Origin of the sequence: Nocardia sp. NPDC050799, from assembly GCF_040654015.1 — a bacterium.
In the GTDB taxonomy this organism is placed as follows: Bacteria; Actinomycetota; Actinomycetes; order Mycobacteriales; family Mycobacteriaceae; genus Nocardia.
Genome location: NZ_JBFAHF010000004.1, coordinates 127,172 through 183,194, shown reverse-complemented (window position 1 = coordinate 183,194; position 56,023 = coordinate 127,172). Strand labels below are relative to the sequence as shown.

At 68.3% G+C, this 56,023-nt stretch carries 59 protein-coding genes, 1 pseudogene and 1 riboswitch (1 of these 61 only partly in view); of the genes and pseudogenes, 32 read left to right on the top strand and 28 right to left on the bottom strand.

What is annotated here, in order from left to right; all coding sequences use genetic code 11:
- Positions 1-78: the 5' end (the start) of a nuclease-related domain-containing protein gene (locus tag AB0H42_RS06440; protein ID WP_357050712.1), read on the bottom strand. It extends 792 nt beyond the left edge of the window; 78 of the gene's 870 nt are visible here — the first part of the coding sequence; the start codon lies at positions 76-78; its stop codon lies off the left edge, out of view.
- Positions 79-250: 172 nt separating this feature from the next.
- Complete coding sequence (locus tag AB0H42_RS06435; RefSeq protein ID WP_357050709.1) at positions 251-628, bottom strand: VOC family protein; 378 nt, start codon at positions 626-628, stop codon at positions 251-253.
- 174 nt (positions 629-802) lie between these two features.
- Here AB0H42_RS06435 and AB0H42_RS06430 point away from each other — a divergent pair, with 174 nt between their 5' ends.
- Positions 803-1,693: a patatin-like phospholipase family protein gene (locus AB0H42_RS06430; RefSeq protein WP_357050706.1), complete on the top strand. Its 891-nt coding sequence runs from the start codon at positions 803-805 to the stop codon at positions 1,691-1,693.
- Here AB0H42_RS06430 and AB0H42_RS06425 read toward each other — a convergent pair.
- Together AB0H42_RS06425 and AB0H42_RS06420 are read right to left on the bottom strand one after the other, a co-directional pair.
- Positions 1,661-2,932: a helix-turn-helix transcriptional regulator gene (locus AB0H42_RS06425; protein WP_357050703.1), complete on the bottom strand. Its 1,272-nt coding sequence runs from the start codon at positions 2,930-2,932 to the stop codon at positions 1,661-1,663. The genes AB0H42_RS06430 and AB0H42_RS06425 overlap by 33 nt on opposite strands.
- Positions 2,932-3,075, bottom strand: a complete 144-nt coding sequence (locus AB0H42_RS06420; RefSeq protein ID WP_357050700.1) for a hypothetical protein — start codon at positions 3,073-3,075, stop codon at positions 2,932-2,934. Before AB0H42_RS06420 ends, AB0H42_RS06425 begins: the two co-directional genes overlap by 1 nt.
- Positions 3,076-3,465: 390 nt before the next feature.
- On the opposite strand from AB0H42_RS06420, the gene AB0H42_RS06415 reads away from it, so the two are divergent.
- The 4 genes from AB0H42_RS06415 (at position 3,466) to AB0H42_RS06400 (ending at position 5,954) form a co-directional block, all read left to right on the top strand.
- Positions 3,466-4,122 (top strand): SRPBCC family protein, encoded by a 657-nt coding sequence (locus tag AB0H42_RS06415; protein WP_357050697.1) that lies wholly within the window; start codon positions 3,466-3,468, stop codon positions 4,120-4,122.
- On the top strand, positions 4,122-4,520 hold the full coding sequence (locus AB0H42_RS06410; protein WP_357050694.1) for a metalloregulator ArsR/SmtB family transcription factor: 399 nt from the start codon (positions 4,122-4,124) through the stop codon (positions 4,518-4,520). Before AB0H42_RS06415 ends, AB0H42_RS06410 begins: the two co-directional genes overlap by 1 nt.
- Before the next feature lie 50 nt (positions 4,521-4,570).
- Positions 4,571-5,287: a polysaccharide deacetylase family protein gene (locus AB0H42_RS06405; protein WP_357050691.1), complete on the top strand. Its 717-nt coding sequence runs from the start codon at positions 4,571-4,573 to the stop codon at positions 5,285-5,287.
- Between the two features lie 121 nt (positions 5,288-5,408).
- Positions 5,409-5,954: a carboxymuconolactone decarboxylase family protein gene (locus AB0H42_RS06400; protein ID WP_357050688.1), complete on the top strand. Its 546-nt coding sequence runs from the start codon at positions 5,409-5,411 to the stop codon at positions 5,952-5,954.
- A gap of 12 nt (positions 5,955-5,966) precedes the next feature.
- Here AB0H42_RS06400 and AB0H42_RS06395 read toward each other — a convergent pair whose 3' ends face one another.
- The 4 genes from AB0H42_RS06395 to AB0H42_RS06380 all read right to left on the bottom strand — a co-directional run bounded on the left by AB0H42_RS06395 (position 5,967) and on the right by AB0H42_RS06380 (position 10,279).
- Positions 5,967-6,389 (bottom strand): hypothetical protein, encoded by a 423-nt coding sequence (locus tag AB0H42_RS06395; RefSeq protein ID WP_357050685.1) that lies wholly within the window; start codon positions 6,387-6,389, stop codon positions 5,967-5,969.
- Positions 6,390-6,698: 309 nt separating this feature from the next.
- Entirely contained in the window at positions 6,699-8,102 is a 1,404-nt protein-coding gene (gene lpdA, locus AB0H42_RS06390) for a dihydrolipoyl dehydrogenase (RefSeq protein ID WP_357050682.1), read from the bottom strand.
- Between the two features lie 114 nt (positions 8,103-8,216).
- Positions 8,217-9,530, bottom strand: a complete 1,314-nt coding sequence (locus AB0H42_RS06385; RefSeq protein ID WP_357050679.1) for an MFS transporter — start codon at positions 9,528-9,530, stop codon at positions 8,217-8,219.
- Between the two features lie 62 nt (positions 9,531-9,592).
- On the bottom strand, positions 9,593-10,279 hold the full coding sequence (locus AB0H42_RS06380; protein ID WP_357050676.1) for a ZIP family metal transporter: 687 nt from the start codon (positions 10,277-10,279) through the stop codon (positions 9,593-9,595).
- 186 nt (positions 10,280-10,465) lie between these two features.
- Between AB0H42_RS06380 and AB0H42_RS06375 the strand changes: the two genes are divergently transcribed.
- Complete coding sequence (locus AB0H42_RS06375) at positions 10,466-11,158, top strand: TetR/AcrR family transcriptional regulator (protein WP_357050673.1); 693 nt, start codon at positions 10,466-10,468, stop codon at positions 11,156-11,158.
- Positions 11,159-11,201: 43 nt separating this feature from the next.
- A complete protein-coding gene (locus tag AB0H42_RS06370) occupies positions 11,202-12,062 on the top strand; it encodes an alpha/beta fold hydrolase (RefSeq protein WP_357050670.1) in 861 nt (286 codons plus the stop codon).
- Positions 12,063-12,071: 9 nt separating this feature from the next.
- Here the strand turns inward: AB0H42_RS06370 and AB0H42_RS06365 are convergent, their stop codons facing one another.
- From AB0H42_RS06365 to AB0H42_RS06330, 8 genes are all read right to left on the bottom strand, one after another.
- A complete protein-coding gene (locus AB0H42_RS06365; protein WP_357050667.1) occupies positions 12,072-14,144 on the bottom strand; it encodes a prolyl oligopeptidase family serine peptidase in 2,073 nt (690 codons plus the stop codon).
- Positions 14,145-14,268: 124 nt separating this feature from the next.
- On the bottom strand, positions 14,269-15,288 hold the full coding sequence (locus AB0H42_RS06360; RefSeq protein WP_357050991.1) for an alpha/beta hydrolase: 1,020 nt from the start codon (positions 15,286-15,288) through the stop codon (positions 14,269-14,271).
- An 838-nt stretch (positions 15,289-16,126) separates the two neighbouring features.
- Complete coding sequence (groL, locus tag AB0H42_RS06355; RefSeq protein ID WP_357050988.1) at positions 16,127-17,752, bottom strand: chaperonin GroEL; 1,626 nt, start codon at positions 17,750-17,752, stop codon at positions 16,127-16,129.
- Between the two features lie 420 nt (positions 17,753-18,172).
- Positions 18,173-18,466 (bottom strand): DUF222 domain-containing protein, encoded by a 294-nt coding sequence (locus tag AB0H42_RS06350; protein WP_030524663.1) that lies wholly within the window; start codon positions 18,464-18,466, stop codon positions 18,173-18,175.
- Between the two features lie 170 nt (positions 18,467-18,636).
- Positions 18,637-19,395 (bottom strand): Clp protease N-terminal domain-containing protein, encoded by a 759-nt coding sequence (locus AB0H42_RS06345; protein ID WP_357050664.1) that lies wholly within the window; start codon positions 19,393-19,395, stop codon positions 18,637-18,639.
- A gap of 58 nt (positions 19,396-19,453) precedes the next feature.
- Entirely contained in the window at positions 19,454-20,377 is a 924-nt protein-coding gene (locus tag AB0H42_RS06340; protein ID WP_357050985.1) for a phosphatidylcholine/phosphatidylserine synthase, read from the bottom strand.
- Positions 20,377-21,102: a phosphatidylserine decarboxylase gene (locus AB0H42_RS06335; protein ID WP_357050661.1), complete on the bottom strand. Its 726-nt coding sequence runs from the start codon at positions 21,100-21,102 to the stop codon at positions 20,377-20,379. The genes AB0H42_RS06340 and AB0H42_RS06335 overlap by 1 nt, the downstream gene beginning before the upstream one ends.
- 142 nt (positions 21,103-21,244) lie before the next feature.
- On the bottom strand, positions 21,245-21,505 hold the full coding sequence (locus AB0H42_RS06330; RefSeq protein ID WP_357050658.1) for a GlsB/YeaQ/YmgE family stress response membrane protein: 261 nt from the start codon (positions 21,503-21,505) through the stop codon (positions 21,245-21,247).
- Positions 21,506-21,769: 264 nt separating this feature from the next.
- Here AB0H42_RS06330 and AB0H42_RS06325 point away from each other — a divergent pair, with 264 nt between their 5' ends.
- Entirely contained in the window at positions 21,770-22,816 is a 1,047-nt protein-coding gene (locus AB0H42_RS06325; RefSeq protein WP_357050655.1) for a beta-ketoacyl-ACP synthase III, read from the top strand.
- On the opposite strand, the gene AB0H42_RS06320 is transcribed toward AB0H42_RS06325, so the two are convergent.
- Positions 22,791-23,243 (bottom strand): SRPBCC family protein, encoded by a 453-nt coding sequence (locus AB0H42_RS06320; RefSeq protein ID WP_357050652.1) that lies wholly within the window; start codon positions 23,241-23,243, stop codon positions 22,791-22,793. The two genes, AB0H42_RS06325 and AB0H42_RS06320, sit on opposite strands and share 26 nt — an antisense overlap.
- A gap of 200 nt (positions 23,244-23,443) precedes the next feature.
- Between AB0H42_RS06320 and AB0H42_RS06315 the strand changes: the two genes are divergently transcribed.
- The 14 genes from AB0H42_RS06315 (at position 23,444) to AB0H42_RS06250 (ending at position 35,330) form a co-directional block, all read left to right on the top strand.
- Entirely contained in the window at positions 23,444-23,605 is a 162-nt protein-coding gene (locus tag AB0H42_RS06315) for a hypothetical protein (RefSeq protein WP_357050649.1), read from the top strand.
- 107 nt (positions 23,606-23,712) lie between these two features.
- On the top strand, positions 23,713-24,183 hold the full coding sequence (locus AB0H42_RS06310) for a hypothetical protein (protein WP_357050646.1): 471 nt from the start codon (positions 23,713-23,715) through the stop codon (positions 24,181-24,183).
- Positions 24,184-24,401: 218 nt separating this feature from the next.
- Entirely contained in the window at positions 24,402-26,654 is a 2,253-nt protein-coding gene (locus AB0H42_RS06305; RefSeq protein WP_357050643.1) for an AAA family ATPase, read from the top strand.
- Between the two features lie 161 nt (positions 26,655-26,815).
- Positions 26,816-29,608, top strand: coding sequence for a Na+/H+ antiporter subunit A (locus AB0H42_RS06300; RefSeq protein WP_357050640.1), 2,793 nt, complete (start codon positions 26,816-26,818; stop codon positions 29,606-29,608).
- Positions 29,605-29,985 (top strand): Na(+)/H(+) antiporter subunit C, encoded by a 381-nt coding sequence (locus tag AB0H42_RS06295; protein WP_357050637.1) that lies wholly within the window; start codon positions 29,605-29,607, stop codon positions 29,983-29,985. Before AB0H42_RS06300 ends, AB0H42_RS06295 begins: the two co-directional genes overlap by 4 nt.
- Positions 29,982-31,577 (top strand): Na+/H+ antiporter subunit D, encoded by a 1,596-nt coding sequence (locus AB0H42_RS06290; RefSeq protein ID WP_357050634.1) that lies wholly within the window; start codon positions 29,982-29,984, stop codon positions 31,575-31,577. The genes AB0H42_RS06295 and AB0H42_RS06290 overlap by 4 nt, the downstream gene beginning before the upstream one ends.
- The gene (locus AB0H42_RS06285) at positions 31,574-32,128 is read left to right on the top strand and encodes a Na+/H+ antiporter subunit E (protein ID WP_357050631.1); all 555 of its coding nucleotides are present in this window, start codon (positions 31,574-31,576) and stop codon (positions 32,126-32,128) included. Before AB0H42_RS06290 ends, AB0H42_RS06285 begins: the two co-directional genes overlap by 4 nt.
- Positions 32,125-32,385: a monovalent cation/H+ antiporter complex subunit F gene (locus tag AB0H42_RS06280; protein WP_030524676.1), complete on the top strand. Its 261-nt coding sequence runs from the start codon at positions 32,125-32,127 to the stop codon at positions 32,383-32,385. The genes AB0H42_RS06285 and AB0H42_RS06280 overlap by 4 nt, the downstream gene beginning before the upstream one ends.
- On the top strand, positions 32,382-32,729 hold the full coding sequence (gene mnhG / locus AB0H42_RS06275; RefSeq protein ID WP_357050628.1) for a monovalent cation/H(+) antiporter subunit G: 348 nt from the start codon (positions 32,382-32,384) through the stop codon (positions 32,727-32,729). Before AB0H42_RS06280 ends, mnhG begins: the two co-directional genes overlap by 4 nt.
- Positions 32,730-32,851: 122 nt before the next feature.
- A complete protein-coding gene (locus tag AB0H42_RS06270) occupies positions 32,852-33,217 on the top strand; it encodes a hypothetical protein (RefSeq protein ID WP_357050626.1) in 366 nt (121 codons plus the stop codon).
- Between the two features lie 148 nt (positions 33,218-33,365).
- On the top strand, positions 33,366-33,800 hold the full coding sequence (locus tag AB0H42_RS06265) for an SRPBCC domain-containing protein (RefSeq protein ID WP_357050623.1): 435 nt from the start codon (positions 33,366-33,368) through the stop codon (positions 33,798-33,800).
- An 11-nt stretch (positions 33,801-33,811) separates the two neighbouring features.
- On the top strand, positions 33,812-34,123 hold the full coding sequence (locus tag AB0H42_RS06260; protein ID WP_357050620.1) for a helix-turn-helix domain-containing protein: 312 nt from the start codon (positions 33,812-33,814) through the stop codon (positions 34,121-34,123).
- Positions 34,124-34,152: 29 nt separating this feature from the next.
- Positions 34,153-34,938: a DUF899 domain-containing protein gene (locus AB0H42_RS06255; RefSeq protein WP_357050617.1), complete on the top strand. Its 786-nt coding sequence runs from the start codon at positions 34,153-34,155 to the stop codon at positions 34,936-34,938.
- Positions 34,939-35,153: 215 nt separating this feature from the next.
- Positions 35,154-35,330: a hypothetical protein gene (locus AB0H42_RS06250; RefSeq protein WP_357050614.1), complete on the top strand. Its 177-nt coding sequence runs from the start codon at positions 35,154-35,156 to the stop codon at positions 35,328-35,330.
- 96 nt (positions 35,331-35,426) lie between these two features.
- On the opposite strand, the gene AB0H42_RS06245 is transcribed toward AB0H42_RS06250, so the two are convergent.
- The 6 genes from AB0H42_RS06245 to AB0H42_RS06220 all read right to left on the bottom strand — a co-directional run bounded on the left by AB0H42_RS06245 (position 35,427) and on the right by AB0H42_RS06220 (position 40,419).
- Positions 35,427-35,747: a DUF4158 domain-containing protein gene (locus AB0H42_RS06245; protein WP_357050611.1), complete on the bottom strand. Its 321-nt coding sequence runs from the start codon at positions 35,745-35,747 to the stop codon at positions 35,427-35,429.
- 49 nt (positions 35,748-35,796) lie between these two features.
- Positions 35,797-37,191, bottom strand: coding sequence for a DUF5933 domain-containing protein (locus AB0H42_RS06240; RefSeq protein WP_357050608.1), 1,395 nt, complete (start codon positions 37,189-37,191; stop codon positions 35,797-35,799).
- Positions 37,192-37,295: 104 nt separating this feature from the next.
- Positions 37,296-38,441, bottom strand: a complete 1,146-nt coding sequence (locus tag AB0H42_RS06235) for a glutamate--cysteine ligase (RefSeq protein ID WP_030524679.1) — start codon at positions 38,439-38,441, stop codon at positions 37,296-37,298.
- 21 nt (positions 38,442-38,462) lie between these two features.
- A complete protein-coding gene (locus AB0H42_RS06230; RefSeq protein ID WP_357050605.1) occupies positions 38,463-39,155 on the bottom strand; it encodes a superoxide dismutase family protein in 693 nt (230 codons plus the stop codon).
- A gap of 125 nt (positions 39,156-39,280) precedes the next feature.
- Positions 39,281-39,844 (bottom strand): LytR C-terminal domain-containing protein, encoded by a 564-nt coding sequence (locus tag AB0H42_RS06225; protein ID WP_357050603.1) that lies wholly within the window; start codon positions 39,842-39,844, stop codon positions 39,281-39,283.
- Between the two features lie 227 nt (positions 39,845-40,071).
- The gene (locus AB0H42_RS06220) at positions 40,072-40,419 is read right to left on the bottom strand and encodes a DUF3263 domain-containing protein (RefSeq protein ID WP_030524682.1); all 348 of its coding nucleotides are present in this window, start codon (positions 40,417-40,419) and stop codon (positions 40,072-40,074) included.
- Positions 40,420-40,665: 246 nt separating this feature from the next.
- On the opposite strand from AB0H42_RS06220, the gene AB0H42_RS06215 reads away from it, so the two are divergent.
- The 3 genes from AB0H42_RS06215 to AB0H42_RS06205 are packed head-to-tail and all read left to right on the top strand — an operon-like array spanning position 40,666 to position 43,122.
- A complete protein-coding gene (locus tag AB0H42_RS06215; protein ID WP_357050600.1) occupies positions 40,666-41,256 on the top strand; it encodes a peptide deformylase in 591 nt (196 codons plus the stop codon).
- The gene (locus AB0H42_RS06210; protein ID WP_357050597.1) at positions 41,246-42,256 is read left to right on the top strand and encodes a GNAT family N-acetyltransferase; all 1,011 of its coding nucleotides are present in this window, start codon (positions 41,246-41,248) and stop codon (positions 42,254-42,256) included. The genes AB0H42_RS06215 and AB0H42_RS06210 overlap by 11 nt, the downstream gene beginning before the upstream one ends.
- 50 nt (positions 42,257-42,306) lie before the next feature.
- Positions 42,307-43,122 (top strand): exodeoxyribonuclease III, encoded by an 816-nt coding sequence (locus tag AB0H42_RS06205; RefSeq protein WP_357050594.1) that lies wholly within the window; start codon positions 42,307-42,309, stop codon positions 43,120-43,122.
- 5 nt (positions 43,123-43,127) lie between these two features.
- Here AB0H42_RS06205 and AB0H42_RS06200 read toward each other — a convergent pair whose 3' ends face one another.
- Positions 43,128-43,706: a Uma2 family endonuclease gene (locus tag AB0H42_RS06200; RefSeq protein ID WP_245713357.1), complete on the bottom strand. Its 579-nt coding sequence runs from the start codon at positions 43,704-43,706 to the stop codon at positions 43,128-43,130.
- 176 nt (positions 43,707-43,882) lie between these two features.
- Positions 43,883-44,007, top strand: a riboswitch (TPP riboswitch).
- On the opposite strand from AB0H42_RS06200, the gene thiC reads away from it, so the two are divergent.
- The gene (gene thiC, locus AB0H42_RS06195; protein WP_357050591.1) at positions 43,998-45,626 is read left to right on the top strand and encodes a phosphomethylpyrimidine synthase ThiC; all 1,629 of its coding nucleotides are present in this window, start codon (positions 43,998-44,000) and stop codon (positions 45,624-45,626) included. (Overlaps the previous riboswitch by 10 nt.)
- Positions 45,627-45,844: 218 nt before the next feature.
- Here thiC and AB0H42_RS06190 read toward each other — a convergent pair whose 3' ends face one another.
- Entirely contained in the window at positions 45,845-46,468 is a 624-nt protein-coding gene (locus AB0H42_RS06190) for an SDR family oxidoreductase (protein WP_357050588.1), read from the bottom strand.
- Positions 46,469-46,590: 122 nt separating this feature from the next.
- Entirely contained in the window at positions 46,591-47,367 is a 777-nt protein-coding gene (locus AB0H42_RS06185) for a helix-turn-helix transcriptional regulator (RefSeq protein ID WP_357050585.1), read from the bottom strand.
- Positions 47,368-47,484: 117 nt separating this feature from the next.
- On the opposite strand from AB0H42_RS06185, the gene AB0H42_RS06180 reads away from it, so the two are divergent.
- Complete coding sequence (locus AB0H42_RS06180) at positions 47,485-47,838, top strand: nuclear transport factor 2 family protein (protein WP_357050582.1); 354 nt, start codon at positions 47,485-47,487, stop codon at positions 47,836-47,838.
- Between the two features lie 191 nt (positions 47,839-48,029).
- On the opposite strand, the gene AB0H42_RS06175 is transcribed toward AB0H42_RS06180, so the two are convergent.
- Entirely contained in the window at positions 48,030-49,274 is a 1,245-nt protein-coding gene (locus tag AB0H42_RS06175; RefSeq protein ID WP_357050579.1) for a KasA/KasB family beta-ketoacyl-ACP synthase, read from the bottom strand.
- Between the two features lie 39 nt (positions 49,275-49,313).
- Here AB0H42_RS06175 and AB0H42_RS06170 point away from each other — a divergent pair, with 39 nt between their 5' ends.
- The 5 genes and pseudogenes from AB0H42_RS06170 to AB0H42_RS06150 all read left to right on the top strand — a co-directional run bounded on the left by AB0H42_RS06170 (position 49,314) and on the right by AB0H42_RS06150 (position 55,225).
- Positions 49,314-49,871 carry a TetR/AcrR family transcriptional regulator gene (locus AB0H42_RS06170; protein ID WP_357050576.1) on the top strand — a complete coding sequence of 186 codons (558 nt, stop codon included), beginning with the start codon at positions 49,314-49,316 and terminating at the stop codon, positions 49,869-49,871.
- Positions 49,872-49,955: 84 nt separating this feature from the next.
- A complete protein-coding gene (locus AB0H42_RS06165) occupies positions 49,956-50,528 on the top strand; it encodes a Uma2 family endonuclease (RefSeq protein ID WP_357050573.1) in 573 nt (190 codons plus the stop codon).
- 58 nt (positions 50,529-50,586) lie between these two features.
- Positions 50,587-51,426: a bifunctional hydroxymethylpyrimidine kinase/phosphomethylpyrimidine kinase gene (thiD, locus tag AB0H42_RS06160; RefSeq protein ID WP_357050570.1), complete on the top strand. Its 840-nt coding sequence runs from the start codon at positions 50,587-50,589 to the stop codon at positions 51,424-51,426.
- A gap of 470 nt (positions 51,427-51,896) precedes the next feature.
- A pseudogene (locus tag AB0H42_RS06155) lies at positions 51,897-53,150 on the top strand (bifunctional glycosyltransferase family 2/GtrA family protein).
- Positions 53,147-55,225: a glycosyltransferase family 39 protein gene (locus AB0H42_RS06150; protein WP_357050567.1), complete on the top strand. Its 2,079-nt coding sequence runs from the start codon at positions 53,147-53,149 to the stop codon at positions 55,223-55,225. The pseudogene AB0H42_RS06155 and the gene AB0H42_RS06150 overlap by 4 nt, the downstream one beginning before the upstream one ends.
- A gap of 548 nt (positions 55,226-55,773) precedes the next feature.
- On the opposite strand, the gene AB0H42_RS06145 is transcribed toward AB0H42_RS06150, so the two are convergent.
- On the bottom strand, positions 55,774-56,023 hold a 250-nt coding region (locus tag AB0H42_RS06145; RefSeq protein WP_357050564.1), incomplete at its 5' end, for a hypothetical protein.

The window sequence follows — 56,023 nt, the reverse complement described above, 5'->3', positions numbered from 1 at the left end:
CGGCAACTGCCGCAGGCATTCCACGAATTCCTTTTCGGCCGCGGATAGTTCCGCCCGATCGTCGACCTTCACCAGCATCGTGCTCTACCTCAGCCGTGTGTCGTTGCCCCTCATGCCACCACCGACCCCCGTGTCGATCATGGCCCGCCAGCCACTTTCGTACCACTCATATGACCTGCGGCTCAGGCGAATCGGGAATCAGCGCCCCGGATTCCGGGCGTTGATACCCGGTACGGCACCCGTGCGGGTATCAGACCCATTGCACGAGCTGGTAGATGATCCCGTTCCGATCGGTCGTCTGGAAGTAGCGCTCCCCCCATTCCTCGGTCTCGACGGGGGTGACGATCGGGGCGCCTTCCTCCTGCAGGCGCGCGTATTCGGTGTCGATATCGGTCACCACGAACACCACGAGCAGCCCGTCCCCGGCGGAGCCGGCGGCGCGTTCGGGTTTGAAGGTGGACAGGCCGGTGCGCAGGTAGATGAGGTTCACCCCGGCTTCCGGGTGGGCGAGCGAGACGAAACCGTCGGCCGCCATCTGCTCGGTGAAGCCGAAATGGGTGGTGACGAACTCCGCCGATGCGGCCGGGTCGGCAACGTTCAGCGAGATGGCAGATCCGGTGATTCGCATATGACCTCCACTTTTTAAAACACCGTATGGTGTACGTAGTATTTGTACCGGATCGGACCGTGGACCGCACCGTGATCCGCCGCACGCCGAGACTTCCGGAGCCGACCGCCGGCCTTCGGCGATACCGTCCGGTCGCGCTGGGCGGAACCCGTCCCGGGCGGCTAATCTCGTGCCATGCCCGATGCCCGGCCCACCGCAACGCCCACGATCGCGCTGGTACTGGGAGGCGGTGGTCCGGTCGGCATCGCCTGGCTGAGCGGCCTGGCGATCGGTCTACGCGACGCCGGAATCGATCTGGCGCTGGCCGACCGCATCATCGGCACCTCCGCCGGGGCGGTCGTCGGCTCGGCCCTCGCCTCCGGCATCGATATCGCCACGCTGCTGACCCCACGACCGCAGAACGCCGAGCCGGCCCGGCACGACTACGCACCGCTGCTGGAAATCGCTTCGCTGCTGCGCGCCGTCGACCAGGATCGCGACCTGGTACTCCAACGGATCGGCGAGCTCGCACTGGGCGCCGGCACCGGCGACCCGGCGGTGCACATCGACCGCATCGGCTCACTCGTCGGTTTCGCCGAATGGCCCGAGCACGATCTACGGATCGCCGCCATCGATATCGGGTCGGGAACGCTCACCGCCTGGACCAGGAACGGCGCCGCCACCCTCGTCGAGGCGCTCGCCTCCAGTACTGCGGTGCCCGGCGTATTTCCTCCGATCGAGATCGCCGGCCGGCACTACATCGACGGTGGGGTCCGCTCCACCGTCAACGCCGACCTCGCCGTGGGACACGATGTGATCGTGATCGTGGAACCGCTGGCACACGTGTATCCGCGCACCCGCGCCGACCGGGAACTCGGACCGGCCCGGGAGATCTCGATACGCCCGGACGATATCGCCGTCGCCGCGTTCGGCACCGACCTCTTCGCCGACACCGCTCTCGCTCCGGCCTATGAATCCGGCGTCCGGCAGGCCGCGGCAGCGGCGACCGAGCTGAAGGAATTCTGGCCCGCACCGGCCGCCGACCGGGCCGGGTCACATCACGCGCGGACCGCGGGCGGCGCGTAGACCGCTGCGCGGCTGACCGGCACGGGCCGTCACCGGTTGGATGAGTGCCGCGTCCACCCCGATCCGCTGCGCGAAGGCGCCGAGGCCGGGGGTGCCCCGGTCCATGCTGAGCAGATCCGCGGTCGTCGACCGGACCGACTTGTGCCGGTCGAGCTGTTCCGGGGCGAGCAGTTCGGCCTCGAGCAGGAGGGCCAGTGCGCGTTCGGGACTGCGACGCTGGGCCCACGCACGCGCGGTATCGATGAGCAGTCGGCCCTGGTGCCCTGGTGAGAGCCGTTCCCGGTCGATCTTTCCGGCGAGCCGGATCGCGGTACCGGCGTCGCCGAGTTCCACCGCCACCGCGACCTCGTGCAGATCCACGGCGGTGGGGCCGAATTCCGTGTGGTGATCGTCGAGGTCCACGCCGAGGCCGACCGCTGTCGCGCGGGCGGCGGCGATCATGTCGTAGGCCTGTTCGGCCTCTTCGGTGCACGCCGCGATCAGGGCGAGTTGCAGGGTCAGCGCGCCGTACACACTCGCGGCTTGCGGCTCGCCCCGGCCGATGAGCTCCCCGAGTGCCTCACGCGCGGTTTCCGCAGTGCGCTGCGCCTGGTCGAGGCGGTGAGCGCGCTGGAAGACGAGGGCGAGACGAAAAGCGCCCGCCGCCATCAGGATCGGATCGCCCGCCTGCTGAGCCGCGGCGATCGCGCGCTCGGCGGCGACCCAGGCGGCATCGAACTGCTGCAGATCGGCGAGCGCGACAGCGTAGGCCTGACAGGTGTGGGCGAGCAGGGTCTGGGCACGGCGGGAGCCGGCGTGCACGACCGCCGCGGCCAGTTCGGGAAGCAGCGATTCCAGCAGCTCCCGCAGTTCGGTGTAGTGGCCCAGCCGGGTGAATGTCCACGCCGCGTCGGCACCGTCGGAGAGGCGGTCGATATCCGGGCCCGCGCCCCCGGCGGCCGCCATCGCCCGCAGGGCGTGGTTACCGGTGAGCAGCAGACGCAGCTTTACCGCCTCCGCCGGGATCTGCTCGGCCTGCGCGGTGGGTGCCGACGGCGCCAGCTCGGCGACGGGCATCTCGAGAACATCGGCGATTCGTTCGAGCACATCGAGCGCCTTGACCGGACGCACGCCGCGTTCCACCTGGGAGACCCAGGCCTCCGACCGTTTGATCAACGGTGCGAAATCCCGTTGGGACAGACCTTTTCGCGCCCGGTAGTAGGCAATCTTGCGGCCGATCCCGGAATCGTGATCCGCCATCAGCCGAGCGCACCTTCGGCCGCGGCCGGGCCCGGCCGTGCGATCCCCCGGCGCAACGCGCGCCGCCGGGTCCCCGTCGCCGGGTCGAGTACTGCCGCGCCCGTCGGGTCGTGCATATCGAAGCGGGGCACCAGTTCTTGCATATCCGGCTCCTTCATTGCGACTCCGGCTTGTGACCGATCCTAGGACGACAAGTTCTTCACGAAATGCTAACCAGTATTTCGATACCACTGGAGTAGCGAATTGATCCATTACCCGCCCGAGCCGGGCGCAGTCGCCTCGGACAGGACCGCGCGCGGGCTCCGGTGTTACCGAATTCCGCCGCGAAAAGCCACCCCGCGGTCCGCCCGTCACCTTATCCCGACAAGTGCCCGGATAAACACGGTCGATTTCCCGCCGCGGAGCCGCACGATCGTCCCGAAACGATTGCCGGGCCGGCGTTTCCGGACCGTCTCCCCCACCCGGCGTTCCCGGCCTGGCGCAACCCGCCGCACCGCGTTAGTATAAGTTGAAACTTATAAAGGGAGGAAGACATGGGTTTGCTCACCGATCCCGCCGCCATCGCAGGACTGGTCGCCCGGGAGGTCCGCACCGCCGAACGACAGGGAGCGGTCACTCGGATCGCCGTGGCGCGGCGCACCTACGCCACCGATCCGGACGATCTGTGGGAGGCACTCACCGATATCGAACGGATTCCGCGCTGGTTCCTGCCGATCACCGGCGAGTTGACCGTCGGCGGCAGGTATCAGCTCGAAGGAAATGCCGGCGGCGTGATCGAAGATTGTGAACGACCGAAACGGTTCGCGGTGACCTGGGAGATGGGACCCATGGTTTCCTGGCTCGAAATCCGGCTCGAACCCGGCGCCGGCGGGACCACACTCGAATTGGTGCACGAAGCACCGGTCGATCCGGATATGTGGAAACAATTCGGCCCCGGCGCGGTGGGCGTCGGCTGGGATCTGGCACTCATGGGACTCGGCCTGCACCTGGAAACCGGCGCGCGAGTCGACCCGGCGGTGGCGCTGGAATTCCCGGCCACTGCCGAGGGCTTGGAATTCGTCCGGGCCGCGGCGACCGGCTGGGCGGAGGCGGCGATCGCCGACGGTGACGATCCGGCGCAGGCCCACGCGGGCGCCGAAGCGACCACCGGCTTCTACACCGTCACCCCCGAGGAGGAGGAGCAGTCCTGATGGGCCGGTGCGCCCCGGCGAACGTGTTCGAGGCACTCGGCGATCCGGTGCGCCGCGCGATACTGCAACTGGTGGCCGGCGGGGAACGGTCCGCCGGCGCCCTGGTCGAGGAGATCCGCGGGCGCACCCCGATCTCGCAACCCGCGGTGTCCCAGCACCTCAAAGTATTACGGGACGCCGGGCTGGTCCGCGTGCGGTCGGAAGCCAATCGCCGGTACTACACACTGGACCCGGAGGGATTCGCCGACGCCCGGGAATGGCTCGCCGAACTCGTCGATCCACTGGGCCGGTTCGCCCAGCCCCTCGACGCCCTCGCGACCGAGGTCGCCCGCGGCAAACGCGAGCGGCGCGGGAAGACCGCCGGTACCGAAGCGGGCCGTACGGATAAATCCGCCTGACGTTTTCGCCGCGGCCGCCGCCCCGCCTCGCGACCTGCTATACACCTGGGATGCGTAGGTGGACGGCAGGGGCGGCGATAGCCCTGGCGGCGGTGCTGATGGTCGGCGCCGGCGGCTATTTCCTGATGAACTCACGGACCTACCAGCTGGCCGGACGGCTGGTGGACCGTGTGGAGACCAGCGAGAAGGTGGTGGCCCTGACGCTGGACGACGGACCGTCCGAGCGCGCCCCCGAGGTGCTCGAACTGCTCGCCACCGCCGGTATCCCCGCCACCTTCTATCTCAACGGCCGTGATCTGGTGGCCCGCCCCGAACTGGGCCGGGCGATCGTGGCGGCCGGTCACGAGATGGGCAACCACACCTACAACCACCGGCGGATGGTGCTGGTCTCGTCCGGCACGGTCGCCGACGAGGTGGAAGGTACCGATACCGAGATCCGGGCCGCCGGTTACCAGGGCGACATCACCTTCCGCCCGCCCTACGGCAAGAAATTGTGGACCCTGCCGAAGTACCTCGCCGACCACGACCGCACCACGGTCACCTGGGATGTCGAACCCGAGGACGGCAATACCGCCACCGAGGACATCGTCGACGCCGCCGTCGACCAGGTGCGTCCGGGGTCGATCATCCTGCTGCACACCATGTACGCCGCCGGGGCGGCCTCCCGGGCGGCCATTGTCCCGATCGCCGCGAAACTGCACGCCCAGGGCTACCGGTTCGTCACGGTCTCCGAACTGCTCGACCACGGCGATTCCGCCCGCTCGTGACACACACTCCGGAAAGCCGACTGTTCGAGTGGCACACCGGCGGGTAGGTTCGGGAGCGGTGCCGCGCCACGGGAGCCCGGCGGGCACCGTGGCCGTACGACACACCGGAGAGGACGATGTAATGGTTTCGCAGGAGCGACCACGGATAACCCCCGGCCGCCTCCGCGAGCTGGGTCCGGTCAACTGGGCGGCCTGGCAGGTGCTCTCGCGGGCCTCGGGTACGGCCGACGCGCAGCTGTTCAGCACGCTGGGCCGGGCCGGACGGCTGTTCCGCGGCTGGCTGCACTTCTCCGGAACGCTGATGCCGGGTGGGCGGCTGCGCCGGCACGACACCGAACTGGTCATCCTGCGGGTGGCCCATCTGCGCGACTGCGCGTACGAGACCGACCACCATATCCGCCTGGGCCGGCGGGCCGGGGTGACACCGGAGATCCTGGAGCGGATCCGGGCCGGAGCCGACGCCGACGGCTGGACCGACAAACACCGCACCCTGCTCACCGCGGTCGATCAACTGGTCCGCACCCGCGATATCGACGACGCCGCCTGGGAACACCTGTCCACCTACTACGACGACCGCCGCCTCATCGAAATCGTGTTGCTGGTCAATCAATACGAGGGCCTGGCCGCCACTATCAACACCCTCCGTATCCGCCGCGACGATTTCTGATCGCACACGTGGCTAGCGGCCACCGGTGAATGCGTCCGCGGGAATGAATATCTCGTGTCCGGAATCGAGGCGGACCGTGACCCCCTCCGGGCTCCATCGCGCCGAATCGAGCGCCGGATCGCGGTGGCCCAGGATCTCGAAGTACACCGGGTGGCCGTACCCCATATCGGGATAGCGGCCGACCATGAGCACATCCGGCAGCCGCCGGTGCAGCAGCCAGCTCTCCTGCCGCAGTAGGCCCGCGTGGTAGGTCGCACCGTCGTATTCGACGGTCGGCGGCTGGGTTTCGGCGCGCAGCACCTCGGTGCGCACCAGCCGGGTATCGACGAAAACCGCCACGAGCAAGGCTACGAACAGCAGCAGAGCCGCGAGAACGCCGAGAATCACTCGCGTCCCGGGTACTCGGGGGCGGGCGGGCGGCGGTTCCGTGCTCATCGCGGGAATATATCCCCGACTTACCTACGGCGCGCCTGCCTTTCGCCCGGTTCGGCCAGGTGCGCGGGGTCCGCCTGCACCGAATCCGTGCCGCACACCGTCGGGGCCCTCGAGGTCGGCGGCCCCGGCTCTCGGCCGTAGCGGGGCATTCGCCGGCCACCGCGCCGGGGTCGGCGGCCTTCGCTGATGCCTCGAGGATTCATCGGAACATCGGCCGATCGGCTCGGCTCGCCCAGGCCATGAAACAAACCGACCCGGCACTGTGCGGGGCACGATGCCGGGTCGGGGGACGAGAGGATCCGAGCGAGATCAGAAGTTGATCATGTGCCCGGCCAGGCCGTGGATGGCCTCCTGCAGCGCCTCGCTCAGCGTCGGGTGTGTATGCACGTTGCGGGCCAGCTCGTTGACCGTGAGATCCCACTTCTGGGCCAGGGTCAGTTCGGGCAGCAGTTCGGAGACATCGGGGCCGATCAGGTGGCCACCGATCAGTTCGCCGTACTTGTTGTCCGAGATCAGCTTGACGAAACCGGTGGCGTCGCCGAGACCGTGTGCCTTGCCGTTGGCGGTGAACGGGAAGGTGGCGACCTTCACGTCGTAGCCCTCGTCGCGCGCCTGCTGCTCGGTGAGACCGAAGCTGGCGACCTGCGGCTGACAGAAGGTGGCGCGCGGCATCATCCGGTAGTCGCCCAGGGGCAGCGTCTCCGCGCCGCCGATGGTCTCGGCCGCGACCACGCCCTGCGCCTCCGCGACGTGCGCGAGCTGCAGTTTCGCGGTGACGTCGCCGATGGCGTAGATATGCGGCACATTGGTGCGCATAGTGTCGTCGATGGCGATCGCGCCACGGTCGGTGAGCGCCACACCGGTGTTCTCCAGGCCGTAGCCCTCGACCCGGGGTGCGAAGCCGACGGCCTGCAGCACCTTGTCCACGGTGACGGTCTCGACCGAACCGGACTTGTTGTCCTTGATCGCGACGGTGACCTTGGACCCGTCGTCCTCGATGGACTGCACGGCCGCACCGGTGGTGATGGTGATACCGAGCTTCTTGTACGCCTTGGTGATCTCCTTGGAGACATCGGCGTCCTCATTGGGCAGCGCGCGGTCCAAGAACTCCACGATGCGCACGTCCACGCCGTAGTTGCGCAGGACGTAGCCGAACTCCATACCGATGGCGCCGGCGCCGACGATCAGGATCGAACCCGGCAGGTCGCGGGTGAGGATCTGCTCCTCGTAGGTGACGACGTTCTTGCTCAGGGAGGTGCCCGGCAGCAGTTTGGTGTTGGTGCCGGTGGCGATGATGACGTTGTCGAAGGTGATCGACTCGGTGCCACCCTTGCTGAGCTCGACCGAGATGGTGTTGGGGTCGGTGAACGAACCCTTCCCGTCGTACTCGGTGATCTTGTTCTTCTTCATCAGGAAGTGGACGCCCTTGACCCGGCCGTCCGCGACCTTACGGCTGCGATCGAAGGCCGCCCCGAAATCGAAGGTCGCCTCCCCGCTGATACCGAAGGTTTTCGCTTCCTTGGTGAAGATATGGGCCAGCTCCGCATTGCGCAGCAGCGCCTTGGACGGGATGCAGCCCACGTTCAGGCATACGCCACCCCAGTATTTCTGCTCGACGATCGCTGTTCGCAGGCCGAGTTGAGCGGCGCGGATCGCGGCGACGTAACCGCCGGGACCAGCACCGAGAACGACGACATCGTAGTGGGAAGTCACGGTGTCGAGCCTAACTCTCCCGGCTCCGGCCGGGGCCACCCGCCCGCCTCCCGCCGCTGAGCACACCGGTGCCGCGCCGACCGCGCCACCGGGCTCTGACGGGCCGCGACGGTGCTACGGCGCCTCGACGGTGTCCGCCGCGGACCCCCACCGGGTGGGCGCGGATGTGCGCATGGTCACCCGGACAGCGACGGTACAGCCGAGCAACGCCACCGCGACCCCTACCGCCACGTATTCGACCCCGCTCAGCGCCCACCCGCCCGCGACCATCCCCGCCGGAACACCCGCGGCACTCAGGAAACCTTCCCCCGAACTGAACACTCCGAGCTCTTCGGTCGGCAGTTCCGCCTGGATCAGCGACTGCCAGACGATGCCGGTGACCGAGACCGCGAACCCGGCGATCAGACAACCGGCGAACAGCAACACCGGCCCACTCACCTCCCGGCCGTAACCGGCCAGCGCGGCCAGCTCCAGGACGACAGCGGCGGCGAGGGTGGCGCAGGCCGTGCGCCAGCCGAACCGCGCGGTACCGGCGATCACCGACAGCGACCCGGCCAGGGCGGCCAGGGCCATACCGGTCGCGAGCGCCGCCCACAGGCCGCCGCCACCGGTCGCGGTGACCGTCAGCGCCGGGCCGGCCACCGCGACCAGCCCGATCGCGAAGGACACCGCGAACCACAACCCGGCCGACCAGCCGAGCCAGGGCGCGCGGCCCACGATCCCGCGCATCGATGTCCACCCGGCGCGCACCGCCGGCCCATCCACGCCCCGCGACCCGCCCACACCCCGCGGTCCGCCCGAATCGGGGACGGCCCCGGCCGCCCGCCGGGCGTAGACCAGTGCGAGCAGGTTCGCGCCGAAGGTCAGCGAATCCAGCACCAGGATCCAGACGAACCCCACCGTCGCCGACAGCGCCACGGCCGCTGCGGGACCGACGAGCACACTGAGATCGGCAACCAGCGCGATCAGGGCGTTGGCCCGGCGCAATTCGGGTCCGGGCACCACCCGGGGCAGCACCGTGGCAAGAGCGGGAGCGTAGAAAGCGGTGGCCGCGCCGTAGAGAGCGGCCGACATCGCCATGGCCGGCAGCGAATCCCGGCCCGTGCCCACCAGCACCAGCGCCAGTCCGGCCTGGGCGAGGATGCGGGCCATATCGGACCCGATCATGATCGCGAACTGGTCGCGGCGGGCGGCGGCGACCCCGGCGACGGGTGTACACACGAACCGCCCGGCCCAGAGCGCGATCAGGATGACGGTCAGGGATCCGGCGGAACCGAACACCTCTATCGAATGAACGGCGAAGGCCACGGGCACGATTCCGTCGGTCGCCCCCGAGCACGCGGCACCCAGGAGGATTCCGCGAAAGGACCGGACCCGCAGCAGCCGGAGGTCGCGGGGGAATACAGGGCGGGATGCGTCGGCAGCCATACCACTGCCATCCTGCACCGACCGGCCGCGCGGGAAAACCGATTATCCGCCTGTCCGGCCGGTCATCCCAGCAGGAAGGCGATCAGGAAACCGATCGAGGTCGCCATGCCGACCCACCAGCCACCCTCCCGGTACGCCTCGGGCATGAGCGAATCGGCGAGGACCGCGATGGTGGCGCCGCCCGCGAAGGCCTGGATCGCACTGATATGGGTCGGCCCGAGGTGGTCGGAGAGCTGGTTTCCGGCGACGGTGACCACGACGAGGACCGCGCCGGTGAGGAGCCACAGGGTGAACGCCCTGCCGGGGGAGACATTTCGCTGCCGGTGCAGCAGTGCCGATCCCCCGATCGCCTCCGGTACGTTGCCCGCGGCGATGGCCACCAGCAGCACGATCCCGCCGCCCGATCCCAGCGATACCCCGAGAGCCGTGTTCTCCGGAACGCCGTCGAGAACCGTTCCGAGCATGAGTGCCCAGCCGACCGCTCCCGGACCCTGCCGGCGTTCGAGGAGCCGATTGGCGAACACATACACGGCGGCGCCGAGAAACAACGCGGCTCCGGCGGTGAATGGCCCTGCCTGCAGGAAGGCGGGTTCGAACAGTTCGTTGGTCACGGCCGCGATCATGGTGCCCGCACCGAACGCCATCAGCGAGGCGAGCAATGGTTCGGGCAATGTGGTTCGCAAACCGATGGCCGCACCGATCAGCAATGGAATTGCCGTACCCAGCCCATACAGCAGTGCGGTTCCCATAAGGTGAACACTATGTGTTGCCGGGTTATTGCAATGGTCATGCCGGGCCGAAGGAAATTATTCTAGAATTTCCCTCTAAAATCCGCTGGACCAGCGGGGATCCGGGTATTGTCCGGTTTGACAGTTTCACCGGCGACCCGAGTTGCGGGCAGCCAACTTTCGGCAAACCCGTACTGCGCTACCGGCATGCTACGAAAGGCCCGATCGATGACGTGCGGATCGGGCTTTTCGGTATTGTTCTGCGCGATGTCACAGGAAGCGAATTCGGGACGACGGTATGCCGGGCAGCCCGTAGAAGATCGGCAACGCGAGCGACGCGCTCGTTTTCTCGAATCCGGCCTGACGGTTTTTTCGAGAGACGGGTATGCCAATAGCTCGGTAGGGGCCATTTGTAAAGACGCGGGGTTGTCCTCGCGCCAGTTCTACGAAGAGTTCACCGGCCGCGAATCGCTCCTTGTCGAACTCTTCGCTCTCATCGACCGGGAATCGCGGACCGCGGTGCTCGCCTCCCTCGACCAGAGCACCGACCAGAGCGCGCTGGCGCGGATCGACGGCGCCATCCGCGCCTATGTGCAATCCATCGGCACCGATATGCGGCGAGCTCGGGTCGTGCTCGTCGAAGTGGTCGGTGCCGGCACCAAAGTCGAGAAGATGCGCGGGGAGTCGCGCCGGGCCTGGAGTTCGGTGCTCGCCACGGCCGCCGAGGACGCCGCACTGCACGGTGAGATCCCGACCGGTGACTACGACCTGCGCATGCTCGCCATCATCGGCGCGGTCAACTATGTGGTGGACGAATGGAGCGGGGCCGAACCGCGGCCACCGCTCGACGAGGTGATCCGGGTGCTGAGCCGGATCGTCGTGGGCGCGATCCGGGCCTGACCACACCGCCGGGCGCGGGCGTCCGGCGGCTAGCCTTGACCCGGTGGAGACCGTTGCGATCCAGATGCCCGACGGCAGTACGATCCAGGTGCGGCTGGTCCCGGCCACGGGATCGGACGCGCAGCCGGTCACCCCGGATACACCTCGCCCGGTGGTCGTACTGATACCGGGGCTCGGCGTTCCCGGCGAGTACTACCTCTATTTCGCTCGTGCGCTCGCCCGGCGCGGCATCGATGTCGCGGTGGGCGAACTGCGCGGCAACGGCGCCGGCTCACCGAAACCGAGCGCGGCCAGCACCTACGGGTACCACGAACTCGCCGCGGTGGATTTTCCGGCGATCTTCGAGGTGGTCCGCACCCGCTTCCCCGACCGCACCCCGTACGTGCTGGGCCACAGTATGGGCGGGCAACTGTCGGCGCTGTACGCGGCGCGGGTCCGCGGCCGCCTCGCGGGGCTGATCCTCGTCGCGTCCGGTACCCCCTACTACCGGGGTTTTCGCGGCCTGCTCGCACCGGGCATGCTGGTCGGCACCGCCGCGGTCTCACTGACCGCCGGGCTGGCCGGAGTGTGGCCGGGCGACAAACTCGGCCCCAACGGTTTCGGCCGCCAGTCGAAGGTGCTCGTCTCCGATTGGGCCCGGCTGGCCCGCACCGGCCGGTTCGAACCGGCCGGTGCCGATATCGACTACGAGGAACGTCTCACCCGGCTGAAACTGCCCGTACTCTCGATCACTCTGACCGGCGACGAACTGGCCCCGCGGACGTCGGCCGGGCACCTGCTGGACAAACTGCCGAACGCCGACAAGACGACCTGGCACGCGCCCCGGCCGCAGGGCCACAACGGCTGGATCTCCGAACCCGCCGACGTGGTCGACCGTGTCGAGAAGTGGTTACACGATCGGTGACCGGCCGGATCACTTCGCGGTCCGGCCCTCGATGAGCATCTGGGTGAAGAACTCGTAGATCAGGGCCGCCTGGAACGCCGACTGCTTGTTGTCGGCGGCGCCGCCGTGCCCGCCCTCGATATTCTCGTGGTACCAGACCCGGTGACCCTGTTCCTCCAGCAGCGCGGCCATTTTGCGGGCATGCCCCGGATGCACGCGATCGTCACGGGTGGAGGTGGTCAGCAGGATCGGCGGATAGGTGGCGCCCGCACCGGTTTCCGCGGCCCGCTGATAGGGGGAGTACCGGCTGATATACGCCCATTCCTCCGGCACATCCGGGTCACCGTATTCCGCCACCCAGGACGCACCCGCCAGCAGCCGGTGGTACCGCCGCATATCCAGGAGCGGCACCTGGCAGACGATCGCCCCGAACAATTCCGGGTAGCGGGTGAGCATCACGCCCATCAGCAGACCGCCGTTACTGCCGCCGACGGCACCGAGCCGGTCGGCGGTGGTTATTCCGCGAGCCACCAGGTCGCGGGCGATCGAGGAGAAATCCTCGTACACCTTGTACCTGTTCTCCTTCTGCACCGCGGTATGCCACTGGGGCCCGTATTCCCCGCCGCCGCGGATATTGGTCATCACATAGGTGCCGCCCTGTTCCAGCCACCCGATACCGGAAGCGCCGCCGTAGCCGGGGGTCCGGGACACCTCGAACCCGCCGTAGCCCGACATCACCGTGGGCGCCGGCGTACCCCGGGTATCGCGGTGCCGGATCACGAAGTACGGGATCGATGTTCCGTCATCCGAGCGCGCGAAGAACTGTTCGGTCTCGATACCGGTGGCGTCGAAGAACGCGGGCTCCTGCTTCCATTCGGTCACCGGCGCGCCGACCGACCCCGCGAGCAGTGTCGTCGGTGTGGTGAACCCGCTGGTCATGAGCATGTAGTCGTCCCCGCCCTCGAGCGGGTCGAGATTCATGATGCCGGTGGTGGCCATGGTGGGGGTGTCGGCGAGCGGTTCCGTACGCCAGCCCTCGGCACCCGGGGTGAGAACGTACAGCTTGGTCTGCACATCCTCCAGGGTCACCAGCAGCAGATGATTCTCGGTCCAGCCGTAACCGTGCAGCGAGGTATGCGCGTCCGGCTCGAACAGCACGTCGAAATCGCGCCCGCCGGCGCGGAAATCGGTGAAATTCGTGGCGATCAGGGCACCGGCGGCATAGGTGTTACCCCCGACCTCCCACGGCGATTTCAACCGGACCAGCAGCCATTCCTTATACCACGACTCGTCGGCGTCCGACGGTGTCTCCAGGTGGGTTCGGGAACCGTCGTCCTCCAGCAGGAAGACCTCTTCGTGGAAGAAATCGGTCGCCTGTGCGATGTAGTGGCGCTCGTAACCGGGGGTCCGGTCATAACCCGCCGAGACGGAGACATCGGTTACCGCGCCCTCGAAAACTGTTTCCGCGGCGTCGAGCGCGGTGCCCCGGCGCCAGCGTTTCGCGATCCGCGGATATCCGGATCCGGTGAGCGAGCCGGGGCCGAAATCGGTTCCCACATAGACGGAATCGATATCGATCCAACTGATCCGCGACTTCGCTTCCGGCAGGAAGTACCCCCCGTCCTCCGGGGCGATGAATTCGCGTGTTTCCATATCGAATTCACGGACGACCTTGGCGTCCGCACCACCCCGCGAAAGACTGATCAGTGCCCGGCTCTGGGACGGGCGCAACACTCCGGCACCGCCCCAGACCCAGTTCTCGTCCTCGGCGGCGGCGACCGCGTCGAGGTCGATCAGAACATCCCATTCGGGCTCCGCTTTCACGTATTCGGCGAAGGTGGTGCGCCGCCACAGACCGCGCGGATGCGCCGCGTCGCGCCAGAAGTTGTACAGCCACTGCCCGCGCCGGCCGGGGAAGGCGATCTTGGCGTCGGTATCCAGCATGTCCAGGATCCGGCGCTGCAGCACATCGAACCGGTCGCCGACGGCGAACCGCTCCATGACGACCTCGTTGTGCGCCCGGGCGAAATCGAGTGCCCGCTCGCCGGTGACCTCTTCGAGCCAGAGGTAGGGATCGGCTTCGCTGTCCTGTACGCCACTCATCCGACCATTGTCACCCAACCGGACGCGCGGTACGGAACCGTCACGGACCCGTTCGGTCGCACCCGCGCGCTACGGCCGTCGCGCCGGTCGGCGAAGGCCGCCGCCGGCGCCGCCCTTTCCGAGCTCACCCGGCCTCGGGTTCGGCCAGCTTCGTCCACTGATCGAGCCTGGTAGGAATGGCGGCACCAGGCGGGTGGTCGGAGGATGCACCGGTCGGGAAGAGGGCCAGATCCTCCTGCCCGGACAACCATGCGTAGGCGCCGGGCTTGGTGTCCATAGCACCCAGATGACCCACCTCGCCGCCGGGCACCGTATACATCTGAACTTGCTCCGGCCGTAATTGTTCAGCGATTTTGTGCGCATGGGCGGAGGGTGTGAGTCCGTCTCCGCTCGCGGTCCATATCATCGTCGGACAGCTGATATCGCCGAGTTCGAAACCCCAGGGTTTGCCCATGCAAGTCGTCAGATCCTCCTTCCATGCCACCTCGCCCTTCGTCAAGGCTTCGGTGTACATCGCGCACAGCTTTTCGGCGTTTCTCTCCACGGTTTCTCTGTCGGCCGCGCCGAGCTCATCTCTCGGAATACCGATGATCGTTGTCGGATCGGTGGGAGAGGCCCGAAAATTCATGATCTTGGAATCACACGCGTCGATGAGTTGCCCCACCTTGGTATCTATGCCCTTGGCCGATATATCCAATCCGGCTTGCTGGGTCATGCCCACGAAGTAGTCATTTTTCATCACGGCAGGCGGTGCGAGGGGGACGAGCAGCGCGAGCCTGGTGACCCGGTCGGGCAGGCCGGCCGCTACAGCCGCCGCGTGGGGAGTGCCGCCGGACCTACCGACGACAGCGAATTCACCGATTCCCAGATGGTCTGCGATCGCTCGGACGTGCTCGGCGGAATCGGCGATTCTCGCTCCCGGCTGTAGATCGGAGCCGCCGTAGCCCGCGCGGTCGTAGGTGATCAGCCGGACGTCCAGGCGATCGAGCAGCTCGGGCGGAGCGGTATCCACTCGGCTGCCCGGCGTCCCGTGGATCTGGATTATCGGTGTTCCGCCGTCCGGCCCCTCGGCACGGCACTGCAACCTGCTCCCGTTGGGCAGAGTGACGACGAAATCGCCAGGATGCCCATCCCCGCCCCGCATTCCTGGACCCGGCGGGCCACCACCGGATCCGGAGCCGCCGGACATTTCGTTCCGGTGGCCATGGCCACCGCTGACTTTCGTGTTGCTGTGCATGGGCGACACTCTGCGCGACGCGCCGAGGTCACCGGGGGTGGGCTTTCGGAATCGATCGGCGCCGATGTGCTCGGACACTGCGGACGGAAGAGCATGCCCGACGGACCCGGACGCAGTCGCGAATATCGTCGCGTACCCGCCCGTGACTGCCCGCAATCTATTGCCAACAGCCGCACACAGATTCTGAAGGCTATCTCCGAGCACGAATTCGACCGCATTCAGCCGTAAGCCGGACTGCGGCGAACTTCGCATCGAATAGCGAACCAGGGCGGACCGGCGTGGACCGGTCGATCTCAGCGAAGGAAGAACCGCTCCAGCCGACCGCTGACAACTTCCACGTCGACATCGACCCACACCTCTACAACACTGGGAAACAACCCTGGGAAACCGGGGCCTCATCTAACCACGAACTTGCAGCCACTGTGCGATCTCTTCGTCGGTTTGCCCGCCCCCGGAGACCCGGCGAAGTTCGTGACCGGCTCCCCGCAGCGGGCGCTCGCCGACCTCGACTACACCCTCTGCACGCCGAGGAGCCTTTCGACGAGCTCGGGGATCACCCTCTCCCGCAGAGCGATCCTCCGATTTCGACAGACCGGTCACCACCGCAGCGAGGTGCGGCAGAAGATTCCACCAGCACAGCTCGCGCGCCGTAGCCGATCGGCGGCGTAGGTGAACAGACCGAGGGCCGGTCCACCGTAACGGTGGACCGGCCCTCGATTCGGAAAAAATTGCCGGGTGGCGGGACTCAGAAGTCCATGCCGCCCATGCCGCCGGTCGGATCGGCCGGCGCGGCGGCCGCCTTCTCCGGCTTGTCGGCGACAACGGCCTCGGTGGTCAGGAACAGGGCCGCGATGGAGGCCGCGTTCTGCAGGGCCGAGCGGGTGACCTTGACCGGGTCGGCGACACCGGCGGCGAGCAGGTCCTCGTACTCGTTGGTCGCGGCGTTGAGGCCCTGACCGGCGGGCAGGTTGGAAACCTTCTCCGCGACGACGCCGGGCTCGAGGCCGGCGTTGAAGGCGATCTGCTTCAGCGGAGCCGACAGCGCCACCTTCACGATGTTCGCGCCGGTCGCCTCGTCACCGTCGAGCTTCAGGTCGTCCAGAGCCGGGGCCGACTGCAGCAGGGCCACGCCACCACCGGCGACGATGCCCTCTTCGACGGCGGCCTTGGCGTTGCGCACGGCATCTTCGATGCGGTGCTTGCGCTCCTTGAGCTCGACCTCGGTCGCGGCACCGGCCTTGATGACCGCAACACCGCCGGCCAGCTTGGCCAGGCGCTCCTGCAGCTTCTCGCGGTCGTAGTCCGAATCCGAGTTCTCGATCTCGGTGCGGATCTGCGCCACGCGGCCCTGGATGGCCTCCGCGTCGCCCGCGCCCTCGACGATGGTGGTCTCGTCCTTGGTGACGACGACCTTGCGCGCCTGGCCGAGCAGCTCGATGCCGGCGGTCTCCAAGGAGAGGCCGACCTCTTCGCTGACGACCTCGCCACCGGTGAGGATGGCGATATCGGCGAGCTGGGCCTTGCGGCGGTCACCGAAGCCCGGGGCCTTGACGGCGACGGACTTGAAGGTGCCGCGGATCTTGTTCACGACCAGGGTCGACAGGGCCTCACCCTCGACGTCCTCGGCGATGATCAGCAGCGGCTTGCCGGCCTGGATGACCTTCTCCAGCAGCGGCAGCAGATCCTTGACGGTGGAAACCTTCGAGCCGACCAGCAGGATGTAGGGGTCCTCGAGGACCGCTTCCTGACGCTCGGGGTCGGTGACGAAGTAGCCCGAGATGTAGCCCTTGTCGAAGCGCATACCCTCGGTGAGCTCCAGCGACAGACCGAAGGTCTGCGCCTCTTCGACGGTGATGACGCCTTCTTTGCCGACCTTGTCCATGGCCTCGGCGATCAGCTCACCGATGGACGGGTCACCCGCGGAGATACCGGCGGTGGCGGCGATCTGCTCCTTGGTCTCGACCTCCTTGGCGGAGTCGAGCAGCTTGGCGGTGACGGCCTCGACGGCCTTCTCGATGCCGCGCTTCAGGCCCAGCGGGTTCGCGCCGGCCGCGACATTGCGCAGACCCTCGCGCACCAGCGCCTGAGCGAGCACGGTGGCGGTGGTGGTGCCGTCGCCCGCGACATCGTCGGTCTTCTTGGCGACTTCCTTGACCAGCTCGGCGCCGATCTTCTCGTACGGGTCCTCCAGCTCGATCTCCTTGGCGATGGACACACCATCGTTGGTGATCGTGGGGGCGCCCCACTTCTTCTCGAGCACGACGTTGCGGCCCTTCGGCCCCAGCGTCACCTTGACCGCGTCGGCGAGGGCGTTCAGGCCCCGCTCGAGGCCGCGACGGGCCTCTTCGTCGTACGCAATTGTCTTGGCCATTGCGGTGAGATCCTCCAAGTAATGAGGCTGACACACAGGATGACCGCATTGTCGGGTCACCCTTTAGCTACGCTTGTGGCCAGGTTCGGTGCCCGCGACGGACGACCAGGGGTGTCGTGGTACCCGATCTCACCGTCCCGACCTTGGCACTCTCCGGTCGGGAGTGCCAAAGCCATTTTTAGCACTCACCGGTGCCGAGTGCAAGGTCGTGTTCATTTGCCCCGCCTCCGGCGGGGCGGGTCGGGGCCCTGTGACCCCGATTCTTCACTCCGCCGCTCAGTCGCTGCGCTCCTTCGCTCTGTCGCTCCAGAATCGGGGGCGGGCCCCGACCATTTGCGGGTGAACGATCCAGGGATGTGGGCTGTGAGAATCACGCGGTTCCCCGTTCCCCGGCCACGTCGGATGCGACCCCGAATAGGGTCAGAGACTGTCGGTGACCCGCAGGGCAAGAGCCAGAAAGGCATCCGCGCGCCGCTCCTCCGGGGTGCGCGGCTCCCCCTCGTCGATCGTGACGAATTCGGCATCGTGCAGCAGCAGTTCGGCCTCGACCCGCATGATGGCGCGAATGAACGGCGGCGCGACCTCCGGCGGTAGATCACCGTTGACCACATAGCTCCCGTCCGACAACGACTCGGTGGAGACGTAGGTCAATGCGCGCAGCAGATCGTCCCGGTGCTCACCGGCCACCAGGTCGGAATCCGTTTCATCCGCCATTGCTATAGATTACCGGGCCACCGGCCCGGATCGGGCGCATCGGGGCCCCCGCCTGCGGTAACATCAGCGCGGCGGGCGGCGCCACGCGGCATACGGCTCACCGCGGACCGATTCGAATCGCGCCGATCGCACAGCGCGGAGGCCCGGGTACCTCCGCGGCCGGGCGTACGCTAGTCCTTCTCGGCGACGATCTGCCGCAGCAACTCGACCAACCGGGTTTCGATCGGCTCCTTGCGCAATCCGGCATCACTCAGGATTCCCGAGCCGTTCTCCAGTTCGAGCACGGCGAGCAGGATGTGCTCGGTGCCGATGTAGTTGTGCGCGAGTCGCAGGGCCTCGCGGAAGGTCAGCTCCAGCGCTTTTTTCGCGTCGGCGCCGAAGGGGATGAGTCCGCTCATCTTGCCGGCGGCAGTCGCGGCCTTGAGAGCCTCCGGCCCGGCCGTCGCATCGCCGTCCACCGCGGTCAGGGCCGCGCTCGCGACATCGGCGAGGGCGACCCCCTGCTCCACGATCAACTGACCGGCCAGGCCGTCCGCCTCACTGAGTAGACCCAGGACCAGATGGCCGAGCGAAATCTCGGCACTGCCGGTGATACCGGCGGCCTCCTGGGCCGCGACCACGACCGCGCGGGCGCGCGGGGTGAATTTGCCGAATCCGGCATTGGGGTCCATCTCGGCGGAGGGATCGCCCGACGGCTTGGGCACGAAGCGTTTCTGGGCAGCCTGCTTGCTCACGCCCATACTCGCGCCGATCTCGGTCCAGGAGGCGCCCGAACGGCGGGCCTGATCGACGAAATGACCGATCAGATGATCGGCCAGCTCATCGAGATGACCCGCGGTGACCACCGCGTCGGCGAGTTGCTCCAGGGCGTTGTCGGGACGGGCCTTCTTGATGACCTCGATGAGGTCGTCCAGACGTACTGTTGTCATGCGTCAACTATAGGTTGACGCATGACTATCGTCAACCGGAAGTTGACGGCAGAGTCCCTCAGTTCCGCCCGCCCGGCCGGCGCAACCGCAACCGCGAATCGCCGCGCAGCGCCGGCCGCCGGATATCGGGGCGGCGCAGTACCGGCCGCCGGATCTCCGGGCGGCGCAGGACGGTCAACCGGCGGTCGGCCCGGCGCTGCGCGCGGCGCTCGGCCGGTTTGTACTGCCAGGTCTCGGGCCGGGCCGCCACCCAGCGCCGCGAGTACCACGCGAAGGGGATATGCCCCAGGTACAGCACGATCAGCACGAGCAACAGCACGATGGGGTAGGTGATCAGCGCCGCGCCGGCCAGCGCGACCAGCACCAGCAGGCCGGCGGCGGCCTGCGGGGCGACCGACACCGACTTGAGGGCCAGCGTGGGGATGGTGCTCACGCACAACGCCGCGGTGAAGACCGTCCAGGCCGCGACCACGGGGAAACTCGTCCACCAGCCGGCGCCGAACTGCACGTACACCGCGATGGGAGCCATCGCGATGAGCGCGCCCGCCGGAGCCGGGACCCCGACGAAGTACTCGCGCGCCCAATCGGGACGGGTGTCGTCGTCGAGCAGGGTGTTGAACCGGGCCAGCCGTAGCACGATGCTCACCGCGAAGAGCAGCGCGACGATCCAGCCCGAGCCGCTGCTCGCACCGTTGAACAGCACCACGTAGAGCACCAGCGCCGGGGCCACCCCGAAGGAGATGGCGTCGGAGAGGGAGTCCAGCTCGGCGCCGATCTTGGTGGTCGCCGACAGCAACCGCGCCAGCCGGCCGTCGAGGGTATCCAGGACCGCGGCCGCGCCGATCATGGCGAGCGCGAGCTTCAGTTCCCCCTCCAGTCCGAACCGCACCGCGGACAGTCCCGAGCACAGCGCCAGGATGGTGACGATACTGGGCAGCAGCAGGACCGATCGGCGCCGCCTGCCTTCGATGACCTGCTCCATCACACGCCCGCCGACGGCAGGACCGCCAGCACCGTCTCCCCCCCGATCGTCCGCTGGCCGATGTTCACCAGCAGTTCGGTCCCGGCCGGGAAGTAGGTGTCCACGCGGGACCCGAAACGGATCAGTCCGTAGGTGTCGCCGATCGTGATCCGGTCACCGGCGGCGGCATCGCAGACGATCCGCCGGGCCAGCAGACCGGCGATCTGAACCACCACCACCTGCTGCCCGTCCGCGGTCTCGATCAGCATGCTGCTGCGTTCGTTGACCTCGCTGGCATCGGCCAGGTCGGCGGATTTGAACTGCCCGCGCCGGTAGCGCACATCGCGCACCACACCCGAGACCGGCGTGCGCTGGACGTGCACGTCCAGGACCGACAGGAAGATACTCACCCGGGGCAGCGGCTGATCGCCGAGACCCAGCTCGGGCGGGGGCGCGGCCGTGTCGACCAGGGCGACCTCACCGTCGGCGGGAGCGACCACCACGCCGGGCCGATTCGGCGGGACGCGGTGGGGATGCCGGAAGAAGGCGGCGCTCGCCGCGGCTGCCGCGAGCGCGGTCCGGCGGACCCAGCGCCGCCTGCGGCCCAGGACGGCGACCCCGAGCGGAACGGCCACGAAGGGCAATCCGGCCGGATGCATCGGCGGGATCGCACTGCGCACCAGATCGGCCAGATGGGCCGGACCGGTGGTTTCCGGGGTGCCGGGCGGCGTGGGACGGCGTGCCACTGATTCCTCTTTCGTACTCGGTTCGATCGGCGCGGACTCCGGGTGGCGGCCGGTCACCGCGCACGGGCCGGCCGAACCTGTCGGCGCAAGCGTTCACACCTTACGCCGAACAGGCCGGTGGCACCGGGTGTCGAACCGAGGCCTACCTCCGTACGACCAACTTCACCAGGAACAAGAGGATGACGGCGCCGGCCAGGCAGGTGAAGAAGCTGAAGAACCAGCCTGCGCTGTTCACATCGACACCGAATGCCGAGAGCAGGAAGCCGCCGATGAGCCCGCCGACGATACCTACCACGATATTGAGCAGAATGCCCTGCTGGGCGTCGGTTTTCATGAGCTTACTGGCGATCCAGCCGGCGATACCGCCGATGATGATCCAGCCGATGATGCCGAGTCCGAGCATGAGTTGTTCCTCGCTTGTTCTCCGGGTACCCGTCCGCGGCCGCGGACGTGCATCGCCGCAATACCCGGAGTCGATCTCGATAACCCCCGGCGAATATCGAATAATCGATGCCGCCGCCCGTACTTGGGGATAATATGAGGGTGCCTCATGTCTCCGGATTGCCCGGTGACCGCGACCACACACGCGGCCGGCGGGTGAGGAATCCATATCGAAAACGGGTCCACCCTCGCGGCGACCCAGCCGCAGGTACATAGGAGAAGCACCATGGCTACTCAGATCGCCCAGACGACCGGAGCCCAGCACACCGCGATCCTGGGGCTGGGCGTGTACCGCCCGGCGCGAGTCGTGACCAACGACGAGGTAGCCGGACCCATTGATTCCAGCGACGAGTGGATCCGGACCCGTTCGGGTATCCGCACCCGCCGCTTCGCCGACGACACCGAGACCATCCATTCGATGAGCGTGGCCGCCTGTCGCGGCGCCCTGGACGCGGCCGGGATCGCCGGCGACCAGGTCGACTGCGTCATCGTCGCCACCTCGACCCATCTGCTGCTGACCCCCGCCGCCGCGCCCCGGATCGCCACCGAACTCGGCACCGGGGGCGCCGCCGCCTTCGATATCTCCGCCGGCTGCGCCGGCTTCTGCCACGGCCTGGCCATGGCCTCGGATCTGGTCCGCGCGGGCACCGCCTCGCACGTGCTCGTCATCGGGGTGGAAAAGCTCAGCGATACCGTCAACCCGGCCGACCGCGGTACCGCGTTCCTGTTCGCCGACGGCGCGGGCGCGGTGGTGGTGGGCGCGGCCGAGGAACAGGGCATCGGGCCGACCGTCTGGGGTTCCGACGGCACCCAGCACCGGGTCATCCGCCAGGACAAGGACTGGGTCGAGTTCTTCGCCGAGATCGAGGAGAAGGGTACCGACGCCGTCCGTCCCTACCTGGCCATGGAGGGCACCGCGGTGTTCCGCTGGGCGGCGCACTCTTTGGAAAAGGTCTGCCGCGACGCCATCGACCGCGCCGGACTGTCCACCGACGACCTGGACGCCATGATCCCGCACCAGGCCAACGGCCGGATCATCGAGATCATGGCGCGGGTGCTGAAACTGCCGGAGAACTGCGCGCTGGCCAACGATATCGAGGAGGCCGGCAACACTTCGGCAGCCTCGATTCCGCTGGCGATGGAGACCCTCCTGCGCACCGGGCAGTCCAAGCCCGGCGATACCGCCCTGCTCATCGCCTTCGGCGCCGGGCTCTCCTACGCGGCCCAGGTCGTGAACCTGCCGAAGTTCAGTTCGCCTCGGCCGCTGTCCTGATCTTCGCCAGCGATTCGTTCATCCCGGCGACCAGGTTCTCCTCGAACGCCGGCTCCCCACCGAGCACCGCATTGATCAGGGTCCGCGATACCCAGGTGGTGCCGTTGGGGACGTCCCGGCGTTCGACGAGCCGGGTCCCGTTCTCGGTGGGCTCGAGCGTGTAGGTCCACACCGTCCGGTTCTGGCTCACGCGAAAGGCCAGTGCACTGTTCTTTTCGTAGCGCAGGATGCGCGAGGTGGTCGGCCAGAACTTCCAACCGTCCCGGTTGAGGTTGATCGTCAGCGTGCCCGCTCGCGGCTTACCGATCGGGACCATCCGGACACACTGCGGACTGAACTCCGGCATCCGGCTCGGGTCGGCGAGCACCGCCCAGACCCGCTCCGGCGGTGCGGCGATATCGATGCTGGCTTCGAGGTTTTTCGGCAACGTTGCCTCCGGGTAGATGAAACTCCAAGTATCAGAAAGAGTAGCGATAGGCGACGGCTCGGTCACATTTACCCGCGCCGTGTATCGATATCACCGATCCGGAAGCAGAATCGATTGCGGCACCCCATCGGCTGCCGTACACGCCACCGCCAGCAAGACGCGTCGCCAGCAAATACACAGCTACCGTAAGGTGATGGGCCGTGAACTTTCGCTCGCTACTGCGCCGCCAGATCCCCGAGGGACTGCCGCAACTCCCGGCACTCGAACCCGATGACCCCTCCGGAACCGCCAGGATCGACGAACGGCTGGAACGTCTACTCACCCCCACCGAACTGGATATGGTCCTGCACCATCGAGTCTGAACCCCGGCGTTCGCAGCCCCGGCTGCGGCGGGGGCGGCCGCGCACCACCCGGTACGCTGCTGGTCGCGCCGGAGGCTCCGGCGTGGCCGACCACCGGGGAATGCGTTATGAAGCGAATCTCAACTGTTGTGCTCGCCGCTGCCGCCACCGCGGCGCTGGCGCTTTCGGGTTGCTCTTCCGAAGAAGAGCCGGCCGAAGCGTCGGGCCTGCGCAAGAACACCGCGACCGCGCAGACGGCGCCGCAGACGGAATCCGGCGACGGCGCCACCGCCGGAACCACCACCCCGGACGCGGAAGAAACTCCCGCGCCGTCGCCGGAAACCACCCCCACCGAGGACGATTCCGCCGGCGACGCCCCTGCCGCGGACCGCCCCTCCGACACCACCTGCGGCCAGTTCGCACAGCTCGACGAACCGCAGCAGCAGCAACTCATCGGTCAGATCCTCGCCGAGAATCCCGACAGCGCGTTCGTGGGCAACCCCAACGCCGCACTCGGCACCGCCAAACTGGTGTGCAACTCGCAGAAGCTGGCCGATCAGAAGGTCGCCGTGGTCGCGGGGATCGTCGTCAACGGATAAAGAGGGTGCGGCCGGTCGCGGCCGCACACTTTCAGCTACCGGTCATCGAGATCTCGTCGTTGCCGTGGGCGAGGTAAGCGGTATCTCCGCCGGTATCGATCGTGATGATCCGGGATTCCGCACGCGGCGGGCGACCGCGGCACGTGAACCGCGTGATACTCGACGCCGCTCACCGGGCCCGCGCCCCGGCATTCCCGAAAGCGGCGCAGAATGGCACGGTGGCTGAGTTGGCGTTGACCGTTCGTCTGAATCCCTCCGCCGCCGACGCCCGGCGCGGGGTGGTCCGGCTGCATCCCGAGGCGCTCACCGCCCTCGGGTTACGCGAATGGGACGGTGTCTCACTCATCGGCGCACGCCGTACCGCGGCCGTGGTGGGCCGGGCGCCCGCGGGGACTCCGGCCGGTACCGCGCTCCTCGACGATGTGACCCTGTCCAATGCCGGCCTGCGGGAGAACGCGGGCGTGGTGGTGGCGCCGGCCGTGGTGTACGGCGCCCGCCACGTCACCGTGAGCGGATCCCGGCAGGCCACGCAGTCGATTCCGGCGGCCACGCTGCGCCAGGCGCTGCTCGGCAAGGTGGTGACCGTGGGTGACACGGTATCCCTGCTGCCCCGGGAACTGGGACCGGATATTCCGTCGTCGGTGGCGAGTCAGGCGTTGTCGCGGGCGTTCGGGATCGCCTGGACCTCCGAATTGCTCACCGTGGTCACCACCGATCCGCCCGGTGCGCCGGTCAGCGTGCAACCGAACACGGCGGTCGAGTGGACGGCGGGGGTCGCCACCGGTGACGAGCCGGCTCCCGTCCGGGTGAACGAATATCCTGGGCCGGAACAGGCGCTGGCGCCGAGCCACCTCGACACAGTGACGGGCGGCGACCTGCCCGGATCCGTTCCGGTCGGGAAAGCGCCGCCTCCCGAACTGAAGGTGGAGGATCTGGCCGGGGTGCAGCCGCAGGCGGCGAAGCTGGCGGAATGGCTGAGCCTGGCACTGGACGAACCCGAATTGCTCAAGGCGCTGGGCGCGACCCCACGGTTGGGTGTGCTCGTCACCGGCCCGGCCGGGGTGGGTAAGACCACGCTGGCCAGAGCCGTCGTGGCACCACGCCGGATGGTGGAACTGGACGGGCCGTCGGTCGGCGCGGCGGAGAGCGGGGCCCGGTTGCGCGCGGTCGCCGCCGCGGCCGCGGCCGTGGGTTCGGGCCGGGGCGGCATTCTGCTGATCACCGATATCGACGCGCTGCTACCCGAACCGGCCGAACCGGTCGCGACGCTGATCCTGGATCAGTTGCGGGCGGCGCTGGCCGAACCGTGCGTGGCGCTGTTGGCCACCACCGCGCATCCGGCGGCGATCGACCGGCGGTTACGGGCGCCCGATCTGTGCGACCGGGAACTCGCGCTGACGCTGCCCACCGCCGGGATGCGCCGGGCCTTGCTGGAACAGCTGCTGCGCAAGGTACCCACCGGCGAGCTACGACTGGACGAGATCGCCGCGTCGGCCCCCGGGTTCGTGGTCGCCGATCTCGCCGCGCTGTGCCGGGAGGCGGCCCTGCGGGCGGCCGCGCGAGCGAGCCGGGACGGCACCGAACCACTTCTCGAGCACGAGGACCTCAGCGGCGCTCTGCAGGTCATCCGGCCGCTGTCGCGTTCGGGTACCGAGGAATTGGCCCTCGGCGATCTCGGTCTCGACGATGTGGGCGATATGGCCGAGACCAAGCAGGCGTTGACCGAGTCGGTTCTCTGGCCGCTGCGGCACCCCGATTCGTTCGCGCGGCTCGGTATCGAGCCGCCCCGCGGCGTGCTGCTGTACGGCCCGCCGGGGTGCGGGAAGACCTTCCTGGTGCGGGCGCTGGCGGGTAGCGGACAGCTGAGCGTCCACACCGTCAAGGGCGCGGAGCTGCTGGACAAATGGGTGGGCTCCTCCGAACGCGCGGTGCGCGAGCTCTTCCAGCGGGCCCGGGACTCGGCGCCCTCGCTGATCTTCCTGGACGAGGTGGACGCGCTGGCGCCGCGCCGCGGCCAGAGCTCCGATTCCGGAGTCACCGACCGGGTGGTGGCGGCGCTGCTCACCGAGTTGGACGGAGTGGAACCGCTGCGCGATGTGGTGGTCCTGGGCGCCACCAACCGGCCGGAACTGATCGATCCGGCCCTGCTGCGACCGGGCCGGCTCGAACGGCTGGTGTTCGTGCCCCCACCGGACGCCGAGGCCCGAGCGGCCATTCTGCGTACGACCGGCCGCGCGGTCCCGCTGGCGGAGTCGGTGGACCTGGACCGGCTCGCGGCCGAGCTGGACGGTTTTTCCGCCGCGGACTGCGCGGCACTACTGCGTGAGGCGGCGCTGGCGGCCATGCGCCGTGATGTGGATGCCGCGGATGTGACGGCCGCGGATATCGACGCCGCCCGCCGGGCGGTGCGCCCCTCACTGGCGGCCGATCAGGTGGAGTCGCTGCGCCGGTACGCGGAGTCCCGCCGCTGACTCGTTCCCGTTCTGTCCGATATGACTGACCTGGTGAAACTGTTGCCGAAGGGTAGCCGAATGCGGGCGCGCATCTCTTAATCTGTACGATTGTCCCAGTTCGTGCTCGCATATGCTGAGCGCGCAATACCCCGCCGCCCCTATCTCGACGGAGGTAACGCTTGCTCGCCATTCTGCTCGCGCATGCCCTGGCCGCGCTGATCGCGCCCGCCGCCGTGCGAGTACTGGGCCGCAACGCGTTCTATCCGCTGGCGCTGGTACCGCTCGGCTGCCTCGGCTGGGTGATCACCCACTGGAACGACGAGATAAAGGTTCGGATGCAGTGGGCCCCGACCATCGATCTGAGCCTGGACCTGCGCTTCGACTCCCTGGCCACCGTGATGAGTGCGCTCGTCCTGGGCATCGGCGCCCTGGTCCTGGCCTACTGCGCCCGCTACTTCACCGACGACGAACCGAAGCTCGGCTCCTTCGCCGCCTGGCTGGTCGCCTTCTCCGGCGCCATGTTCGGCCTGGTCACCAGCGACAACATGCTGTTGCTGTTCACCTTCTGGGAAGTGACCACCGTCCTGTCGTTCCTGCTGGTCGGCCACAACTCCGACAGCGTGCCGGGCCGCCGCGCGGCTCTGCAGGCCCTGCTGGTCACCGGTGCGGGCGGCCTGGCCATGCTCGCCGGCATCGTCATCCTCGGCGAGGCGTACGGCAGTTACCTGCTGTCGGATCTGCTGGCCGCCACCGACCGTCCCGGCGGCGTCGCGATACAGGTCGCGGTGGTCCTCGTCCTGGTGGGCGCGCTGAGCAAATCCGCCATCGTGCCGCTGCACTTCTGGCTGCCCGGCGCCATGGCCGCACCCACCCCGGTCAGCGCCTACCTGCATGCCGCCGCCATGGTGAAAGCCGGCGTCTACCTGATCGCGCGCCTGGCGCCCGCGTTCGCCGACGCCCCGGTCTGGCGACCGCTCGTCCTCACCCTCGGCCTGGCGTCCATGCTGCTGGCCGGTTTGCGCGCGATGCAGGTCACCGATTTGAAACTGGTTCTGGCCTTCGGCACCGTGAGTCAGCTGGGTTTCCTGGTGACCATGGTGGGCCTGGGCACCCCGGATGCGGCGCTCGCCGGGATCGGCCTGGTGGTGGCGCACGCGCTGTTCAAGGCCGCGCTCTTCCTGGTGGTCGGCATCATCGACCACGGAGCCGGTACCCGTGACCTGCGCGAACTCTCCGGGTTGGGCCGGCGCGCACCTGTCCTCTTCGGCGCCGCGTCGCTGGCCGCGCTGAGCATGGCGGGCATCCCACCGCTCTGGGGATTCGTGGCGAAGGAATCGGCGCTGGCCGCCGAACTCGACGCCGCGCCGCTCTCACCCACCGTCCGGCTGCTGCTGGCCGCCGGATTGGTGCTGGGGTCCATGCTCACCGTCGCCTACAGCGCACGCTTCATCTGGGGCGCTTTCGCCGACAAGCCCGGGGTCCCGGTCCCGGGGTGGCACACGCCGGGCATCGGGCTGAGCGCGGCGCCGGTGCTGCTGGCCGTGGGCTCGCTGGGTGCCGGACTCGCCGCCCCCTGGATGGACGGTCTGCTGGCGCCCTACGCCGAAACCCTGCCCGGCGCCCTCACCGGTCATCTCCAGCTCTGGCACGGCCTGACCTGGCCGTTGCTGCTCACCGTCGTGATCATCGCCGGTGGCCTCGTCCTGTTCGCGGCGCGCGACCGGTTCGGTGAATCGGCGACACTGCTGGGCAACGCCGACCGCGGCTACGATGCCGCGCTGCGGGCGGCCGACCGACTCTCGCTGCGCATGACCGGTGCCGTCCAGCGCGGTTCGCTGCCGCTCACCCAGGCGGTCATCCTCGGCACCCTGGTGATCGTGCCCGCGGTGGTATTGGCGGTCGGCACTCGGGCCGGGGTCGAACTGCGCCTGTGGGACTCCCCGCTGCAGATGGTGATCGGCGCCATCATGATCGCCATGGCGCTGGGCGCGACGGTGCTGCGCAACCGGCTGGCCAGCGTGCTGGTGGTCGGGCTCACCGGCTACGGATGCGGTGTCGTCTTCGCCCTGCACGGCGCGCCCGACCTGGCATTGACACAGTTCCTCGTGGAAACGCTGACGCTGGTGGTGTTCGTCCTGGTGCTGCGGGCTTTCCCGGCCGAGATCGGACCGGAACAGCAGGCCGGCTTCCAGGTCGGCCGGGCGGCGATCGCCATCGCGGCCGGTATCGCGGTGCCGGTGCTGGCGGCGTTCGCCGTGGCGGCGCGCAACGCCCGGCCTATTTGGGAACGTATCCCGGACGCGGCCTACGAGTTCGGCGGCGGCAAGAACGCGGTCAATGTGCTGCTGGTCGATATCCGCGCCTGGGACACACTCGGCGAGATATCGGTGCTGGTCGTAGCTGCCACCGGGGTGGCCTCGCTGGTGTTCCGCAGTCGGCGGTTCGGTCTGCCGCCGCGCGCCGCCGACGCACCCAACTACCGGCCCGGCGGCAAGGTGGGCTGGTTGCCCGCGGGCCGGCTGGTCGACCGCCGCGACCGCTCCATGGTCCTGCAGATCACGACCCGCCTGGTGTTCCCCACCATCATGGTGCTGTCGGTCTACTTCTTCTTCTCCGGCCACAATGCGCCCGGCGGCGGTTTCGCCGGTGGTCTCATCGCGGGGCTGGCGCTGGTATTGCGTTATCTCGCGGGCGGCCAGTACGAACTGGGTGAGGCACTGCCGGTGGAGGCAGGCCATCTGCTCGGCGCCGGGTTGATCCTCGCCGCCGGTACCGCCGGTGCCTCGCTGCTGCTGGGAGCGCCGCCGCTGAGTTCGGTCATCCTGGAGGCGACGGTTCCGCTGCTCGGCCATGTCAAACTGGTGACCTCGCTGTTCTTCGACCTCGGTGTCTATCTGATCGTGGTGGGGCTCGTACTGGACGTATTGCGCAGCCTCGGCGCGCGCCTCGACGACGAGTTGGTGCAGTCATGAGCGCGAATCTGACCCTGCTGATCGTCGTCGGCGTACTGGTGGCCTGCGGGGTATACCTGCTGCTCGAACGCACGGTGACGAAGATGCTGCTCGGCATCCTGCTGTTCAGTAATGCGGTCAACCTGCTCATTCTCACCATGGGCGGACCCGACGGGGCGGCACCGATCCGGGGCACGGTCGATATCGAACACAGCACCATGGCCGACCCGCTGGCCCAGGCGCTGGTGCTGACCGCCATCGTCATCACCATGGGTGTTTCGGCGTTCGTGCTGGCCCTGGCCTATCGCTCCTACATCCTGACCACGAGCGAAAAAGTCGAGAACGACCCGGAGGATGTCGGGATCGCCGCGCGCCAGCCGGAGGAACCCGAAGAATGAGCTTGTCCCCCGATCTGGTCCCCGCCTTCGCCCCGCTGCCGGTGCTCATCCCGCTGCTGGCCGCCGCCGCGACGCTGGTGGCCGGGCGTCGCGCCCGCGTCCAGCGGGTCCTGGCCACGGTCGCGCTGAGCGCCGCGGTGGCCGTCTGCGCGGTGCTGCTGTATCTGGCCGACCGCGACGGGACGGTGGCCGTTCAGGTCGGCGGCTGGGAAACCCCCATCGGTATCACCATCGTGGTGGACCGGCTCTCCGCGGCCATGCTGCTGGTCTCGGCGATCGTGCTACTCGCGGTCGCCCTCTACGGCGCCGGCCAGAACATCAGCGACGCCCAGGTCCGCCAGCCGACCTCCATCTTCTGGCCCACCTACCTGATCCTCAGTGCGGGTGTGGCGATGGCGTTCCTGGCGGGCGACCTGTTCAACCTGTTCGTCGGTTTCGAGATCCTGCTGGTCGCCTCGTTCGTCCTGCTCACCCTGGGCGCGACGGCGGAACGTATCCGCGCCGGGGTGTCATACGTGATGGTCTCCATGGTGTCGTCGCTGATCTTCCTGATCGGCACCGCCGTCACCTACGGCGCCACCGGCACCCTCAACTTCGCGCAGCTGGCCCAGCGGATGGACGCCATCCCGGACGGCGTCCGTCAGGCGGTGTACGCCGTGCTGCTGGTCGCCTTCGGTATCAAGGCCGCGGTGTTCCCCCTGTCGAACTGGCTGCCCGACTCCTACCCGACCGCGCCGGCGCCGGTCACCGCGGTGTTCGCCGGCCTGCTCACCAAGGTCGGTGTGTACGCGATCGTGCGCACCCAGACGCTGCTGTTCCCGGACGGCGGATTCGACAACCTGCTGATGATCAGCGGCCTGCTCACCATGCTGATCGGCATATTCGGTGCCATCGCGCAGAGCGATATCCGGCGACTGCTCTCGTTCACGCTGGTCAGCCATATCGGCTACATGATGTTCGGGGTGGGCATCGCCAGTTCCATCGGGCTGGCGGGCACGGTGTACTACATCGCCCACCACATTCTGGTGCAGACGGCGCTGTTCCTGGTGGCCGGACTGATAGAACGCCAGGCGGGCTCCACCTCGCTGCGCCGGGTGGGCGGGCTGGCCGCGGCGAGTCCACTCCTGGCGGGGCTGTTCCTGATCCCGGCGCTGAACCTCGGCGGGATCCCGCCCTTCTCCGGCTTCATCGGCAAAGTGGCGCTGCTCCAGGCCGGTGCGCAGGACGGCAGCGTGCTCGCCTGGGTGCTGGTCGCGGGGTCGGTGGTGACCAGTCTGCTGACCCTGTACGTCATGGCGCGGGTCTGGAGTAAGGCGTTCTGGCGGCCCCGCGAACAGGCCCCCGAGGGCCATCTGGTGGCCGCCACCCTGCCGTCGCTGGTGGAGGACAACACCGACATGCTCTACGACGAACGCACCGATCCGGGCCGGTTGCCGACCATGATGGTGCTGCCGACCGCGGCGCTGGTCGCGGTCGGATTGGCGCTGACGGTATGGGCGGGCCCGGTGCTGGGGATCGCCGACCGGGCCGCGGCCGAACTGCAGGACCGCGGTGTCTATATCGGCGCGGTCCTGGGCGGGGGGCCGCGATGAGCAGACTGGTGAACCGCGACAACGTGCTGCGCGTCGGTGTCCTGATCTGGCTGACCGCGGTGTGGGTGGCGCTGTGGGGCCAGGTCAGCGTCGCCAATGTGCTGGCGGGCGCCGGCGTCGGAGTGGTCATCATGGTGGCCCTCCCACTGCCCTGGATACCGACGCGCGGACGGTTACGGCCGGTACCGCTGGTGAAACTGACGGCGGTCAGTGTCTACTACGCCCTGGAATCCAGTTTGCAACTGGCCTGGTTCGCATTACGGCCCGGGCCGCCACCCCATTCCGGCGTGCTGAAGGTGCAGTTCGCATTCCGGTCGGATCTGGTCATGGTGCTGTGCAGCAACCTGATAAATCTGATCCCGGGCACCATGGTGCTGGAGATCGATCGCGAACACTGTGCGGCCTACGTGCACGTCATCGATGTGAGCAGTACGGAGGCGGTGGCCGAGTTCTACCGCACCATCCGGGTGCTGGAGCGGTTGCTGATCGATGGGCTGGAACGCCGTGCCACTCCGCTCCCACCGCCGACCGGTCAGGAGGTGACCAAGTGATCGTCGTGGCCGTGGTGGCCGCGGTCCTGCTCAGTGCGGCCGCGTTGATCACCGCTTACCGCATACTCGCAGGTCCCGACACCCTCGACCGAGTGGTCGGGATCGACTCGATCATCGCGATGGCGATCTGCGGCCTCGCGGTGTGGGCGGCCTACAGCCGCGACACCAGCGTGGTGCCCGCCATCGTCGCGCTATCGCTGGTGGGCTTCCTCGGCTCGGCCGCCGTCACCCGCTTCCGGGTCCGGGACGACCGATGAACACCGTATTCGACTGGATCTCCGGCATCCTGATCATTTTCGGCGCGGTACTGGCGCTGACCGCGGCTGTCGGCATCGTCCGGTTCCCGGACACCCTGCTTCGTATGCACTCCGCGACCAAACCACAGGTCATCGGTCTTATTTCGGTGCTGGCCGGCACCTGTATCCGGGTCTACGAGGACCCCAATGTGTGGATGCTGGTGCTGGTCGGCCTGTTCACGTTGCTCACCGCGCCGGTGGTCGCCCACCTGATCGGCCGCACCGCCTACCGGGAGCAGCTGCACCGCAAGGATCTGCTGGTGGTCAACGAACTCGAGGACGAACTGGATCGACCGCAGCCGTGACCCCGGCGGCCCCGGGGGCCGCCACCGCCGCCGTATCGAGTGCCGCTGTATCGAGGGTCGGGGAGCAGCGGCCGGAAATCCGGCGGTAAGGAGTTACGGCGGATAGTCGACCACTATCTGCCGTGGACTCCGAGTCGTCCTGGCGCGAACAGCAGTGGCTCAGCACCGATCCGGTGATGCGGATACCGTCGAGGCCGACAGCGCCGGACAACAGCAAGGCCATGACCTCGGCCGAGGTGGGCGCGCCGACCCTGCCCGAGGAGCACACCGCGCAGATGGCGCGGGGCCCGTTCACGCTGCCCCAGTTGCGCCACTCCCGGCTCACCCACACTGCCGAACAGGGCGCGTCCACACCGATACCGATGGCGTTGCCCGGGCACACCTCGGTACTCAGTCCGGCCAAGTACGCGAAGGTGCCGTCCGAAGCCCTCGGCCGATGGCAGGCCCAGACCGACCCCGCCACACGGCGGCGCCGCTGGCGCGGGTAACCCCCGGCATCTCAGAGTTCGGTTTCGTCGCCGGGTTCGGGCCACGCCAGTGTTGATGCGTCGACTGCTGGGCCGCAAGCCAGGGTTGACGCAACTCACTGGTTGCAATAATATCGCAACCAGTGAGTTGCTATTAATGGAGGTTGCTATGGGGTTTCCCGATCGCATCGAGCGGACGATCGAGCTGGCGCACCCGCCGGTGAAGGTGTGGGCGGCGCTGACCACGGCCGAGGGGTTGGGCACGTGGTTCGGCAATGAGGCCGACATCGAGCTGCGCCCGGGCGGTAAGGGGTGGATGCGCTGGAACGAGGGGGGCCACCGCGCGGACATGCGGGTGGAGCGGGTGGAGAAGCCGCACGTATTCGGGTTCACCTGGCACATCTTCGGGCTTCCCGAGGAGGATCCGCGCCGCACCTATGTGGAGTTCACGCTCGAGCCGGTGGCCGCGGGTACACGACTGACCGTGGTCGAGATCGGTTTCGCTCAGCTCGCGGAGGACGCCTACAAGGCGGCGTTCGAGAGCAACACCCGCGGCTGGCAGAACGAGCTTGGTGAGCTGGCCAGCTACCTCGATGCGGCCTGACCAGGAGGCGATTGCCGAGCAGGTCTTCGTGGCCCGAGCGGACCCCAGCCGGCGCGCGATCCTCGCCGCGCCTGGCGTCCGCCAGGCCCGCCACGGCGACCGACCTGGCGGCTCGGCTGCCGATCACCCGGCAGGCGATCGCCAAACATCTGACGTTGCTGTCCGAGGCCGGTCTGGTGACCGCGGAGCCGGGGGAACGCCGCCGGGTGCGTTACCGATTATGTTCCGCGCCGATGCAAGTGGCGCAACAATTCCTCGCTGCGCTGGCGCGGGACTGGGACGGCCTGCTCGACGCGTTGAAGAACATCCTCGATCGAGACTGATCAATCCGAAACCGAAAAGGAATACCGCTATGAAGACACCGTCGATCGTTTCGCAGAACGAGTGGGAGGCAGCGCGTCTGGAGCTGCTGGTGAAAGAGAAGGAGGTGATGCGCGCCCACGACGCGCTGGCTGCCCAACGCCGCCACATGCCGTGGCTGGCTGTCGACAAGCAGTACGTGTTCGACGGACCCGACGGCCCGGCGAGTCTGCTCGACCTGTTCCAGGGCCGCCGCCAGCTGATCGTCTACCGCGCATTCTTCGAGCCCGGCGTGGTCGGCTGGCCCGATCACGCCTGCCGCGGCTGCTCCATGATCGCCGACCACGTCGGCAATCTCGCGCACCTGAACGCCCGCGACACCACGCTCGCATTCGCCTCGCGCGGACCGCAACCCGAGATCGAGAAGGTGAAGGCCCGGATGGGCTGGTCACCTATCCCCTGGTACACCATTACCGACAAGTTCGACGTGGACTTCGGCGTCGACGAATGGCACGGCACCAACGCCTTCATCCGCGAGGGCGACGAAGTGTATCGCACGTATTTCATCAACCGGCGTGGCGACGAGTACTTCGGAAACACCTGGAGCTACCTGGACCTGACGGCCCTCGGACGTCAGGAGAAATGGGAGGATTCGCCCGAGGGCTACCCCCAGACACCGCCTTACGAGTGGTGGAACTGGAACGACGAGTACGCCGCCGCGGTCGACGAGACCGGCTCGGACTGGCTGGGCAGGGTCGCCGCCGCCATAGACAGGGGCGAAGCCGGCCGTCAGCAGACGGAAGCACCGCACGACTGCTGCGCACACCCGGCACAGTAATGGTCCACCCGACGGTTCCGGCCCGGTCTCGAGTGGGCCGGGCCGGAGCGGCTCTGTCGCTGCTCTCGGCGACTCTGCATGCCGCCTGCGACGGAACCCATTGCACCACAGTGTGGGTGATTGTCCTGCCGACGTTGATGTCGCTGGGCTGCCTATGGTGTGCCTGGGACCTGTGGACCCTGCCATCTCCCGGGGCATGGGCCAAGACTGCGGCGATGAGCAGCGCAATGCTGGTGCTGCACTTTGCCATCCCGATGCCCGGCGTTGTGATGCACCAGGCTTACCTGGCCGCCCTTGCCGATCTGGTGCTGTCCGGCGGGATGCTGCTCAGCACAGTCGTGTCCCGGCGTCCTAGGGCCATCGAAGGGGCAGCCCACCAACTCGCCGTCTGATCAACCCTCACTCCAGAAGAGCTACACCCGACAATCGACCGCGTCGGCGAACATCGCCTTCGGTCCGGCGCCGGTCACCCACGCTTGATCGGCGACCTACATCGCCAACTCCGCCTCGACAGCGCTATAGGAGGTCAAGCCGTACTCGCGCTGGATCTCCCAGGCATGTTCGAGTTTCGTTTTCTCCCGCTCGATGTACTGCTTCACACCCGAGGAGTCCTCGATGCCCAACTGCTCGGCGAGATAGTCGACCAGCGCCGGGGGCACGTGGAGCGGATCGGCAAGGAACATTCCGAACTGCCGGACCGCCACGACTTGAAGCGCGAACCCCAACCGGTTGTAATCCCGACGGCGACCCGCGATCAGCTTCCGGTCTTCATCATCGAGATAGAAGCCATAGCCGCCCTCATCGGTCACTCCGACATGACATCACCTGTAAGCCAACGTCGCTCGACATACAGTCCTCTTAGCGCCGGATCGGGCGGTTCTGCTCCTCACCCCCCATATCGAGTGGGTCGGCCGTGGCGACCACCGCGTCCGCGGCGCGGTCCGGCAGTGTCGCGACCGCCGCCGGAACCGGCCGCTCCCGGCGGCGCCGGGCGAACCACGTGGCGTGGAAACCCGCCGCCATCGCCGCGAGCAGCGCCGAGACGACCGAACCCCCGACCACCGGATAGTCGGCCATGTGCACCGCCAGATACCGGTAACCGACAAGCAGCGTCACCAGTATCACGGCCCCACCGGCCACCAGCCGGATCCGGAACCGGCCCCAGCCGCGTTCGGGTTCCCGCAGCGCCGATTCCACGGTCAGGCACAGCACCGCCCCGGCGACCAGGTCCACGCCGTAGTGGTAGCCGAAACCGAGCGTCGCGGCCAGCGTGCCCAGCAGCCAGAACATTCCGCCCCAGCGCAACCAGGTCGGTGCGAGCGAACCGTCGGGGTTGCGCCGGGTGTGCAGGAAGAGCGCCAACGCCCACGCGGTGTGCATCGAGGGCATGCAGTTGCGCGGGGAGAACGAGTCGAAGGCCATCGCTTCCGGCGCGCGGTCGAGCGGCGGCAGCACATCGGGCCAGAAATTGCCGAGCTGGAAGCCGTTCCCATCGACCCCATAGGCGAACATCGGTCCGACCACCGGAAACAGTATGTACACCAGCGGTCCGACGAGACCGAGCACCAGGAACGTGCGCACCAGATAGTGATTCGGCCACCGGCCGCCCGCCGCCACCGAGCGCAACTGCCAGACCGCCACCACGATGGCCGCCGCCGGCAGTTCGATGTACACCCAGTGCAGTACCGCGTCGGGTATCGGTCCCAGGGTTTCCAATACCCGGCCCATCACCCACGCCGGATCACCGAGCGCGTGATCGGCCAGCATCACGTACTGGTCCAGTACCTGTGGCCGCAGGTCCACGGTGATGTGCAGCCAGACGTCACCGACCTTGGTCGCGAGGATCAGCAGCGCGCCCAGCGCGGCCGCGTGCAGCGCGTTGCGCCGTTCGACACCCGTCCAGCGCAACCAGGCCACCAGCGCCACCGCGGTGAGCACGAGGACCGGCCCGTTGCCCACGGTGAAGGGCTCCCCGAGTAGCAGCCGCACCCCCGCGTACGCCAGATCGATCAGTACGGCCGCCCCCGCGGCGATCCACCGGCGCCGGGCCGGGATACCGACCAGCGCGAGAACCAGGCCCGCCCAGGGCACGGTCATGGATTTGGGGGTGCCGATGTAGTCGCGGGCCAGGCTCGTCAGCGGCCCTTCGAAATCCCGCCACATCGCCACGCCCTGCAACACCAGCAGCAGTACCGGCACCGCGGCGACGGCGGCAACCCGAACCCCCCGGCGCGGCACAGCACTGTGCGCCACCGCTCCAGCTCCCGTATTCGGGTTTTCGACTAGCACCCGACCATCGTAAACGGCACGTGAACGGCAGGTCACCGGGCTGCTGAACAGCAGCGTACCGACCCGGGTCAGCTATCGAGTTCGCGGACCAGCGCGTCCACCACCGCGACCAGGTCCCCCTGGGCTGCCGCCGCCACCTGCCGCTGCCGCTGATAGTTGGCTCCGCGGCGCGGAATATCGGCCACCGCGGCGAGTTCGGCCACGCAATCCAGGCGCCGCGCGGTCGGCTCCAGCCGGGTCAGCAGATCGTCGAGGTCCTCGGTGACCAGGCGTTCACGGTTGTCGTCACCCACGATCACGATGGCGTCCAACCCGTACCGCGCGGCCCGCCATTTGTTCTCCTGCACATGCCAGGGCGGCAGGGTGGGCAGCGACTCACCGCGTTCCACCCGCTCGTCCAGATGCACGATCAGGCAATGGATGAACGCCGCGAGGGCGGCCAGTTCCGCCCGGTTGGAGATACCGTCGCAGATACGCACCTCGATGGTTCCCCATTTCGGGGCGGGCCGGATATCCCAGTGCATACCGCCGAGCTGTTCGAACACACCGGTTTTCATCTGGTCGTGCACATAGCGTTCGAACTCGTTCCAGTTCTCGAACTGGAACGGCAGTCCCGCCGTGGGCAACTGCTGGAACATCAAGGCGCGATTGCTCGCGTAACCGGTATCCGAACCCGACCACATCGGTGAGGAGGCCGACAGTGCCAGCAGATGCGGATAGGACAGCAGCAGGGAGTTGAGAATGGGGAATACCTTGTCCCGGTGCGACACCCCGACGTGCACGTGCACCCCCCAGATCAGCATCTGCCGACCCCACCACTGCGTGCGTTCGATCAGTTCGTCGTAGTGCTCGGACCGGGTGAGCTGCTGAGTGGACCATTGCGCGAACGGATGCGTGCCCGCGCAGAACAGATCCACGCCGAGTTCGTCGGCGGCCCGGCGCACCGTATCCATGGTGCCCGAGAGATCCGCCACCGCGGCCCCGACGGTTTCGTGCACCCCGGTAACCAGTTCCACTGTGTTGCGGAGCAGTTCCTTGGTCACCTGCGGGGTGCCGTCGTGCGCCCGCAGCTCACCCACCGCGTCGAAAACGGCTGCCGCCGTATTGGACAGATCGCGACTCGTCTTGTCGACGAGCGCGATCTCCCATTCGATCCCCACGGTCGGCCGAGGCGAACCGCGGAACGGCACCGGCTCGATCCGCGCCCCACCCATATCGGCCCCTCCGTCTTGCTTCTAACCGATGACGCCGCAGGCGACCCGGCCGCCCGCGTCACCGGTGCTCATCGTCTGCTGGTCCGGGCCGGCGCCACCCTCGCGGCTGTAACGGTCCGGGATATTGGCGAAGTTGTCCGAATTGGCGTGCACGATGATCGCCTTGCCCCGGATATCGCTCAGGGTGACGGTGTCGGTGGTGGTCACCAGGTAGCCGTGGCCGTCCTTGCGGACCTGCAGCGAGGTCAGGTCACCGCTGGCGGGGTGCCCGGTGGCACCGCCGACCTGCAGATGCCCGCCCGCGGACAGGAAGTCACCGGGCGCTCCACCGGCGGGCGGGGCCGAATTCGCCTCGCATTTGCCGTCCTGATGGATGTGCAGGCCGTGGAAACCAGGGGTCAAACCGGTTGTGTCGACGGTGATCCGCAGATGGTTGCCCTCGTCGGCGATATTCGCCGTCCCGACCTTCGCGCCGCTCGGCGACTTCAGTTCGACCTCGGTCCCCGAACCGGCCGGGGAGCGCTGCTCTTCTCCGTGCTCACCGGACTCGCCCGCGCCGGCCGGGGCCGGGGACGAGGTCCACACCGGCGGAGTTGTCCCTGTCACGTCACTGGATTCCTGACTGTTCGTGCAGGCAACGAGGCCGAAAGCCGCGACAGCCAGCACCGGGGTCACGCTCCGCCAAGACCGGCGACGAGAAGTGGACTGTGCCATCAGGGAACTCCTTTACGAGTACCGAGTTTAGGGGTAGAGCGTTTCGACAACGATCTTTCGACGCACAAGATGATGCCACGCCGCCCTCGTCCGGCCGGGACGCCCCCGATCCCGGGAGACGCGTGTCACCGCCCGGTCACCACCACTACGACTCCCGAACCGTCGCCCAGACCCGGGATCATCGGCGCGGTCGTGGCGCCGATATCCGCGGCGACCGCGGCGGCGGTGGCCTCGTCGGCCGGCGCCGGACCGTAGTACACAGTGGTGTTCTCGAGCGTGGTGGCGGCGTAGTTGCCGGTGGAGGTGTTGGTCCAGCCACGCGCCGTGAGCTCGTTCGCGGTCGTGGATGCCAGACCCGCGACCATGCTGTTGTTGAGCACCCGGACCGGGGCCGATCGATCGACCCCGCCGGCCGCCGCCGTGGTGCTCGGCGCGGCGACGGTGGTGGTACCGGATTCGGCGGCCGCGGTGGTGGGCGCGGCCGCGGTGGTGGTGGTGGAGCCGGCGCGTGGCGCGGCCAGCGCGGTCGTCGACGAGGCCGTCGTGCTCTCGGCGTTGTCCGAACTCTCCGAGTCCGCACTCGACAGCGACATCGCGCCCAGACCGGCGAAAACGATCGACAGGGCGATCAGAACCATTGCCGTCGCACGCAGCGGCGGTCCACCGGAGCCAGGGTTCGAATTGCTCACCCGCCCGAGCCTAGCGGTTGCTGTGTTCATTTGCCCCGCCTCCGGCGGGGCGGGTCGGGGCCCTGTGACCCCGATTCTTCCCTTCTCCGCTCAGTCGCTACGCTCCTTCGCTCCGTCGGTCCAGAATCGGGGGCGGGCCCCGACCACGGATATCGACCGTCCGGGGAGGGTAGAAAGGCGCGCACAGGAGCGATCCGGCGCCTGCGCCGAACGGCAGGGGTCCGGCTTCAGACCTGGAAGCCGAGCTTTCGCGCCGCTCGGGACTTCTGCCGGCTGGCACGTAGCCTGCGCAGGCGCTTCACCAGCATCGGGTCGGCGGCCAGGGCTTCGGGCCGGTCGATGAGGGTGTTGAGCACCTGGTAGTAACGGGTCGGCGACAGCGCGAACAGTTCGCGGATCGCCTCTTCTTTGGCGCCCGCGTACTTCCACCACTGTCGCTCGAAGGCCAGGATCTCGTGTTCGCGGCGGCTCAGGCCGCTCTCGGGATCTCGGGCCCCTTCGGGATTCGTATTCGCTGTGTTGGCCGGAGGACCGCCCTGAATTGCGGAAAGATCCCGCGCTGCTGCGCCGTCCATCTTGCTCCTCGCCGAGTTACCACCGGACGCGATCGCCGTATCAGGGCACGATCGGGTCACCGTGTTACTGCCTTGCGATATTCAACCACGCCGTCCGGACGAGCGCTGGCGTCGACGTCCGGCGTGTCCGGTACGATGGTACCACATATCCTGCGGGAACCCGTTCCACCTGCCCGGATCGGTAGCAGCGGCCACGCAGAGCAGGCCCTTTACACCGGCCGCCGCCGCCCCCAATAAGCTCGTGCCATGTCAATCCTGCCCATCGTGATCGTCGGCGACCCCGTGCTGCACGGCCCCACCGCGCCGGTGACCGAATCGCCGGCGGAACTGGCCGGGCTGATCACGGATATGTACGAGACCCTGGACGCCGCCAACGGCGTCGGCCTGGCCGCCAACCAGGTCGGAGTGTCCAAGCGCCTCTTCGTCTACGACTGCCCGGACCGGGCTGCGGACGGCACGGTGGTGCGGCGCCGGGGAGCGGTGATCAACCCCGTACTGGAGACCTCGGCGATCCCGGAGACCATGCCGGATCCCGACGACGACGAAGAAGGCTGCCTGTCGGTACCCGGCGAGCAGTACCCCACCGGCCGGGCCGAGTGGGCCAGGGTGACCGGAACCGACGAGCACGGCGAACCGGTCACCGTCGAGGGCACCGATTTCTTCGCCCGCATGCTCCAGCACGAGGTCGGCCATCTCGACGGCTACCTCTACCTCGACGTCCTGGTCGGACGCCACGCGCGGGCGGCGAAAAAGGCCGTCAAACGCAACGGCTGGGGCGTCCCCGGCCGCACCTGGCTACCCGGCAGCGATCCGGACCCCTTCGGACATGACGACTGACCCGCACGGCCACGACGGCGACATTCCGATCACCCGGATCCCGCTCGGCGAGCGGGTCGTGGTGCGATATCGGCTCCCCGAGGGCAGCACCCCGCCGCTCACCGATGTGATCGGTGAGGTGGTGGAGACGAATCCGCTGACCGTCCTGGCCGCCGACGGCCATCCGGTGCTGATCCCGGCGGCCAGCGTGGTGGCGTTGAAATCGCTGGCTCCCCGGCCGATTCGCACTTCGGAGATCCGCGCGCTGGAGACCGCGGCGGCGTTCGGCTGGCCCGGCACGGAATCCGCCTGGATCGACGGCTGGTTGTTGCGCGCCGGACACGGTTACACCCGGCGCGCCAATTCCGCGGTGCCCATCGGTGATTCGAGCGGGCCGGCCCGGATCACCCCGGACACCCTGCACCGGATCGGCGCCTGGTACGGCGCACAGGGATTGCCGCTGCAACTGGCGCTTCCGGACCGGCTGGCCACCGTGCCGCCGGGCTGGAACAGCTGGGGCGAAACCCGTGTCCTGGGCATCGACCTGGAGAATTTCGTCCTCCCGCAGGGCCCGTCCATGGTGCGTATCGCGCCCGAACCCGATATCGCGTGGCTGGAGATCCACCGCTACCGCGGCGACGAACCGAGCGGCCACTCCGCCACGGTCCCGCTGCCCGAAGTACTCTCCGCCGTGCACGACGGGCAGCTGGGTTTCGCCTCGCTGGGCCTGCCCAATCCCATCGCCATCGCCCGTGGCGCACTCACCGCCGCCGCCGACGGCCGCCGCTGGGTCGGCCTGACCTGTGTGGCGGTGGTGGCCGCCCATCGCCGGCACGGCCTGGCCGCACTCGTCTGCGGGGAACTGCTGCGCTGGGGTCGCGATCGTGGCGCGACACACGCGTACGTCCAGGTCGAGGCCGGTAATGTGGACGCCCTGGAGCTGTTCGGCGAACTCGGGTTCGTCGATCACCACAGCTACCGCTACGCCGTCCCCGGCAGTTCCGGGGTGGCCGGGCGGTAACGCCGGTACTCCCGAACTGCGGTTCACCCGACTCGCGAAAAGGTAATTTGTTGCGCCTGGCCACCTGGAATGTCAATTCGATCCGCTCCCGGCAGGACCGGGTGCTGGCCTGGCTGGATCGCCAGGACATCGATGTGCTGGCGATCCAGGAGACCAAATGCCGGGACGACCAGTTCCCCTTCGAGCGTTTCGCCGAGGCCGGTTACGAGGTCGCGCATGTGGGGTTGAACCAGTGGAACGGGGTGGCGATCGCGTCGCGGGTCGGTCTCGACGAGGTGGAGATCGGGTTCCCGGACCAGCCCGGATTCGATCGGGACGCCGCCGATACGCTCATCCCCTCACCGACCGTCGAGGCGCGGGCCCTGGGCGCCACCTGCGACGGAGTCCGGGTGTGGAGTCTGTACGTACCCAACGGGCGCGCGCTGACCGATCCGCACTACGAGTACAAACTGGCCTGGCTGGCCGCGCTCCGCGACAACGCCGCCCGCTGGCTGGCCGCCGATCCGCAGGCGAAGACGGCTCTGGTCGGGGACTGGAATATCGCGCCCACCGACGACGATGTGTGGTCCCCGGAACTGTTCGCCGGCAGAACCCATGTGTCGCAACCGGAACGGGACGCGTTCACCGCGATCACCGATACCGGTTTCGCCGATGTCATGCGGCCCTTCGCTCCCGGCCCCGGCGTGTACACCTACTGGGACTACACCCAGCTGCGCTTCCCGCGTAAGGAAGGGATGCGTATCGATTTCGTGCTGGCCTCGCCGGCCCTGGCCGCGACGGTGGCCGACGCCGGGGTGGACCGGGAGGAGCGCAAGGGCAAGGGCGCCAGCGACCACGCTCCGGTGATCGCCGAATTCACCCTGTGACGCCGTTACAGCCAGTCCGCGAGCGGATCGGTGGCGAGGAAGACACCGAGCGGCTCGGGAATTTCGATATCGGTGCCGAACGGCACGGTCACCTTGGTGCTGTAGCGCCCGTCCTCGGGCTCGCTGTACACGCTCACCTCCGCGGCACCGCGGTCGATCAGGAAGTAGAGCGGGATACCCGTGGCCGCGTACAGGAACGGCTTGTCGAGCCGGTCCCGCAGTTCGGTGTGCTGGGCCCGGGAACTGATCTCGATGGTCATGAACACCGGCTGCGGGTCCGACCATTCACCTTCACCGGCGAATGCCGACGCGGGCGCGAGGATGGCGTCGGGTCGCACGCGACTGCCGCCGGTACGCCCGGCCCGCAGGCCGCGATCGGCGAAAAGCCACAGTTCGGACCGGCGCGGCACCAGGAACCGCGCCAGCCACTGCACGACCCGGGTATGGTTGGTATCCGGTCGTGCCTTCGCGGCCAGCAGGCCGTTCAGATATTCGAGCCGCAGCCCTTCGGAAATCCGCTGGGCCGCCGCGTCGAGTTCCTCGAACTCGTCGACGGTCATCAGCGATCCATGCGAGAGGGTCACGGATAGACCCTATCTTTCGCAGTCCACAACAGCCGCACCGAACACTCTGTGCTTATCCGCCCCACTTCCGGTAGGGCGCGGGGCCCGGCTGTCACGGTAGGACGCCGGGAACCGGCGGAATTCGCCGTCCGGGACCGAGACGGTTCGCGGGCGGGTATGGTCGGCGGCGGAAAATTTCACATGCCAACGGGGGCTCGCACCAGCGGGCTGAGAGGACGGCTAGCTCCACGGAGCGCTCAGGGCTGTCGACCGTATGAACCTGACCGGGTAATGCCGGCGTAGGGAGGAAATATGACGACTACACCTGTCGATTCGGTGACCACCGGTCCGATCGAGGGCAGCGTCAAGCACTACCGGGAAATCGACGGTCTACGAATTCCGGTGCGCCGGATCGAGCTGACCAACGGCGACCATTTCGACGTCTACGACACGTCCGGCCCGTACACCGACGACACCGCGACCATCGACCTGGAGGCGGGCCTGCCCGCGCTCCGGACCGAGTGGGGCAAGCCGGATGTACCCGGCCCGCGTACTCAGCTCGCCTGGGCCCGGGCGGGGATCGTGACCCCGGAGATGCGCTTCGTCGCCGCTCGGGAGGGCGTGCCGGCGGAGCTGGTGCGCGCGGAGGTCGCCGCCGGCCGCGCGGTGATCCCGGCCAACCACCGGCATCCGGAACTGGAGCCGACCGTCATCGGCAAGAAGTTCCTGGTGAAGATCAACGCCAATATCGGCAATTCGGCCGTCTCGTCGTCGATCGCCGAGGAGGTCGAGAAGATGGTGTGGGCCACCCGCTGGGGCGCCGACACCATCATGGATCTGTCCACCGGCAAGAACATTCACGAGACGCGCGAGTGGATTCTGCGCAACTCGCCGGTCCCGGTGGGCACGGTGCCGATCTATCAGGCCCTGGAGAAGGTCGGCGGTGATCCGACCGCGCTCACCTGGGATATCTACCGCGACACCGTGATCGAGCAGTGCGAGCAGGGCGTCGACTATATGACCGTGCACGCCGGGGTACTGCTGCGCTATGTGCCGCTGACCGCGAAACGGGTCACCGGAATCGTCTCGCGCGGCGGTTCGATCATGGCCGCATGGTGCCTGGCCCACCACCGGGAATCGTTCCTGTACACCCATTTCGAGGAGTTGTGCGAAATCCTGGCGCGCTACGACGTGACCTTCTCGCTGGGTGACGGTCTGCGGCCCGGTTCCATCGCCGACGCCAACGACGAGGCGCAGTTCGCCGAACTCCGTACGCTCGGCGAGCTGACCACCATCGCGAAATCGCACGGTGTCCAGGTGATGATCGAGGGCCCCGGCCACGTGCCGATGCACAAGATCGTGGAGAACGTACGGCTGGAGGAAGAGCTGTGCGAAGAAGCCCCTTTCTACACCCTCGGTCCGCTGGCCACCGATATCGCGCCCGCCTACGACCACATCACCTCGGCCATCGGCGCGGCGATCATCGCGCAGGCCGGCACCGCGATGCTGTGCTACGTCACACCGAAGGAACATCTCGGTCTGCCCGACCGTGACGATGTGAAAACCGGCGTCATCACCTACAAGATCGCCGCGCACGCCGCCGACCTGGCCAAGGGCCATCCACACGCCCAGCTCCGGGATGACGAGTTGTCCAAGGCCCGGTTCGAATTCCGCTGGCGCGACCAGTTCGCGCTGTCGCTGGACCCCGATACCGCGCGCGAATACCACGACGAGACGATGCCCGCGGAACCGGCGAAGACGGCGCATTTCTGTTCGATGTGCGGTCCGAAATTCTGCTCCATGCGCATCTCCGCGGACGTGCGCGAGTACGCGGAGCAGCACAATCTGACGGATGTCGCCGCGATCGAGGCCGGGATGGCGGAGAAGTCGGCCGAGTTCACCGAGGCCGGTAAACGGGTGTATCTCCCGCTGACCACCTGAGGGGTGAGCGCCCGGCCCCGACCTCGTGGGGGCCGGCGCCCCCGCCGGGCCACCTGTGGCGACGCCGAAGGCATTCCGCGCCGGGCCCGCCAGGCGTCGCGGCCGGGCCCGTGCGATAGCCGATCCCGGTGGCGGGCTCGGCTCGGAACGGACCGCGACTACAGCGGATCCGGTACTCGCCGGGCCCACAGACCCACCGCAATCACTTCCGGAGCCGTTCAGTTGGAGATCCCGGGCGCCCGGTGCACATAGGTCCGGTCGGTGATCTGATCGAGCAGGAACTCCGCGATATCGGCGCGGGCGATCTTCAGGCTCAGCCCGGCCTCGTCGGCACCGAAGCCACGCCGGTAGGCGCCGGTGCGGGGGCCATCGGTGAAGGCGCTGGGCCGCACGATGGTCCACTCCAGGTCGCTGGCCCGCACATAGTCCTCCTGCTGCTGGTGGTCGGCGTAGGCCGGGCGCAGCAGCAGGCCGAACATGATGTACTTCCAGAGGAAATCCAGATTGGCACGGCTGTCGCCGGCGCCCAGCGTGGACTGGCAGATCAGCCGTTTCACGCCGGTGCGGTTCATCGCCTCGACGACCGTGCGGGTGCCCTCCGCCCGCACCACGCCCTTACGCCCGTTGCCCAGTGCCACCAGTACGGCGTCCTGGCCGTAGACGGCGCGCTCGACCGCGCCCGGGTCGAGCACATCCCCTTCTACGATGTGCAGGCGTTCGTGGGTGCGGGTGATCCGGCCGGCGTCACGGGTCAGCGCGGTGACCTCGTATCCGCGCGCCAGCGCCTGCTCCACGACGTGCCGTCCGACCGTGCCGGTCGCTCCGAAAACCGCGATTCGCATGATTGCTCCTGACTCGAAACCGTTGCCTTGTGGCCTGTTCCAGTACAGCAATCAGGAGCGAGACGAACCATGGCTCGAACGCTCGCCCGCATAAGCGAGCGTCTACGGCTCCGGGTGGCGGCTCAGGTGCGGAACAGCCGGGCCGTCGCCTCGTCGGCGGGGTAGAAGGCTTCGATATGGAGCTCGTCGATGGTGACGTCGGTAGCCGACAGGGCCGAGGCGGTGATGCTGAAGAAGGAGAGCTCGGCGTCGCCCACCCGCAACTGCAACGGCACCACCACATCGGTGCGGGCCCGGGCGCCGCGGTCGTGGCACGGATAGGCGGAAGCCTCGTCGAGCAGCGCTTTCAGCCGGCTGTCGCCGGTGGCCTCCAACCGCCCGCGCACCTGGCCGAGCAGATGGTTGCGCCACTGACCGAGGTTGCGAATCCGCGGCGCGAGGCCGCCGGGGTGCAGTGAGATACGGATGGCATTGACGGGCGGCTCCAGCAGCTCGGGGGCACAACCGTCGAGCAGCGCGTCGGTGGCGGCATTACGGTCGACCACATCCCAGCACCGGTCCAGCACCAGGGCCGGATGCGGGAGGTGCGCGTCGAGCAGGATCCGGAAGGCGTCCATCACCGACCGCAGTTCCGGTGCGTCCACCTCACGCTGGCCGTAACTCGGCGCGTAACCGGCCGCGAGGAGCAGTTCGTTGCGTTCGCGCAGCGGGACATCCAGGTGCCCGGCCAGTCGTTCGACCATCTCGCGCGTGGGCCGGGAGCGGCCGGTCTCCACGAAACTCAGATGGCGGGTGGACACCTCGGCCTCCGACGCGAGCTGCAACTGACTCAACCGGCGCCGCTCCCGCCAGGACCGCAGCAGGCCGCCGACCGAGGGTTCGGTTTCCGAGATCACCACATCCGAAATCGTAGCCGTCGCAGTAACCGATCCCATTACCTCCGAGGTAATCGTCGGGGCCGCCGATCCCGGTGATGCTTATGGCACCTGGTTCACACAACCCCGGAAGGAACAACGATGAAAGACACCGTCACCGCCTACCTGCAGACCTGGAACACCACCGACGCGGCCGTCCGGAAAGAACTGCTGAACACCCACTGGGCCCCGGAAGCGTCCTACATCGATCCGCTGGCCGAGGCGGCCGGCCTCGATGCGATCGGCGCGACCATCGGCGCGGTGCACGAACAATTCCCCGGATTCGTCTTCACCCCGGTCGGGGACCCGGATGCCCACCATCGTCAGGTCCGGTTTCAGTGGGGCCTGGGGCCCGCGGACGCCGAGCCGGTGATCATCGGTTTCGACGTTCTGGTCACCGATGAGCAGGGCCGGATCGCAACGGTGCTGGGCTTCCTGGACAAAGTGCCGGGCTGATGCCCGGACGGCCGGTCCCGCACCCGGTGGCGGCCGGGCGCCGATTCGGCCGGCACCGGCGCCGGCCCGCCCTTCCGCGGCGGTGACGAGGCCGGGGCCGGACGGGAACGAAACGCATCCGGCCCCGCACGCTGCGGCGCTCGGTCGAGCAGGTCGGCGTGGCCCCGGTCGCGCCGCCGCCGATCGTCGCATCAGGCGCGGCCCAGCGCCAGCGTCACATTGTGACCGCCGAACCCGAAAGAATTCGTCAGGGCGTACTCGATCCGCTGCGGCCGGGCCCGGCCGTGCACGATATCCAGGTCCGCCTCCGGGTTTTCGAGATTGAGGGTGGGCGGCACGACCTGTTCCCGCAGGGTGAGCGCGGTGAGGATGGTTTCCAGGGCGCCGACCGCCCCGATGGAATGCCCGAGCGCCGATTTGGGCGCGTAGACCGAGGCGTCGGGCGTGACCGCCTCGATCGCGGCCGCTTCCGAGGCGTCACCGATGGATGTCGAGGTGGCGTGGGCGTTGATATGGCCGATATCGGCCGGGGTCAGACCCGCGACGGCGATCGCCTTGCGCATGGCGCGCGCCGCGCCCTCGCCCGCCGGATCCGAAGCGACGATGTGATAGGCGTCGGAGGTGATACCGGCGCCGAGCACCCGGGCATGGACACGGGCGCCCCGGGCGCGGGCGTGGCGCTCCGATTCCAGCACCAGCAACGCACCCGCTTCGCCGAAGACGAAACCGTCACGGTCCCGGTCGAACGGCCGGGAGGCGGCGGCGGGATCGTCGTTGCGGGTGCTCATCGCGCGCATCATGGCGAAACTGGCGATCGGGACGGCATGGATATGACCCTCCACGCCACCGGCCACCACCACATCCGCCTCGCCGGTGGCGATCAGCCGCCAGGCCTGCGCGATGGCCTCGGTACCGGATGAGCACGCCGAGACCGGCGCGAAAACCCCCGCTTTCGCGCCGATTTCCAGACTGACGGCCGCCGCCGGGCCGTTGGGCATGACCATGGGCACCGACATGGGCGAGACCTTGCGGTAGCCGCCGGCGCGCATCGCGTCGACCGCAGCGATGAGCGCGTCGCCGCCGCCGAGCCCGGTGCCGATACTCACCGCGAGCCGTTCGCCCTCCACCTCCGGCCGGCCCGCCGCGCGCCAGACCTGCCGTCCGAGCACGAGGGCGAGCTGTTCGACATAGGAGTGCCTGCGCTGTTCGACCCGGGTGAGCTGCGCCCCCGGCTGGGCGGCGAGCTTGCCACCGATACGTACGGGCAGGTCGTATTCGGCGACGAAGTCGTCGTCGAGGGTGGTGATACCGGTCCGGCCCTCCAGCAGGCCCGACCAGGTCTCGTCCATATCGCCGGCGATCGAGGTGGCGCCCGCGTACCCGGTGACGACCACCTGCGCCGCCGCCGGAGTTTCTGAAGCGATCGGTACAGTCACGGGATCATGAATACCTGTAGCGTTCGCTACAGTCAACCCATGGCCCGCCCACTCGACCACGCCAAACGCGCCGAGATCCTCGACGCGGTGGTGCGCTATATCGCCGAACGCGGACTCGCGGACCTCTCGCTGCGTCCCCTGGCCGCCGCCCTGGGCACCAGTTCCCGGATGCTGATCTATTACTTCGGCACCAAAGAAGAACTGCTGGTCCAGGCCCTGGCGACCCATCGCCCGGATCTCACGGCCGTCTTCGCCGAAGTACACGACGCCGCCACGCTGCGCGAACGACTCTGGGATTTCTGGCGTTCGAACACCACCGGCGCGGGATCTGTCAGCGTGCGGGTGATGCTCCAGGTCCTCGGCGCGGCCTGCGCGCCCCACGGCCCCTACGCGGGCTACGCCGACCAAGCCACCGCGGCGTTCGTCACCGCCCTCACCGCGGGCCTGCGCGCACTGAACCCGGACGACGAACCCGAAGTGGTGGCCACGGTGCTGGTCTCCGGGTTGCGCGGCATCCTGCAGGACCGGCTCATCACCGGCGATATCGAACGCACCGACCGGGCGGCCCGCCGGATCATCGACCACACCCTCCGCTGACCCGCCGGGCTGTGCACCGGCGCGTGGGCGACAGCGTCATCGGAATGTTCGATACCGGTATCCCGAGGCAGGTATCGTTTCCTCATGACCGCCGTTCATGAGGAGATCATGACGAGCGAGGAGTTCGAGGAACTCGCCCGGTTGGCCGGTCGGGTCTCCGAAGGTATACGGCTGGAGTTGGTCGAGGGGCGGCTGGGGGCGAAGGGTGTGGCCGACGGGGATCACGGGCGGATTCTGCAGTGGCTGATCCGCATGTTCATCCTGGCCCGCCCGGAACTGTTCCTGACTGTCGAACAGGGGCTGAAGGTCGACGCCTATCGCAAGGGACGGGCACGTCCGGACGGCACGCTGGCGGATGCCGACGCATTCGTCGGGCAGGGGGAATGGGCCGACCCGGCCCCCGTCCTCATGGTGGTGGAAGTGACTTCCCGCGACAGCGACACCGAACAGCGGGACCGCCGTGAGATCGCCTACGCGGCCACCGGGATTCCGGTCTACCTTCTGATCGACCGGGAATTCGGCGAGATCACGGTGTTCAGCCGGCCCTCGAGCGCGCGCTACCAGCGCCGGGTGACCGTCTCGATCGGTGACAGCGTCGAGCTGCCCGACCCTGTCGGCCTGACCCTGGACACCGAACCGATCAAAGCCTGGGTCTGACGCTTGCCGACTCGAGACACCCACTCGGGCACGAACGCTGCCCACGTAGGGTGACCGGGTGAGATTGTTGCCGTTGACGCCCCCGGGGCAGACCCCGGTCCGGGTGCTCACCATCGCCGGTACCGATTCGGGCGGCGGGGCCGGAATCCAGGCCGATACCCGCACCATGGCCCTGTGCGGGGTGCATGCCCTGGTGGCGGTGGCCGCGGTGACCGTGCAGAACACAGTGGGCGTGAGTGGGTTCCACGAAATTCCCCCGCAGGTGGTCGCGGACCAGGTGCGCTCGGTGGCCGGCGATATCGGTATCGGCGCCGCGAAGACGGGCATGCTCGCCTCCGGTGACATCATCGAGGCCGTGGCCGGGGTCTGCCGGGAGGTCGGCATCGGGCACGACGCCGAGGTGCCGTTGGTGGTCGACCCCGTCGCGGCTTCCATGCACGGCGACCCGCTGCTGCACACCGAAGCACTCGATGCCGTGCGGTACACGCTGTTCCCGCTGGCCACCATCGTCACCCCGAATCTGGACGAGGTGCGGTTGCTGACCGGGGTGGAGGTCACCGACGCGGCGTCCGCCCGCCGCGCGGCCGAGGCGCTGCACGGGCTCGGACCGCGCTGGGTCGTGGTGAAGGGCGGCCACCTGCGCACCTCGGCGCAGAGCACCGATCTGCTGTTCGACGGCAACCGGTTCTTGGAGTTCACTGCCCCGCGTATCGAGACCGGCAACGATCACGGTGGCGGCGACACCCTGGCCGCGGCCCTGGCCTGCGCGCTGGCCCACGGCTATTCGGTCCCCGACGCCTTCGAATTCGCCAAGGAATGGACCCGGCGCAGCCTGGAAGCCGCCTACGACCTGGGCAAAGGCCACGGTCCGGTCTCCCCGCTGTGGCGGTTGAGCTGACGTCGGCCGAGTCGGCGAACCTGTCGGTGGGCGGGTCCATACTCGAGGTGTCACGAACATCCCCACAACGGAGTGGAGACCGGAACAACGACGTTCGATCAGTGACACCGGACGGGTCGGCCCGGCGCGCCGCCTTCCCGCCTGATCCGCATTCACGATCGGCCGTGCCCGGTACCCGGCGCCGACAGGTACGGCGTCCATCGAGCAATAACAGTGCTGTCGACCCAGCCGCACCGCTCGTGACGTTCGCCGACACACCTTCTGCCCATTCCGGATCGTCCACCTCCATGGTCGGGGCCCGCGTCCGGTTCTGGAGCGACAGAGCGAAGGAGCGCAGCGACTGAGCGGCGGAGTGAAGAACCGGGGTCACAGGGCCCCGACCCGCGGCGCCGAAGGCGCCGCAAATAAACACAGCTACCTCCCAGGTTGGCTGGAGCCGGGCCCCAGCCCGCCGACCGACTCTGGTCCACATGACCGAGACCGTGACCCTCGCCGCAGCGGCGGACCTCAGGGAACACACCGCGGCGCCGCCGGTGCTGGATGTGGTCGTTCCCGTGTACAACGAAGAAACCGATCTCGGCGTGTGTGTGCGCCGGCTTCGCGACTATCTCGACAGCGGGTTCCCGTTCCCGGCACGGATCACCGTCGCCGACAACGCCAGCACCGACTCCACGCCGGCGGTGGCCGAACTCCTCGCCGATGAGCTGAACGGTGTCCGGGTGGTCCACCTCGACGCCAAAGGTCGCGGGCGCGCGCTGCGCACGGTGTGGCAGGACTCGGACGCACAGGTCGTCGCCTATATGGACGTCGATCTCTCCACCGATCTGAACGCGTTGCTGCCGCTGGTCGCACCACTGGTCTCCGGACATTCGGATCTGGCGATCGGCACCCGGCTGGGTTCCGGGTCCCGGGTGGTGCGCGGTCCGAAGCGCTAACTCATCTCCCGCTGCTACAACCTGCTGCTGAAAGCTTCGCTGCGGGCACATTTCTCCGACGCCCAGTGCGGTTTCAAGGCCATGCGCACCGCGGTGGCGCGCGAACTGCTCCCGCTGGTCGAGGACGGGGAGTGGTTCTTCGACACCGAACTGCTGGTCATCGCCGAACGCGCCGGGCTGCGGATCCACGAGGTCCCGGTGGACTGGATCGACGACCCCGACAGCCGCGTCGATATCGTCGATACCGCCTACAAGGACCTGCGCGGCATCTGGCGGATGGGCCGCGCGCTGGCCACCGGATCGCTCCCGCTGGCCGAGCTCCGCGCGGCGGTGGGCCGCGAGCCGCTGGTCCCCGGGGTGCCACTCGGCATGGTGGGCCAGCTGGTGCGGTTCGCACTGGTCGGGGTCGGCTCCACCCTCGCCTACATACTGCTCTACCTGCTGCTGCAACCGATGGCCGGTGCGCAGGTCGCCAATTTCGCGGCCCTGTTGATCACCGCGGTCGGCAATACCGCCGCCAACCGGGCCTTCACCTTCGGGGTGCGCGGGCAGCGCGGGATGGTGTCACACCAGTTCCAGGGTCTGCTGATCTTCGGGTTCGGGTTGCTGGTCACCAGCGGCTCGCTGTTCGCCCTGCACCACTGGGCGCCCGGCGCCCCGGTGCAACTGGAGTTGTTCGTCCTGGTCGTCGCGAACCTGATCGCCACTCTCATGCGGTTCGTCGGGCTGCGCTGGGTGTTCCGTGCGAGCGGCCGCCTCGCACCGGTAGCCGAGGAGGTCGCTCGATGACGGTGACCGCCGCTCCTGCCGGAACCGGGGCGTCCCCGGCACCCACAACCACTCCCGGGCCGGCGCGTGCGAACCGCTGGGAGTACCCCGCGTCGGCGGCGCTGCTGCTCGCCACCGGACTCTCCTACCTGTACAACCTGAGTGCCAACGGCTGGGCCAATTCCTTCTACTCGGCCGCCATCCAGGCGGGTTCGGTGTCGTGGAAGGCGTTCTTCTTCGGTTCCTCCGATGCCGCGAATTCCATCACCGTGGACAAGGCGCCCGCGTCACTGTGGCTCATGGAGCTGTCGGTGCGCCTGTTCGGTTTGAGCAGCTGGAGCATCCTCGTGCCCCAGGTGCTGCTGGGGGTGGCGACGGTAGCGCTGGTCCGGAAGATCGTGCGACGTTCGTTCGGCCCGGCGGCGGGGTTGATCGCCGGGCTGGCGCTGGCGGTGACACCGGTATTCGCGCTGATGTTCCGGTTCAACAATCCGGACGCGCTGCTGGTGTTGCTGATGGTCGCCGCGGTGTGGGCGACGACGCGCGCGCTGGACGACGGACGCCGGCGCTGGCTGATACTCACCGGGACCTTCATCGGATTCGGCTTTCTGGCCAAACAGTTGCAGGTCATGCTGGTGGTGCCCGTCCTGGCGCTGGTCTACCTGTTCGCCGGGCCACCGAGGCTCGGCACTCGTATCGCGCATCTGTTCGCCGCCGGTGCCGCCATGGTGGTGGCCGCGGGCTGGTGGATTCTTGCCGTGGAACTGTGGCCGGCCGGTTCGCGCCCGTACATCGGTGGTTCGCAGCACAATTCGATCATCGAACTGACCCTCGACTACAACGGGTTGGGGCGGTTGAACGGTAACGAGACCGGCAGCGTCGGCCCGGGCGGTGAACTGCCGCCCGGCGGCAACGGTATGTGGGGCCGGACCGGGATAACCCGGATGTTCGACCAGATGCAGGGCGGGCAGATCGCCTGGCTGATCCCCGCGGCGCTGGTCGCGCTGGTCGCCGGACTGCTGCTGCGCGGCCGGGAGGGCCGCACCGACCGTCCCCGCGCGCAGGTGCTGCTGTGGGGTGGCTGGCTGCTGGTCACCGGGCTGGTGTTCAGCTTCATGGCCGGGATCTTCCACCAGTACTACACGGTGGCGCTGGCCCCGGCTGTCGCCGCGCTGGTGGGTATCGGCGCGGTGCTGTTCTGGCGCGAGCGGTCCCGGTGGTGGGTGCGTGCGGCGGCCGCGCTCGCAGTCGGCCTGACCACCGCCACGGCCTGGATGTTGCTCTCGCGCAGTGCGGAGTTCCTGCCGTGGCTGCGGTGGGCGGTACTGGCCGGCGGTATCGCCGCGACGGTCGCGCTCCTCGTACCGCTGCCCGGCCGAGCGGCCGCGGCGGCGGCGGTGCTCGCCGCGACGGTGGGCCTGGCCGGACCGGTCGCCTACACGGTGGACACGCTGAACACCGGCCACGCCGGGTCGATTCCGACTGCCGGGCCGAACACGGGGATGTTCGGCGGTATGCGGCCGCCCGGTATGGGCGGCGAGATGCCGGGATTCCTGGTCGGAATGGACGGTGGTCCGGGCGGAATGCCGGGTATCGACCGCGGTCCGGGTGGGATGCCCGGTATGAACGGCGGACCCGGCGGCATGCCAGGGATGACCGGCGGCGGGACCGGGCCCGGCGGCGGCGCAATCAGCGGTGACGATGGACGCGACGGCAACCGCCGGGGCGGGACCGGCGGCGGATTCCTGAACGCGAGCAGTCCCAGCGATGCGCTGGTGGCGCTGCTGCGGGAGAACGGCGACGCCTACACCTGGGCGGCGGCCACCATCTCCGCCAACGGCGCCGCCGGATATCAGCTGGCCACCGAACTGCCGGTCATGCCGATCGGCGGGTTCAACGGCAGCGATCCCTCCCCCACGCTGGAGCAGTTCCAGCGGTACGTGGCCGCCGGGCAGATCCACTATTTCCTCGGGGGCGGATCCGGGCCGGGCGGCCGGCAGGGCACGACCGCCGCGATATCCCAATGGGTCGCGGACAGCTTCACCGCGAAGGAGGTGGACGGGGTCACGCTCTACGACCTCACCGCGCCCAAGTGAGCCGGCCCGGAGCGCCGATGGCCCGGAGCGTGTTCGGCCCGGCCATCGGCGTCGTGCCGCTCGGGCCCGAGGAACACTCGGCGGAAGCGCCTGGCGCCACTGCCCGGCTCGGTTGTCCGAGTCGGACCTCGCGCACCCGGACGGGCAGGCCGCGTTCCGCACCGCCGGTCGGAGCGAGACTGGGGCGCGCAGGGTTCCAGGGTGCCGGAAGGACGGAGGTTAATTCAAGTTGCAGATAGTCGGCAACTTATCGGCAATCGGATACGAGGTGCTGCGATCACCGCCGGACCGACGACGACGGAGGCGCACGCGGTCCGCGGCGGGGCAACCGCCCCGGAGCGGAAATCGCCGAGCGGACGGCGCGAGCGCGAGAAGCCGGCATCGACCGCGTAGAAATCCACCGGTGTCTGGGTCGGACACTGCGCCGGAACGCACCCGCACGCCCCGACGCCGCCGATGGCCGCCCGCCTACCGCGACCACCTCACCTGGCTCACCCGCCCGGCGCGTACTCCCGTCACAGCGTGCGAGCCCGGATCGGATCAGAGCCTCATCCGGCGGTATCGACGGCGAACACCACCCGCGTCGCGGAGACGCGCCGGACCACCGGCAGGCGATGGGCTGCGCGAGGACGCCCATCCACGACTCGGCAGCCGGCCGCGTCGAAGACGTAGGAGGACGAATCGAATCGGCGCTGATACGTCGATGGCTCGGAGTCGAGCGGGCGGGTATCACCTTCGACGATGTCGTGGTGGTGGCGGGTTGCGGTCCGATCGGTCTCGGGATGGTGGCCGGTGCGC

Coding starts and splice junctions, on each gene's coding strand:
- AB0H42_RS06435 (WP_357050709.1), bottom strand. CDS start 628: ATGCGAATCACCGGATCTGCCATCTCGCTGAACGTTGCCGACCCGGCC.
- AB0H42_RS06430 (WP_357050706.1), top strand. CDS start 803: ATGCCCGATGCCCGGCCCACCGCAACGCCCACGATCGCGCTGGTACTG.
- AB0H42_RS06425 (WP_357050703.1), bottom strand. CDS start 2,932: ATGGCGGATCACGATTCCGGGATCGGCCGCAAGATTGCCTACTACCGG.
- AB0H42_RS06420 (WP_357050700.1), bottom strand. CDS start 3,075: ATGCAAGAACTGGTGCCCCGCTTCGATATGCACGACCCGACGGGCGCG.
- AB0H42_RS06415 (WP_357050697.1), top strand. CDS start 3,466: ATGGGTTTGCTCACCGATCCCGCCGCCATCGCAGGACTGGTCGCCCGG.
- AB0H42_RS06410 (WP_357050694.1), top strand. CDS start 4,122: ATGGGCCGGTGCGCCCCGGCGAACGTGTTCGAGGCACTCGGCGATCCG.
- AB0H42_RS06405 (WP_357050691.1), top strand. CDS start 4,571: ATGCGTAGGTGGACGGCAGGGGCGGCGATAGCCCTGGCGGCGGTGCTG.
- AB0H42_RS06400 (WP_357050688.1), top strand. CDS start 5,409: ATGGTTTCGCAGGAGCGACCACGGATAACCCCCGGCCGCCTCCGCGAG.
- AB0H42_RS06395 (WP_357050685.1), bottom strand. CDS start 6,389: ATGAGCACGGAACCGCCGCCCGCCCGCCCCCGAGTACCCGGGACGCGA.
- AB0H42_RS06385 (WP_357050679.1), bottom strand. CDS start 9,530: ATGGCTGCCGACGCATCCCGCCCTGTATTCCCCCGCGACCTCCGGCTG.
- AB0H42_RS06380 (WP_357050676.1), bottom strand. CDS start 10,279: ATGGGAACCGCACTGCTGTATGGGCTGGGTACGGCAATTCCATTGCTG.
- AB0H42_RS06375 (WP_357050673.1), top strand. CDS start 10,466: ATGCTACGAAAGGCCCGATCGATGACGTGCGGATCGGGCTTTTCGGTA.
- AB0H42_RS06365 (WP_357050667.1), bottom strand. CDS start 14,144: ATGAGTGGCGTACAGGACAGCGAAGCCGATCCCTACCTCTGGCTCGAA.
- AB0H42_RS06360 (WP_357050991.1), bottom strand. CDS start 15,288: ATGCGGGGCGGGGATGGGCATCCTGGCGATTTCGTCGTCACTCTGCCC.
- groL (WP_357050988.1), bottom strand. CDS start 17,752: ATGGCCAAGACAATTGCGTACGACGAAGAGGCCCGTCGCGGCCTCGAG.
- AB0H42_RS06350 (WP_030524663.1), bottom strand. CDS start 18,466: ATGGCGGATGAAACGGATTCCGACCTGGTGGCCGGTGAGCACCGGGAC.
- AB0H42_RS06345 (WP_357050664.1), bottom strand. CDS start 19,395: ATGACAACAGTACGTCTGGACGACCTCATCGAGGTCATCAAGAAGGCC.
- AB0H42_RS06340 (WP_357050985.1), bottom strand. CDS start 20,377: ATGGAGCAGGTCATCGAAGGCAGGCGGCGCCGATCGGTCCTGCTGCTG.
- AB0H42_RS06330 (WP_357050658.1), bottom strand. CDS start 21,505: ATGCTCGGACTCGGCATCATCGGCTGGATCATCATCGGCGGTATCGCC.
- AB0H42_RS06325 (WP_357050655.1), top strand. CDS start 21,770: ATGGCTACTCAGATCGCCCAGACGACCGGAGCCCAGCACACCGCGATC.
- AB0H42_RS06310 (WP_357050646.1), top strand. CDS start 23,713: ATGAAGCGAATCTCAACTGTTGTGCTCGCCGCTGCCGCCACCGCGGCG.
- AB0H42_RS06295 (WP_357050637.1), top strand. CDS start 29,605: ATGAGCGCGAATCTGACCCTGCTGATCGTCGTCGGCGTACTGGTGGCC.
- AB0H42_RS06290 (WP_357050634.1), top strand. CDS start 29,982: ATGAGCTTGTCCCCCGATCTGGTCCCCGCCTTCGCCCCGCTGCCGGTG.
- AB0H42_RS06285 (WP_357050631.1), top strand. CDS start 31,574: ATGAGCAGACTGGTGAACCGCGACAACGTGCTGCGCGTCGGTGTCCTG.
- mnhG (WP_357050628.1), top strand. CDS start 32,382: ATGAACACCGTATTCGACTGGATCTCCGGCATCCTGATCATTTTCGGC.
- AB0H42_RS06265 (WP_357050623.1), top strand. CDS start 33,366: ATGGGGTTTCCCGATCGCATCGAGCGGACGATCGAGCTGGCGCACCCG.
- AB0H42_RS06255 (WP_357050617.1), top strand. CDS start 34,153: ATGAAGACACCGTCGATCGTTTCGCAGAACGAGTGGGAGGCAGCGCGT.
- AB0H42_RS06250 (WP_357050614.1), top strand. CDS start 35,154: ATGAGCAGCGCAATGCTGGTGCTGCACTTTGCCATCCCGATGCCCGGC.
- AB0H42_RS06235 (WP_030524679.1), bottom strand. CDS start 38,441: ATGGGTGGGGCGCGGATCGAGCCGGTGCCGTTCCGCGGTTCGCCTCGG.
- AB0H42_RS06230 (WP_357050605.1), bottom strand. CDS start 39,155: ATGGCACAGTCCACTTCTCGTCGCCGGTCTTGGCGGAGCGTGACCCCG.
- AB0H42_RS06220 (WP_030524682.1), bottom strand. CDS start 40,419: ATGGACGGCGCAGCAGCGCGGGATCTTTCCGCAATTCAGGGCGGTCCT.
- AB0H42_RS06215 (WP_357050600.1), top strand. CDS start 40,666: ATGTCAATCCTGCCCATCGTGATCGTCGGCGACCCCGTGCTGCACGGC.
- AB0H42_RS06210 (WP_357050597.1), top strand. CDS start 41,246: ATGACGACTGACCCGCACGGCCACGACGGCGACATTCCGATCACCCGG.
- thiC (WP_357050591.1), top strand. CDS start 43,998: ATGACGACTACACCTGTCGATTCGGTGACCACCGGTCCGATCGAGGGC.
- AB0H42_RS06190 (WP_357050588.1), bottom strand. CDS start 46,468: ATGCGAATCGCGGTTTTCGGAGCGACCGGCACGGTCGGACGGCACGTC.
- AB0H42_RS06180 (WP_357050582.1), top strand. CDS start 47,485: ATGAAAGACACCGTCACCGCCTACCTGCAGACCTGGAACACCACCGAC.
- AB0H42_RS06170 (WP_357050576.1), top strand. CDS start 49,314: ATGGCCCGCCCACTCGACCACGCCAAACGCGCCGAGATCCTCGACGCG.
- AB0H42_RS06165 (WP_357050573.1), top strand. CDS start 49,956: ATGACCGCCGTTCATGAGGAGATCATGACGAGCGAGGAGTTCGAGGAA.
- AB0H42_RS06150 (WP_357050567.1), top strand. CDS start 53,147: ATGACGGTGACCGCCGCTCCTGCCGGAACCGGGGCGTCCCCGGCACCC.